Genomic DNA, 57,671 nt, shown 5'->3' with positions numbered 1-57,671 from the left:
GTCCTCAAACGCCGGACAGGCTAAACAGACGTCACGTCTCCTCGTGCGTCAGCGGGCCCGCCCGGTCCAGCAACCCCGTTCGTGCCGCCAGTGCCGCCGCTTCCAGCCTCGAACCGACGCCCAGCTTCATCAGGACCCGCTGGACATGGGTGCGGGCCGTGGACGGGGCGATGCCCATGCCGGCCGCGATCAGGCGGGTGTCCTCGCCGTCGGCCACCCGGACCAGGACCTCGACCTCCCGGGGAGTGAGCATCTGGAGCAGGCGCTGGCCCTCGTCGTCCGGTTGCGCGGCGGGGTTGAGCAACTCGCTGAACGCTCCCTGCAACAGCTGGGGCGCGACCGCCGCCTCCCCCGCCCGCGCTTTCATGATCGCTCGCTCGACGCCCTCTATGCGTTCGTCGTGCCGGACATAGCCGGAGGCCCCCGCCGCGAACGCCGCCGCTATCCCGCGCGGGCTCGGCACGGGACCGAGCACCAGCACCGCCACCTGCGGCCGTTCCCGCTTGATCCTCGCCACCGGGTCGAACATCCCCGGCTCCGCGGGCGTGGCCGTCCCCAGCAGGCACACCTCGGGCGCCCGTGTGATCACCAGCTCCGCCGCCCCCGCGGCGGGCGCCGCCGCGGCCAGCACCCGGTGCCCCCTCAACTTCAGTGCCGAGGCCAGCGCCTCGGCGAGCAATCGGTGGTCGTCGACCACCATGAGCCGCACTCCCATCGAGCAACCCCCCAGTCCCCCCAATGGATCACCATCAATACCCAGGACCGACCGATCCGGTCCGGATGCCCCACTATGGATGCCCACTGGTCCGCGCGGACAGAAGCCCCCTCCCGGCTCCCCCGCCCTTCATGCCCCCGGAAGCTACACGCTTGTTCGACGTTGCGCTCCCCCTACCGGCGAGAAGTGCCCCGGAACGGCGGATTTTCTGGCTTTCCCCGCATTCGACGCCGATGAGGCGGTACGCGAACGGCCCCGTCCCCGAGCAGGGACGGGGCCGTTCGCGCGCCCTTTCGTGCGCCGGCGTCAGCCGGTCGCGCCGAACGCGATCACATGCGTCTTCTTGGTGTCCGAACTGCCCAGCTCGCTCGCGAACCTGGCGGCCATGTACAGATGCCCCTGCGAGTAGAGGATCTCGGAGTACTCCGGCGACATCCGCATCTCCACGTCCCGCACCGCCCGGGTGGCCGGGTTCTCCAGCAGCTTCGTCTCCTCGAAGCTGCCGCCGTCGATGCTGACGATCTGCCCGCCCTTGTCGTACGGCGGTCGCTTGTACGCGATCACATTGCCGCCGTCCATCCGCAGCGGCGTGATCGTGTACCGGTCGCCCGCGTCCGCGCGCTGCCCGGTCTGCTTGCCGGTGGCCAGGTCGAAGGCGACGATCTCGTTGGTCTGGCCGTACTCGCCGCCGCCGTCGTGCTGCTCGGTCTCCACGTAGAGCCGGTCGTTGCCGACCACGATGCCGGTGCACGCCTCGATCGTGGTCACGCCGGAGCAGCGGGCCGCGAACTTGTCGCCCGGCACGGAGATGCGGATGCGCAGCTTGCCGGTCTTGTTGTCGATCGAGAAGACGTCGGTGATGCCGATCGCGTCCTCGGACTGACCGAGTTCGGCGGCCACGGCGAGCGGCTCGGTGGAGATCACGCTGGCGTACTCGACGCCCGCGGCCATCTTGTACTCGGAGATCACCTTCCCGGACTTCGGGTCGATGGTCTGGATGTGCAGCTGGGGCTGCGCGTAGGTGCCGCACTTGCGGACCGCGACCATCTTCGGGCCGCCCGCGTACCCGAGGTCGTAGCAGCTGTCGTTGGCCTTCGGGATCCACAGCTGCTTGCCGGACTCGAGGTCCCACGCGGCGCCGCCGCTGGTGCCGCCGGCCGCGACGGTGCCCCCGCTGAGGGTGATGTTGTCGTACCGGACCGGGCCGTCCTCGCCCTTCGCGGACTTCGTCCACAGCTTCTTGCCGGCGTCGAGGTCGATCGCCGCGACCTGGGTGCAGCCGTGCGAGGGCTTCTCCTTGGTCGGCATCGCGGGCTCGAAGGCGACGGCGGTCACGCCGTCCTCGCTGACGTGCCTGGCGGCCTGGCAGACCGGGCCGGGCAGCTTGACCGACCACAACTTGCCGCCCTTGTCGGGGTCGTAGCCGACGATCTCGGCGACGCCGCTCTTGACGTACGCCTTGTCGGTCAGCCACGAGCCGGACACGACGATGCTGCTGTCGTCGTCGACGTCGGGCGCCGGAACCTGGAAGAGGACCTGGGAGGAGGGGTTACCGGGCGCCTTCTCCGTGCCGTCGGGCGCGTCGAAGCCGCCGCTCCCCTGGTCGTCGCCCCCGCCGCCGGTGCCGCCGCTGGAGTTTGCGGTGTCGTCCTTGCCACCCTCGTCACCGGACTTCGCGTACCAGACGCCACCGCCGATGATCAGGGCGATCACCACGACCGCGGCCGCGATGATGACGGCCAGCTGCGAGCCGTTCCGGCCCCCGCCACCGGCGGTCTGTCCCGGCTGGGGGTGCAGCGGCACGGTCTGCTGCGGGTAGCCGTAGCCGGGCTGCTGGGCGTACGGGTTCTGAGGCTGGCCGTAGGGGTTGGGCGGCTGGCCGTACGGGGCGGGCTGCTGGGGCTGGGGCTGGGCGGGGTAGCCGTAGCCGGGCGGAGGGGCGTGGGGTGGTCCCTGCGGTGGTCCCTGCGGCGGCTGGGGTGCCTGGGGAGCTTGAGGTGCCTGAGGGGCTTGGGGGGCTTGGGGGGCTTGGGGCGCCTGGGGATAGCCGTATCCGGGCTGCCCGGGGGCGCCCGCGGGCGGGCCCTGGGGCGGCTGCGGCGGGGTCGGGGGCGGGCCGAAGCCGCCCTGCGGAGGCTGGTTGGGCGGCGGAGGCGGCGGCTGGGTCATGGCGTGGGTACCTCAGGGGAGGGGGACGGCGGGCGCGGCGGAGGCGAAGGGGACGACGGCGCGGGGTGCGGGCTGCTCGCTCTACTTGCCGTAGGCGAGCATCAGCTTCTCCTTGGCCTCGTCGTTGCCGCTCAGCCGGGTGCTGGAGAGGTAGAAGCGCCCGTCGACGTAGTCGTACGCCTTGGAGAAGAAGCCGTTCTCGATGTCCGCGGCGCTCGCCGGGTTCTGGAGCAGCTTGGCCGGCTCGTGGCTGCTTCCGGTGACCGGGATCGACACGACCTGGCCGCCCGCGTCGTACGACGGCTGGACGTACGCGATGAGCTTGCCGTCCTCGACCTTGATCGGCAGCATCGTCTCCTCCGCCGGGGACTTCACCCGCCACTTCTCCTTGCCGTTGCCGAGGTCGATGGCGACGATCTCGTTGGCGCTGGCGGTCGCCTTGGTCGGCATGTAGAGGGTGTTCGCGTCGGCGACCACGCCGGAGCAGCCCGTCAGGTCACGCTGGAGGATGGCCCAGCCGCACTCGGCGCCGATCTCCAGGTCGACGTCGACCTGCGAGCGGATCTTGCCGGCGGAGTCGAACGTGGAGATGTTCCACGCCTTCTTGTCCTCGTTGGTGCCGTAGATGACCAGCGGGTCGAGGGAGAAGACGCGCGCGACCCGCCAGCCCTTGTCGAACTTCAGGGTCCACTTCGCCTTGCCGGTCGCCGGGTCGAGCTCCTGCACCTCGTCGTGCTCGTTGGTGCCGGAGGCGTCGCAGGACGCGACGGCGACCAGCTTGCCGCCGCCCGCGAACGCGTCGGGGAAGCACTTGTCGCCGAACCGCGTCTTGTCCCACAGCTTCTTGCCGCTGTCGATGTCGAACGCCGTACCGGACTGGGAGCGGCCCACCATCAACGTCTTGCCGGTGATGGACAGTTCGACGTCGAGCGTGCTGTCGAACAGCGCGCCGTTGGCGACCGTGCCCTTCCAGCCCTGCTCGCCGCTGTTGAGGTCGATCTGCTGGAGCTGGTTGCACTTGGCGCGGTCGCTGCCGCCGCTCATGTACGCGACGACGATCTTGTCGCTCGCGGACTTCTGCGGGGTGACCGCGCAGATCTTCTCGGGGAAGGTGATCGGGTCCCAAGTGGCCTTGCCGTCACCGACGTTGTAGGCGAAGAGCTGCTTGTACGCCGCCTTCACCGCGGTCTTGTCGGTGATCCACATGCCGGAGGCGTCGGCGCCGGACTTGGGCGCGTCGGGTGCCGGCTGGTACCAGAGCACCTTCGACTCGCCCGCCTGGCGGCCCTCGTTGAGGTTCTCCGGGTCGGCGCCGCCCTCGCTGCCGCCGTCGGAGGCGGACGGCCCGTCCGAGCCCTTGGGGTCGTCGCTCTGCTGGGCGACGGGCTTGTCGTCCTTGTCGTCCCCGCCGCTGGTCACCGCGAACACGGTGCCGCCGATGACGAGCAGCGCCGCGACCGCGGCACCGATGGCGAGGGCGGGCTTGCCCTTGAAGGGGTTGCGCGAGCCGCCGGGCGCGCCGGGGGCACCGGGGTACTGCGGCTGGCCCGGGTAGCCGTAACCCGGCGCGGGCTGCTGCGGATAGCCGTACGGCCCCGGCTGCTGCTGGGGCTGGGGCGGCTGGGCGTACGGGCCGGACTGGTACGCGCCCGGCTGCGGAGGCTGCTGCGGGTAGCCGTAACCGGGCTGCGGGGGCGGCGGCGTCTGCGGGGGGCCCTGCGGCGGGGGCGGGGCCTGCGGCGGCTGGCTCGGCTGCGCGGGCTGCGGCGCGCCGAAGCCGCCCTGCCGTGGGTCCTGCGGCGCGCCGAAACCGCCCTGCGGCGGCTGGTTGGGCGGCTGGCTCATGAGCGGTTCCCCCTTGAGACCGGTGTGGTGCCACGTTCTGTGCCGTCGCGTTTCCGCCACACCAGCTTTTCTCAGACTGTTCTCAGGCGGCCCTTTCTATCACCCGCCACCGACAGCACACCGACCCCTCTCCTCCCCTGTTCCCAAGGGAGGACCACGCTGTGATGCCGCCGTTATGCGCCTTCACGCCCCCTTCACAGGGCGTGCGGAGGGACCCGGAGGGACGCGCCGGAGCGCTACGCGTCCTCGGCCAGTTCCAGCCAGCGCAGCTCCAGTTCGTCCCGCTGACCGGCCAAGTCGCGCAGCTCGGCGTCGAGTTCGGCGACCTTCGCGAAGTCGGTCGCGTGCTCGGCGATCTGCGTGTGCAGCTTGGTCTCCCGCTCGGAGAGCTTGTCGAGCTGTCGCTCGATCTTCTGCAGTTCCTTCTTGGCGGCGCGCGCGTCGGCCGCGCTCCGCTCCGGTACGGCCTTCTCGGCGGCCGGAGCGGCGGCCGCGGCGGCGACCTGGGCCTCCATGCGGTGGCGGCGCTCCAGGTACTCGTCGATGCCGCGCGGCAGCATCCGCAGGGTCGCGTCGCCGAGCAGCGCGAACACCCGGTCGGTGGTGCGCTCGACGAAGAACCGGTCGTGGGAGATGACGATCATCGAGCCGGGCCAGCCGTCGAGGACGTCCTCCAGCTGGGTGAGCGTCTCGATGTCGAGGTCGTTGGTGGGCTCGTCGAGGAAGAGGACGTTGGGCTCGTCCATCAGCAGACGCAGGAGCTGGAGGCGGCGGCGCTCACCGCCGGACAGGTCCCCGACCGGCGTCCACTGCTTCTCCTTGCCGAAGCCGAACGTCTCGCACAGCTGTCCGGCCGTCATCTCGCGCCCCTTGCCGAGGTCGACGCGCTCGCGCACCTGCTGAACGGCCTCCAGAACGCGCGTGTTCGGGTCGAGCTCGGCCACTTCCTGGGAGAGGTAGGCGAGTTTGACGGTCTTGCCGACCGCGATCCGCCCGCCGGCCGGCTGCGCCTCGCCCTCGGTCCGCGCGGCCTCGGCCATGGCGCGCAGCAGTGAGGTCTTGCCCGCGCCGTTGACCCCGACGAGGCCGATCCGGTCGCCCGGTCCGAGCTGCCAGGTCACATGCTTCAGCAGCACCTTGGGGCCGGCCTGGACGGTGACGTCCTCCAGGTCGAACACCGTCTTGCCGAGCCGGGACGAGGCGAACTTCATCAGCTCGCTGCTGTCCCGGGGCGGCGGCACGTCCGCGATCAGCTCGTTGGCGGCCTCGACCCGGAAGCGCGGCTTGGACGTGCGCGCGGGCGCTCCGCGGCGCAGCCAGGCCAGCTCCTTGCGGATGAGGTTCTGCCGCTTGACCTCCTCGGTCGCGGCGATGCGCTCGCGCTCGGCCCGCGCGAAGACGTAGTCGGAGTAGCCGCCCTCGTACTCGAAGACGTCGCCGCGCTGCACGTCCCACATGCGCGTGCAGACCTGGTCGAGGAACCAGCGGTCGTGGGTGACGCAGACGAGCGCGGAGCGCCGCTCCCGCAGGTGCTGGGCGAGCCAGGAGATGCCCTCGACGTCGAGGTGGTTGGTGGGCTCGTCGAGGACGAGCAGGTCCTGCTCCTCGATGAGCAGCTTGGCGAGCGCGATCCTGCGCCGCTCGCCGCCGGAGAGGGGACCGATGACGGTGTCGAGTCCCTGCGGGAAGCCGGGCAGGTCGAGGCCGCCGAAGAGGCCGGTCAGTACGTCCCTGATCCTGGCGTTGCCGGCCCACTCGTGGTCGGCGAGGTCGCGGATGACCTCGTGCCGGACGGTCGCCTCGGGGTCGAGGGAGTCGTGCTGGGTGAGTACGCCGAGGCGCAGTCCGCCGGAGTGGGTGACCCGGCCGGTGTCGGGCTCCTCCAGCCTGGCCAGCATCCGGATCATGGTCGTCTTGCCGTCGCCGTTGCGGCCCACGACGCCGATGCGGTCCCCCTCGGAGACGCCGAGTGACACGCCGTCGAGCAGGGCACGGGTGCCGTACACCTTGCTGACGTTCTCGACATTGACCAGGTTGACGGCCATTTCTCTCCTGCCCAGGGGGACGATCGATCCTCCAGGGTAGTCGCGCTCGCCGACAGCCCCGCACCCGCGCCGGGCCCGGCCCGGACGCGGGGCCGCACAGAGGTCCGGGAAGGGTGTGCGCCCCGGGGATCCCCCGTGGTCCCCGGGACGCACCGTCCTGGTCGGCGTCAGCGGCCGGCGGCCGCCGCGCGGACCTCGGCCAGCAGGTCGTACATGACCTGGCCGGGGCATTCGGTGGCGAAGTAGTCGCGGTGCCCGCCGACCGTGTTCGTGTCCTTCCTCGTGCCGTTGACGGGGTTGACGTACGTCACCCGCGCCTCGGGATCCAGGCCCTTGAACCGGGATATCACCTTGATCAGCCGGACCAGGGAGGCCTTGGCCGCGTCCGTCGGGCCCTGCTGGTCGAGGGTGCCGATCAGGGCTATGCCGAGGGCGCCGGAGTTGTAGCCGACGGAGTGGAAGCCGGTGACGAGGTCGCCGTCCGGGTTGAAGGCGGGGATGCCGTCGTCGCCGGAGTAGCGGCCCTCGTAGACGTTGCCCGCCTCGTCGATGAGGAAGTGGTAGCCGATGTCGCCCCAGTCGTTGGTGATCGCGTGGAACTCGTAGATCGCGCGGACCGTGGCGGCCGGGTCGGGATCGGCGTTCGGGGTGTCGGTGTGGTGGACCGTGATGATCTGCAGCGGATAGTACGTCTCCGGCGAGTTGACCTTGCCGTCCTTGTACCGCTTGGACTCGTCGGCGCCCCAGGCCGGGCGCGAGAGGTAGCGGACGCCGCGCACGCGCGTGGGCTCGCTCGGCACGTGGAACGTGCGGTCCGGGCCGCCGGTGGTGTCGATCGCCAGCGAACGCACGCCGTCGATGTCGGCCGCGGCCTTCACCTGGTACTCGGTGGCGTCGCCGGCCGCGACCAGGGCGGTGCCGCCGGAGTCGACGGTCGCGCAACCGCTCGTCAGGGTCTGCCAGTTGCCGTCCGCGAGCCGGATCGCGGCGCCCTCCTTCGCGCCGGACCAGCGCACACCGACGTAGGAGGCGGCGAAGGCGGTGGTGGCCTCGCCGGTGCCGGTGGCGGCCTCGGTGCGGGTGGCGGGGAACTTCTGCGGCGTCGTACCGGAATCACCGGCGGCGGGGGCGGAGCCGTCCGTCCCGTCGGAGTCGCCGGCCGCGAACACCATCGGCGTGAGTGCCGCCCCGGCGGCCACCGCCCCGCCCGCGGCGATCATGCCGCGGCGGGACAGGGAGCGCTTTCTACGATGCGACGACTGAGTGGGGGTGGGGGATTCGGACACAGGAGTGTCCCCTTCCAGAAGTGCACTTGACGGTGCGCCGGGCAGAGCTGTGGCGTGACGCCATGGCCCGGCGGTTGAAACGTCAAGCGACCCTAACCGCCCCACCCGTCCCTCGTGTACCGCGTTCGCAGTACATCCGTGTGGAGATCGGGCGAAGAACGCCTACTTGTGAGTACGCGGCTCACGCGGGCAGCACGGTGGCGCCCGGCGCGGGCCCGGACGCCGTGCGCACCGCGCGGCAGGTGCCGGACGTGCGCAGCGCCTCGGCCACCTTCGCCGCCGACTCGGGGTCGCGGGCGAGGAACGCCGTGGTCGGGCCGGAGCCGGAGACGAGCGCGGTCAGCGCGCCCGCGGCGAGGCCGGCCGCGAGGGTGTCGGCGAGCTCCGGGAACAGGGAGAGCGCGGCGGGCTGGAGGTCGTTGGAGACGGCGGCGGCGAGCGCGTCCGGGTCGCCCTTCGCGAGCGCGTCGAGCAGCGGCTGGGAGGCGACGGGCTCGGGGATGTCGGTGCCCTCGCCGAGCCGGTCGAACTCACGGAAGACGGCCGGCGTCGAGAGCCCGCGCCCGGCCATCGCGAACACCCAGTGGAAGGTGCCGCCCACGTCCAGCGGGCGCAGCTTCTCGCCCCGCCCGGTGCCCAGGGCCGCGCCGCCGACCAGGCTGAACGGCACGTCGCTGCCCAACTCGGCGCAGATCTCGAGGAGTTCCTCGCGGGAGGCGCCGGTGCCCCACAGCGCGTCACAGGCGAGCAGCGCGCCCGCGCCGTCCGCGCTGCCGCCCGCCATGCCGCCGGCGACCGGGATGTCCTTGGTGATGTGCAGGTGCACGTCGGGGGTGCGGCCGTAGCGGGTGGCGAGCGCCTCGGCCGCGCGGACGGCGAGGTTCGTACGGTCGAGGGGGACCTGGTCGGCGTCGGCGCCCTCACAGGTGACGCGCGGTCCGTCGGGCGAGGGGGTCACGGTGACCTCGTCGTAGAGGCCGACGGCGAGGAAGACGTTGGCCAGGTCGTGGAAGCCGTCCGGGCGGGCGGCGCCGACCGCGAGCTGGACGTTGACCTTGGCCGGGACCCGTACGGTGACGCTCGCGCTCACTTACTCGGACTCCTTGTGCTGGGCGGCTTCCTTGTGCTCCGCGATGGCCGCGAACTCCTCGACGGTCAGGGCCTCTCCACGCGCCTGCGGGGAGACACCGGCCGCGACGAGGGCCGCCTCGGCCGCCGCCGCCGAACCGGCCCAGCCGGCGAGGGCGGCGCGCAGCGTCTTGCGGCGCTGGGCGAAGGCGGCGTCGACGACGGCGAAGACCTCACGCTTGGCGGCGGTGGTCTTGATCGGCTCGGTGCGGCGGGTCAGGGAGACCAGGCCGCTGTCGACGTTCGGCGCGGGCCAGAAGACGTTGCGCCCGATGGCGCCGGCCCGCTTGACCTCGGCGTACCAGTTGGCCTTCACGGAGGGCACGCCGTACACCTTGGAGCCGGGGGCGGCGGCCAGCCGGTCGGCGACCTCCGACTGCACCATGACGAGGGTGCGTTCGATGCTCGGGAAGGTGGCGAGCATGTGGAGGAGGACCGGGACGGCCACGTTGTAGGGGAGGTTGGCGACCAGCGCGGTGGGCGGCGGGCCCGGCAGCTCGGCGACGTGCATGGCGTCGGAGTGCACCAGCGCGAACCGGTCGGCGCGCTCCGGCATGCGCGCCGCGATGGTGGAGGGGAGCGCGCCGGCGAGCACGTCGTCGATCTCGACGGCGGTGACGCGGTCGGCCACCTCCAGCAGGGCGAGCGTGAGGGAGCCGAGCCCCGGACCGACCTCGACCACCACGTCGTCGGGGCGGACCTCCGCGGTGCGGACGATACGGCGGACCGTGTTCGCGTCGATCACGAAGTTCTGGCCGCGCTGTTTGGTGGGGCGCACACCGAGGGCTGCCGCGAGTTCTCGGACGTCGGCGGGGCCCAGGAGGGCGTCGGGGGTGGGGCTGCTCACCCGACAAGGGTACGGGGCGCCGCCGGACGCGATCGCCCGGCCGCGGCCCGCGCACCGGGCCTCACCTGTGCAACCGCCCCCCGCAGTGCGGCCAGGGGCTCGCCCCCTGCCGCACGTACAGCTTCTTCGCCCGCATCGTCTGCTCCTCGGCCGGCGCGTCCTGCGGCCGCCCCTTGCCCCCGAGGCGTTGCCAGGTGTGGGTGTCGAACTGGTACAGCCCGCCGTAGGTCCCCGAGGAGTCCACCGCGTCCGCCCGTCCTCCGGACTCGCACGCCGCGAGCCCCTCCCAGTTCAGCTGGCCGGCGCCGCTGACGGACGTCGGCAGGGGCTTCGTGCCCACCTTGACGATCTGCGTCTGCGGCTCGCGCACCACCTCGGACCTGAGCCGGCGCGGCTTCTGCCGGACGCCGTTGACCGTGCGCAGCGAGTACGTGAGCCGCCGCAGCCCCGCCTGTCCGGCCCGCTCGACGACCTCCGTGCCCTTGAAGACCGAGGGATCGTCGACGCGCTCCACGGCGAACGGGATCGCCTCGTCGCGGATCTCCTTGCGGCCGGTGATCCGCAGGACGGTGACCGTCTGCCCGTCGCGCGGGAAGCTCTCCAGCGGGACGGAGGTGCTGTCCTGCCCGCGCAGGGTGATCCCGGCCTGCTCCACGACCTCGCCGACGGTCGCGGCGTTCGTCCGGATCGTGCGTGCCCGCCCGTCCGCCATGACGGTCACCGTCCGCTCAGTGCGCACGTCGAGCGTGAGCCCCTGCCGTCCGATGCGCCGGGAGCGCGAGACCGACAGATACGCGCCCTCCGCTCGCACCCCCAGCTGGGTCAGCGCCTCTTCCACGGTGTGCGCGGTCGTCCACACCTCGCGCCGCTGGCCGTCGAGGGTGAGCCGCACCGGGCGTCCGTAACGGACCGCGACCTCGTCGCCGTGGGCGAGGTCCGCGTCGCGCGGGGGCGCGACCATGTCGTGCGCGCCCACCTCCACGCCCTCGTCGGTGAGCAGTTCGGTGACGTCGTCCGCGAAGGTGTGCAGGCTGCGCTCCTTGCCGTCCACGTTCAGCTCGACGGCCTTGTCCTTGGCGACGAACGCGCTCGTGCCGCCCGCGAGGAACGCCACGACCAGCGCCTGCGGGACGAGCCGGCGCATGGTCCCGTCACCCCGCTCGGCCGCGCGCGCCCTGCGCCGGTGCGCGGCGCGCCGCCCGCTGCGGGGGCGCACGACGGGCGGATGCGCCTCCTCGCTCATCTCGTACGCGGGTCGGTACGTGTCCTCGTACGCCCCGTGCGTGTCGTGCGCCCCGTGCGACTCGTGGCTGTCGTAGCCGGTTTCGTAACTGTCCGTACGCGGCGCGTAGGGGTGGGGCACCCCGTACGTCAGCGTCTGGGCGCTGTACGGGTCGAAGCCGCCGTACGCCCAGGGCCCGTGGGCCGGGGTCGGGCCGTACGTCTCGAACTGCGCGTTGCTCACGACGACACGCTCCAGCGGCGGGGTCCGTTTCGGGCCACCAGAACCTAGCGGAGGGTCGGTTGCTCGCCAAAGCGACGCGACTACGCACAGTGGCGAGGCGCGCGGCGTAAACCCGTGCGAGCGTTACCCGGCGTTATCGGTCAGTAACCGAAGGCGTGTGCCGTGTTCGAGCCGAGGGCTGCCGCCAGCACGTCCTCCTCGATCCCCCGTACGGCCGCCATGGCGCGCACCGTGATCGGAATGAGATACGGCGCGTTGGGCCGTCCGCGGTACGGCGCCGGCGTGAGGAAGGGCGCGTCGGTCTCCACGAGGAGCAGTTCCAGCGGGGCCACCGCGACCGCGTCCCGCAGATTCTGGGCGTTCTTGAAGGTGACGTTGCCGGCGAAGGACATGAAGTAGCCGGCGCGGGCGCACACCTGCGCCATCTCGGCGTCCCCGGAGTAGCAGTGGAAGACGGTCCGCTCGGGGGCGCCCTCCTCCTTCAGCACCCGCAGCACGTCCGCGTGGGCGTCGCGGTCGTGGATGACCAGGGCCTTGCCGTGCCGCTTGGCGATCTCGATGTGGGCGCGGAAGGACGCCTCCTGCGCCTCCTTGCCCTCGGGCCCGGTGCGGAAGTAATCGAGGCCGGTCTCGCCGACGCCCTTGACCTGGGGGAGCGCGGCCAGGCGGTCGATCTCGGCGAGCGCCTCGTCGAGCGCCCGCGCTCCCCCGGGCTCGCGCGCCCCCTGCCGGGACCAGCCGTCGGGGTCGCCGTGCACGATGCGCGGCGCCTCGTTGGGGTGCAGGGCGACGGTCGCGTGCACGGCGTCGAACGCCGCCGCCGTCTCGGCCGCCCACCGCGAGCCGCGTACGTCACAGCCCACCTGCACCACCGTGGTCACCCCCACGGAGGCCGCCTTCGCGAGGCCCTCCTCGACGGTGCCGGACTGCATGTCGAGGTGGGTGTGCGAGTCGGCGACCGGTACCCGCAGGGGTTCCGGCAGGGGCGGGGCGGCGTGCTTGTCGACGGCGTTCGAAGGCATGCCCCGATCCTACGAAAGGGGCATGCCCGGCAGGCCGGCCGCTCGGCTCAGCTCGCCTTGCGGTGGAAGACGTGCAGCAGATCGGAGAGATGCCAGTGGTGCTCCTTCGACCCCGGTTCCACCGCTCCCGCGGCCGGCTCGGACCCCACCTGCCGGGGGACCGGGCGCGGGCGGTGGAGGGAGTTCTGCACGGAGGACACTTGGCCGGCGGCCATGATCCGCACGATGTGGCCGTCGCAGTTCTGACACGCGGGCCGGCTCAGCGGCGACGGCACGACCTGGCCGTTCGCGACGTACATCACGAACTCCCGGCCGTCGCCGTCTACGTGGTGCTCTATCTCGTACGACTGCTCCCAGCCGTGCCCGCAGCGCATGCAGGCGAACGAATACGACTCGTGGACGACGGCGGTCGCGGCGCTGCGAAGGCCCGTGGTCTGCTGTGCGATCTCACTCATGCCAGCTCCTGTGGTCCGCTGGGTGGGACGGTTCGCGTCCCATCACCCAGTGGACTCCTCCGCGGGAGCCGAGGCACGGGATCTGTCCAGTGTTGGCGCCGACTTGGACGTTCCTTGCCGAAAGGGCCGGAGCGCTTTACCCCGGCATGGGGCGCACGCTCATGCGATATACGCCCTGCTCACACGGCGTTTCACGCCCCCGCGTTCTTGGCCGCCACGACGGCGTCGAAGACCTCGCGCTTGGGCAGCCCCGCCTCCAGCGCGACGGCCGCGATGGCCTCCTTGCGCCGCTCCCCCGCCTCCTCGCGGAAGCGAACCCGGCGCACGAGCTCCGCCGCGTCGAGATCGCCGGCCCCCTTCTCGGGCGCCCCCTCGACGACGACGGTGATCTCCCCGCGCACGCCCTCCGCCGCCCAGGCCGCGAGCTCCCCCAGCCCGCCCCGCCTGACCTCCTCGTACGTCTTGGTCAGCTCCCGGCACACGGCGGCCCGCCGCTCGGCGCCGAACACCTCGGCCATCGCGGCGAGCGTGTCGTCGAGCCGGTGCGGGGCCTCGAAGTAGACGAGCGTGCGCCGCTCCTCGGCCACCTCCCGCAGCCGCCCCAGCCGCTCCCCCGCCTTGCGCGGCAGGAACCCCTCGAAGCAGAACCGGTCCACCGGCAGCCCCGACAGCGCGAGCGCGGTGAGCACGGCCGACGGTCCCGGTACGGCGGTGACCCGGATGTCCTTCTCGACCGCCGCCGCGACCAGCCGGTACCCGGGGTCGGACACGGACGGCATCCCGGCATCGGTCACCAGCAGCACCCGCGAGCCCGCCAGCAGCGCCTCGACCAGCTCGGGCGTGCGGGCCGACTCGTTGCCCTCGAAATACGACACGACCCGCCCGCCCGGCTGCACGCCCAGCGCCTGGGTGAGGCGCTTGAGCCGCCGGGTGTCCTCGGCGGCGACCACGTCCGCGCCGGCGAGTTCCTCGGCGAGCCGGGGCGGGGCGTCCTTGACGTCGCCGATGGGAGTGCCTGCCAAAACAAGGGTTCCTGTCACGTTTCCATCCTCGCAGGGCGCATCCGCGCGACTGTCACAGACGTGTTCCCTACGATGGCGCGGTGACCAGTACCGCGTCCTCCATGGACACCCGGCAGGACCAGGCGCCGCACGAGCAGCGGCCGTCGTGGCAGCAGCGGCTGCGCCGATTCGGCTACGCGGCGGCGCCCAGAGGCGACGTACGCGACCAGCTGGTGCCGCCGTACGTCCGGCCCAGCCCGCGGATGTGGCAGTTCCTCGGCGTCTCGCGCCCGCTCGCCGAGAAGGTCGCGCGCTGGTCGGGCTGGGGCGGTCCGCTGCTGGTGACGCTGCTGGCCGGCCTGCTGCGGTTCTGGAACCTGGGCAACCCGAAGAAGGTGATATTCGACGAGACGTACTACGCCAAGGACGCGTGGGCGCTCGTCCACCGGGGCTTCGAGGTCAACTGGGACAAGAACGTCAACGACCTGATCCTGTCGACCAACGGCGACGTGCCGATCCCCAAGGACGCGGCGTACGTCGTACATCCGCCGGTCGGCAAGTACGTCATCGGGCTCGGCGAGCTGATGTTCGGGTTCAACCCCTTCGGCTGGCGCTTCATGACGGCGTTGCTGGGCACCCTGGCCGTCCTGATGCTGTGCCGCATCGGCCGCCGTATCTTCCGCTCGACCTTCCTCGGCTGCCTCGCGGGCGGGCTGATGGCGGTGGACGGGCTGGCCTTCGTGATGGCGCGCACCTCGCTGCTCGACGGGGTGCTGATGTTCTTCGTGCTGGCCGCGTTCGGCTGCCTGGTCCTCGACCGGGACCGGGCCCGCGCGAAACTCGCCGCGGCCCTGCCGGTCGACGCGGACGGCCGGGTCCGCCCCGACGCGCACCTCGCGGAAACCCTGCGCCTGGGCCGGCGCCCCTACCGCTGGCTGGCCGGTCTGATGCTGGGCCTGGCCATCGGCACCAAGTGGAACGGCCTGTACTTCCTGGTCGCGTTCGGCCTGATGACGGTCCTCTGGGACGTCGGCGCCCGCAAGGTCGCCGGCGCCCATCACCCGTACACGGCGGTGGTCAAGCACGACCTGGGCCTGGCGTTCCTCGCGACGGTGCCGGTGGCGATCGTCACCTACATCGTGTCGTGGACGGGCTGGATCCTCTCCCCGACCGACGGCAGCGGCGGCTACTACCGCGACTGGGCGAGCGCCAACGGCCGCTCCAGCAGCTGGTCATGGCTGTTCCCCGACTGGTGGCTCAGCCTGTGGCACTACGAACACCAGGTGTACGAGTTCCACGTCGGCCTTTCCTCCCCCCACACCTACCAGTCCAACCCGTGGAGCTGGCTGGTCGTCGGCCGCCCGGTCTCCTACTTCTACGAGTCCCCCGCCCCCGGCAAGGACGGCTGCCCGGTCGACGCGGGCGAGAAGTGCGCCCGCGAGGTGCTGGCCCTCGGCACCCCGCTGCTGTGGTGGGTGGCGGCCTTCGCGGTCCTCTACATCCTGTGGCGCTGGGTCTTCCGCCGGGACTGGCGCGCGGGCGCCATCGCCTGCGGTGTGGCGGCGGGCTACCTCCCCTGGTTCCTCTACCAGGAACGCACCATCTTCTTCTTCTACGCCGTCGTCTTCCTCCCCTTCCTCTGCCTGGCCGTGGCGATGCTCCTCGGCGCGATCATCGGCCCACCGGGCTCCAGCGACACCCGGCGGGTGGCGGGGGCCACGGGGGCGGGGGTGCTGGTGCTGCTGATCGCGTGGAACTTCATCTACTTCTGGCCGATCTACACCGGGCAGGCGATCCCGATCGACGACTGGCGGTCGCGGATGTGGCTGGACACCTGGGTCTAGCCCGGGGGCCGGTCGGGCGGTGTCAGTCCTGGACCATCGTGTTCGGGCTGGTGCCGCCGTCCAGTTGGTCCGTGCCCGGCCCGCCGTACAGCTCGTCCGGGCCCGGTCCGCCGTAGAGCCTGTCCGCGCCGGGGCCGCCGTGCAGCTTGTCGTCGCGCTTCTTGCCGAGTTTCTCGACCCTCGCCGGTTCGAAGCCGTTGCCCACCCGGCTCTCGCCCCACAGCACGTCGTCGCCGTCGTCGCCGTACAGGACGTCGTTGCCCTGGTTGCCGTAGAGGTGGTCGTCGCCGGGGCCGCCCTGGATCGAGTCGTCGCCCTGCTCGCCGGACAGGGACTGGGTGCCTGCCCCGCCCAGGAGCACGTCGTCGCCGGGGCCGCCCTGGACGCCTACGTCGCCACCGGCGTGGAGGGTGTCGTCACCGGGGCCACCGACCACCCTCATGTAGCCGCTCGCGGTGATGGTGTCGTCGCCCGGGCACCCGAAGACGTGCAGCGCCTCGCGTCCCGTGCCGGTCCAGGTGTCGTTGCCGGAGCCCAGGTTGATCTCCGTGTAGCCCAGGTCGTACCTGTCGTCGGCGACGACATGGCCGTCGGCGCTGTCCTCGCCGTCGCCGAGCTGCAGGAGCAGCGTGCGGACGGGGTCCGTGGCCATCTCACCGATCGGGGCCGTGCAGGAGACCTTGGTGCGGTCGGCGTCGCTGACGTAGGCGCAGCCTTTTCCCGGGGCGATGGGGACGACGTCGTCGATCACGTACCGGACGCCGAGGCGGCCGGCCGACGACTCCGTGACGGTCACCCTGTTGTTCTGCCCCGGCGCCGCCTTGTACTCGATCCCTTGTTTCAGCCCGGCCGTGGCGGCCGGCGCCGGGTTGCCGCGCTTCGGGCTCAGAGCCACCGGCAGGGCGAGGGCCGTGCCGAGTGCCAGGACCAGTACGGTCGCGGCGCGATGCGCGAGAAAACGGGTGAATCGATACGGCACGGGAGGACCTCCGGGCCCGGTTGCGGTGACCGACGCCCCGTCTGACCGGCGGGCCCGGCGCTTGGTTGCCCCGGCCCCACCCGTGTCGGAACATGTCGATCATTCAGCCAAGAATCGGTCACTCATTCGGACAACAAAAGAAAACAACTCCCCCAGGTTTCCGTCATGTCACTTACAGTGCGGAGGACTTAACGGGGAGGGGACCATGTCCAAGGGGGTCAAGGCTGCCGTCATAGGCAGTGTTTTCGCCGTGATGGTGGGCGGGGCCGGGTACGGGGCCTACAACATCATGTCGGCGCTGAACGGCGGCGGGGCGACGGGCGCCGCCGGACCCGCGCCGGCCCGGACCGGGCCGCCGAGCGCGGAGGAGGTCGAGGAGACCTCGGCCAAGTTCTTCACGGCCTGGGAGAAGGGCGAGGCCGCGCAGGCCTCGACGTACACGAACAACGACGCCGCCGCCGAGGCGGTGCTGTCCTCCTACGGCGAGGACGCCCACATCACCGGCGTGAAGATCACGCCCGGGAAGGCCGGCGGCGCCACCGTGCCGTTCGGCGTCAAGGCGAAGGTGTCCTACGGCGGGAAGTCCAAGTCGCTCTCCTACCGCAGCGAACTGACCGTCGTCCGCGGCCGCACCACCGGGCGGGCCCTCGTCGACTGGCAGCCCACCGTGATCCACCCGCAACTGCGCAGGGGCGACACCCTCGTCACCGGCGAGGCCGCGAGCCCGCCCATCGAGGCCGTCGACCGCGCCGGCGCCGAGCTGACCAAGGAGAAGTACCCCTCGCTCGGCCCGATCCTGGACGTGCTGCGCGAGAAGTACGGCGACAAGGCGGGCGGCGAGCCCGGCGTCGAGCTGTCGGTCCGGCACGCCGACGAGTCGCCGGACACCTCGCTGCTGACCCTCGCCAAGGGCCGGCCCGGCAGGCTGGAGACGACGCTCAGCGCGAGCGTGCAGGCGGCGGCCGAGAAGGCCGTGAAGAAGTTCGCCCAGTCCTCGGTCGTCGCCGTCAAGCCCAGCACCGGCGAGGTGCTGGCGGTGGCGAACCACCGCGACGACGCCTGGAACGCGGCCTTCGAGGGCAAGGTCGCCCCGGGCTCCACGATGAAGATCATCACCGCGGCGATGCTCATCGACAACGGCGTCACTTCGATGAACGGCCCGGCCCCCTGCACGCCGACGGCCACCTGGCGGAGCCAGACCTTCAAGAACCTCACGGGTCTGGAGCCGGACGAGAGCGCCAACGCCACGCTCGCCAGCGGGTTCATGCGCTCCTGCAACACCGCCTTCATCAAGCTCATCGACGAGGAGCCGCTCACGGACGCCTCGCTGACGGCGGAGGCCGAGGAGCGGTTCGGGCTCGGCCGCGACTGGAAGACCGGCATCACGTCGTTCGACGGCAGCGTCCCCGCCTCCGCCGGCCCGGACCGCGCGGCCAACGCCATCGGCCAGGGCCAGGTCCAGATGAACCCGCTGAACATGGCGTCGGTGACGGCCACCGCGATCACGGGTCGGTTCCGGCAGCCGTATCTGGTCGCGCGCGACCTCGACGACCGGCCGTTCGCCACCGCCGACGGGCTGCGGGCGAGCACCGCCGCCCAGCTGAAGCAGATGATGCGGCTGACCGCGACCTCGTCCCGGGGCACCGCCGTACAGGTCATGTCCGGGCTCGGCGGCGACATCGGCGCCAAGACGGGTTCCGCCGAGGTCGACGGAAAGGCCACCTCCGACAGCTGGTTCACCGGCTTCCGCGACGATGTGGCGGCCGCGGCCATGTCCCAGCAGGGCGGCCACGGCGGCGACGCGGCGGGGCCGATTGTCGCAGCCGTGCTACGAGCGTCCGGCTGAACTTATCCCCCGCGCCACGGGACTCTAGGGTGGGCGTCGTCGTTGGTATGCGTGAGGTCGGCGGGGCGGCGGGGGCCCCTGAATACGCGAGGGAACGGAAAGAAGTGGGCAACAGAAGGCGCGTCGCCGAGCGACGGAAGACCAACCCGGCCGTCCTCGGCGGCATGATCGCCGTGGTCGTCGGCGGCGCGGGGTTCGGCGTCTACGCGCTGTTCGGCGGCGGGGCCGCCGCCGAGAGCGGCACCCAGTCGGCCGCCGGCACCGAGAAGGCCAAGGCCGTCAAGACCGGGCCGCTGTCGGCCAAGGAGGTCACCGGCACGGCCGAGACGTTCCTCACCGCCTGGCAGCGCGGCAAGGTGACCGAGGCGGCCGCCGCCACGGACGACACGGCGGCCGCGACCGCCCTGCTGACCGGCTACACCAAGGACGCCCACATCAAGGACGTCACCCTGACCGCCGGCACCCGCACCGGCGACAAGGTCCCCTTCTCCGTGAAGGGCACGGTGACGTACAAGGGCACCACCAAGCCGCTGGCCTACGACAGTTCGCTGACGGTCGTGCGGCGGGCCGAGGACGGCAAGCCGATCGTCGAGTGGCACGCCGCCGTCGTCCACCCCGACCTGGAGGACGGCGACACCCTGGTCACCGGAGAGTCCGGCACCCCGCCGGTCAAGGCCCTCGACCGGGACGGCGGCGAGCTGACGGAGAAGGAGTACCCGTCGCTGGGCTCGGTCCTGGACAGCCTGCGCGAGAAGTACGGCGAGAAGGCCGGTGGCAAGGCTGGCGTCGAGCTCCAGGTGGTCCGGGGCGAGAAGTCCAAGAAGGCCGAGCTGTCCGACAAGACCCTGCTGGAGATGAGCAAGGGCACGCCGGGCACGGTGAAGACGACGCTCAGCCCGACGATGCAGGCCGCAGCCGAAAAGCAGGTCGCCTCGAAGTCGAAGGCGTCGGTGGTCGTGCTGCGGCCGTCGACCGGCGAGATCCTGGCGGTGGCCAACTCCTCGCACGGCTTCAACACCGCGTTCCAGGGCTCCCTCGCGCCGGGCTCCACGATGAAGGTCATCACCTCGTCACTGCTGATCGAGAAGGGCCTGGCGTCGGCGGACAAGGAGCACCCCTGCCCGAAGTACTTCACGTACGGGCACTGGAAGTTCCAGAACGACGACAAGTTCGAGATCAAGGGCGGCACGTTCAAGGCGAGCTTCGCCCGCTCCTGCAACACGGCCTTCATCAGCCAGGCGCCCGAGCTGGACGACGACAGCCTCACCAAGCAGGCGCAGCAGGTCTTCGGCCTGTCACTGAACAACTGGTCCGTCGGCGTCTCCACCTTCGACGGCGCCGTCCCGGTCCAGTCGCAGGCCCAGATGGCGGCCGAGCTCATCGGGCAGGGCGGGGTGCGGATGAACCCGCTGAACATGGCGTCGGTCTCGGCGACCGTGAAGACGGGCACCTTCAAGCAGCCGTACCTGGTCTCCCCGGAGTTCGACGGACGGCAGCTCGCGACGGCCGCGCGCACGATGTCCGCGTCCACCCTGTCCCAGCTGCGCGAACTGATGGGCTACACGGCGGCCTACGGCACGGCGGCCGAGGCGATGGCCGGGGTGAGCGGTGACGTCGGCGCCAAGACCGGCTCGGCGGAGGTCGACGGGCAGAAGAAGCCGAACGGCTGGTTCACCGCGTACCGCGACGACCTTGCCGCGGCGGGCGTGGTCCAGCAGGGCGGGCACGGCGGCGACACCGCGGGCCCGATCGTGGCGGCGCTGCTGAAGGCAGGCGGCTGAGCCTCAGTAAGACAAGGCTGAGCCTCGGTAGGGCAGGCGGCTGAGCCTCAGTGCGGCACGGGTGCCTCGGCGGCCAGATAGGTCCGCCGGAGGAACCTCATCAGCGCCTTCGTCTCGAACTGCACCACCGAGACCCCCTGCGCGGAGTGGAACTCCACCACGGCCTGCACGCGACCGCACGGCCACACCCGGATCTCCTCGTTCCCCGCGGGGGCCCGCAGCCCCTGTTCCAGCAGGGACCGCGAGAACGTCCACTCATGGGCCTCACGGCCCGGCAACCGCACGCGCACCGAGCGCGGATCGGAGTCCGGGTCGTATCGGAGGATCACCGGCACCGCGTCCTGCTCTTCCGCCGGGATGTCCGCGTCCGTAACGATATGGACCCGTGCGTACTGTTCGACTACAGACATCGGACGGCCCCTTACAGTGCGTGACCTGTGCGAAAGCTGTGCTTCCGCTCCCCCTCCAATGTCGCATATCTTCCGGAAAGTGCCCTTCGAGGCCGCCGCATCTCACATGTGCGATACACAAGCTCCTCGCTCTTGCAAGTAGTTCGCATTAAGCCACTATCATCGAACGGTGCACGTACCTGACGGATTCATAGACGCCCCCACCTCCGCCGTGACCGGAGTGGTCGCCGCCGCGGCGGTCGCCGTGAGCCTGCGCGGCGCGCGCCGGGAGCTCGACGAGCGGACCGCGCCGCTGGCCGGCCTGGTGGCGGCGTTCATCTTCGCCGTGCAGATGCTGAACTTCCCCGTCGCGGCGGGGACCAGCGGCCATCTGCTCGGCGGGGCGCTCGCGGCGATCCTCGTCGGCCCCTACACCGGGGTCCTGTGCGTCTCCGTCGTCCTGCTCATGCAGGGCATCCTGTTCGCGGACGGCGGCCTGACCGCCCTCGGCGTGAACATCACCAACATGGCCATCGTCACGACGATCGTCGCCTACGCCGTCTTCCGCGGCCTGGTGAAGGTGCTGCCCCGCAGCCGCCGTTCGGTCACCGTCGCCTCCTTCGTCGCCGCCCTGCTGTCCGTGCCGGCGGCGGCGCTCGCCTTCACGCTGATGTACGCGGTCGGCGGCACCACCGACGTCTCCATCGGCAAGGTCGCCACCGCCATGGTCGGCGTGCACGTGCTCATCGGCATCGGCGAGGCCGCGATCACCGCGCTGACCGTCGGCGCCGTCGTCGCGGTGCGCCCGGACCTCGTGTACGGCGCCCGCGACCTGCGCCGGCCACTGCAACTGCGGGTCAACGGCGAGCTGGTCGACGCGCCCGCCGCCGAGCCGGTCCCGGTCGCCGCCCGCTCCTCCCGCAAGGTCTGGGCCGTCGGCCTCGTCACCTCCCTGGTCCTGGCCGGCTTCGTCAGCTTCTACGCCTCCGCCGACCCGGACGGCCTGGAGAAGGTCGCCGCCGACCACGGCATCGACAAGAAGACCGAGGACCACGCCACCGCCGACTCCCCGCTCGCCGACTACGGCGTCAAGGACATCACCGATGCCCGCCTCTCCGGCGGTCTCGCGGGCGTGATCGGCGTCGGCGTGACCGTGGTCGCGGGCAGCGCGGTGTTCTGGGCGGTGCGCAGGCGGCGTACGGCCGACGTCTCGCCCACGAGCACCACCGCCTGACATGGGGGCGGGCCACGCGCACCGGCTGTACCGGCACGGGCACTCCCCCGTGCACGGTCTGCCGCCGCACACCAAACTCGCCGCGACGTTCGCCTTCGTGGTGGTCGTGGTGTCGACGCCGCGGGAGGCCATGTGGGCGTTCGGCCTGTACGCCGTACTGCTCGGCCTGGTCGCGTACGTCGCCCGCGTGCCCGCCGGGTTCCTGCTCAAGCGGCTGCTGATCGAGGTGCCGTTCGTCGCGTTCGCCGTGCTGATGCCGTTCGTGGCGGAGGGCGAGCGCGTCGAGGTGCTGGGGATGTCGCTGAGCGTGAGCGGGCTGTGGGGCGCGTGGAACGTGCTGGCGAAGGGCACGCTCGGCGTCGCCGCGTCCGTGCTGCTCGCCTCCACCACCGAGCTGCGTGAACTCCTGCTCGGCCTCCAGCGGTTGAAGCTGCCGCCGCTGCTCGTGCAGATCGCGTCCTTCATGATCCGCTACGGCGACGTCATCGCGGACGAGATGCGGCGCATGCGCATCGCCCGGGAGTCACGCGGCTTCGAGGCCAGCGGCGTACGTCACTGGGGCGTGCTCGCGAAGTCGGCGGGAGCGCTGTTCATCCGCTCCTACGAGCGCGGCGAGCGCGTGCATCTGGCCATGGTCAGCCGCGGATACGCCGGTTCCATGCCGGTCATCGACGAGGTGACCGCCTCCCGGGCGCAGTGGTCGTACGCCCTCACCCTGCCGTTGGCCGCCCTCGTCGTATGTCTGCTGGGATGGACGCTGTGACCGCTTCCCTCGAGGTCTCGGGCCTCGCCTTCGCCTACCCCGACGGCCACCAGGCCCTGTTCGGCGTGGACTTCTCCATCGCACGCGGCGAGCGGGTCGCGCTGCTCGGCCCGAACGGCGCCGGCAAGACGACCCTCGTGCTGCATCTCAACGGCATCCTGACCGGCGGCGCGGGCTCGGTGAAGGTCGCCGGGCTGCCCGTCGGCAAGGAGCACATGGCCGAGATCCGGCGCCGGGTCGGGATCGTGTTCCAGGACCCGGACGACCAGTTGTTCATGCCGACGGTCCGCGAGGACGTGGCGTTCGGGCCCGCTGCGGCCGGGCTCAAGGGGGCCGAGCTGGAGGAGCGCGTGGACCGGGCGCTCACCCGGGTCGGCATGGCGGAGTTCAAGGACCGCCCGCCGCACCACCTGTCCTTCGGCCAGCGGCGCCGGGTGGCGGTGGCGACCGTGCTGGCGATGGAACCGGAGATCCTCGTCCTGGACGAGCCCTCCTCCAACCTCGACCCGGCCTCCCGGCGCGAACTGGCCGACATCCTGCGCTCGTTGGACGTGACCGTCCTGATGGTCACGCACGACCTGCCGTACGCCCTGGAGCTGTGCCCGCGCTCCCTGATCCTGAGCGACGGCACGATCGCGGCGGACGGCAGGACCGGCGAACTCCTCGCCGACGACGGGCTGATGCGGGCCCACCGGCTGGAGCTGCCCTTCGGCTTCGACCCGCGCTCCGTGATGGGGGCGCCCCCGCGCGAGCCGAGCGAAGCCGGTTCGAGCGTGAGGGAGGGGGCGTGACGCATCAAGAGGACGCGGGGTCGCTGTCCCTGGACGACCAGCTCTGCTTCGCGCTGTACGCCGCCCAGCGCGCGGTGACGGCCGCCTACCGCCCGCTCCTCGACGAACTCGGCCTCACCTACCCGCAGTACCTCGTGCTGCTGGTCCTGTGGGAGCGCGGCGAGACGACGGTGAAGGAGCTGGCCGCCGCGCTGCGGCTCGACTACGGCACCGTCTCGCCCCTGCTGAAGCGGCTGGAGGCGGCCGGCCTGGTCCGGCGTGAGCGCTCGGCGCGCGACGAGCGTTCCGTGCTCGTGGCCGTCACCGGGCGCGGCGAGGAGTTGCGGGAGCGGGCGAAGTGCGTGCCCGGCGCACTGCTCACCGCGACGGGGCTCGACGCGACGGGCGTCGCGCGACTGCGCGAGGAGCTGTGGCAGCTCGCGCACAGCGCGCTCCCGGCCGCGGAGCACACCCCCTGAACTCGGGTTACCCCCGGTTGCCACCCCCTGGTGGCGACGACCTACCTACCGGTCAGTACCTTGTGCACGATGTACTTGTGCGCGCCTTGTTGTCGCGCACTGTTTCCGGGGGAGGGCCACCCATGACCGAAGAGGGCACGTCGACCGACGGGGTCACCGCCGTCGACACCCGTCCGACGAAGATCATGTACGTCGCCGAGGCCACCGCGCACGGCGGCCGGGACGGCTTCGTCACCAGCCAGGACGGGCAGATCGAGCTGAAGGTCGCGATGCCGCCGCAGCTGGGCGGCGACGGCAACGGCACCAATTCCGAGCAGCTCTTCGCCGCCGGTTACAGCACCTGCTTCCACAGCGCGCTGATCCTCGTCGGCAACCGCGAGGGCTACGACCTGACCGGTTCGACGGTCGCCGCGAAGGTCGGCATCGGCCCCAACAAGCACCGCGGTTACGGCCTCGCGGTCGCCCTCAGCGTCTCCCTGCCGGTGCTCGACGAGGGCCTCGCGGCCAAGCTGGTCGACGCCGCGCACGAGGTCTGCCCCTACTCCAACGCCACCCGGGGGAACATCGACGTCACCATCCTGCTTGGGTAGAAGGGCACCCGCACCAGGCAGGACAAGGAGACGGACGTGGACGCGAACGGCACAGTCGCCGAGGGCTTCGAGCCGGTCAGGGAAGCGTTCGTACGGAACTTCACCGCGCTCGGGGAGCGGGGCGCGGCCGTCGCCGTGTACCGGGACGGGCGAAAGGTCGTCGACCTGTGGGCCGGCGCGAAGGACGTTGACGGCGACCAGCCGTGGCAGCACGGCACCGCGCAGGTCGTGCGCTCCGCGACCAAGGGCGTCGCCGCCGCCGTACCGCTCGTGCTGCACCAGCGGGGAGTGCTGGATCTTGACGCGCCGGTCGGCGAGTACTGGCCGGAGTTCAAGGCGCAGGGCAAAGAGCGGCTGCTGGTGCGGCACGTGCTGAACCACCGCGCCGGGCTGCCGGTGCTGGACCGCCCGCTCACGCCCGAGGAGGCGCTCGACCCGCGTCGCGGACCGGCGGCGGTGGCCGCGCAGACGCCGGCCTGGGAGCCGGGCACCGACCACGGCTATCACGCGCTGACGTACGGCTGGCTGCTGGACGAGCTGGTGCGGCGGGTGACGGGCCGCTGGGTCGGCGAGTGGCTCGCGGCGGAGGTCACCGGTCCGCTGGGCGCGGATCTGTGGCTCGGGCTGCCGGAGGCGGAGACGGGCCGGGTGGGCCGTACCGGCCGGGTCGAGGGCCCGGAGCCGACGGGGGCACTGCGCGCCCGCCCCAGGCGCTCGGTCACCGAGTCCTACCAGGACCCGGACTCCCTCACCCGTCGCGCGTTCGCCGCGATCACCCCGTTCCCGGACCAGAACGACCCCGCCTATCGCGCCGCCGCCCTCCCCTCGACGAACGGCATCGCGACGGCCGACGGGCTGGCCCGCGTCTACGCGGGGCTGATCGGCGAGGTCGACGGCGTACGGCTGCTCGACCCGGCGACGGTGGAGCTGGCCCGCGCCGAGGAGTCGTCGGGTCCGGACCGCGTCCTGGTCGTGAACACCCGCTTCGGCCTCGGCTACATGCTGCACGGCTCCGCGTCCCCGCTCCTCGGGCCGGGCTCCTTCGGCCACCCCGGCCGCGGCGGCGCCCTCGGCTTCGCCGACCCGGAGACGGGAATCGCGTTCGGCTATGTGACGAACGGCTTCCGCAAGACGGTGACGGCGGATCCGAGGGCGCAGGCTCTGGTACGGGCGGTGCGGACGTCGTTGGCCGGCCAGGACCGGCTCTAGGCCCGGCTCCTCACACGTGGATCGGGTGCGACGTACGTCCTGACGCCGAGTCGATCTCGCTGTGCGCCTTGGTGAGCATCTGCATCGCGAGCTCGTTCAGGGCGCGGGCGCCGGCGATCTCCTCCCCTACCCGTGGCTGATTCGAGTCGGTGTGGTGCCGTGTGGCGTGCCCGTGGGCCCGTACCTCGGAGCCGTCGGGCAGCCGCACCATGGCGACCGCCCGCGTGTGCTGGTCGTCCTCCATGAACTCCAGCTCGACATGCCATCCCACTGTGGTGTGCATCATGACGATCACCTCCGGAATAACTGCTTCCAGGGTGCTCCCTCGGGGCGGCCCGCGCCTAGTCGGCTTCGGCGACACGTTCGAACGGACCGGACGAATCACTCAACTCGGGATCAGGTGACACTCGGCACAGTCCCTACGACAGACGGTCGCGGCCTGCTTCCATGGAGATGTCGCGCGCCGGACCTGGCCCCGCCGCCACCGCCACTTTCCCCGTTAACCGCTTCGGGCCACACAAAGGACATGCGCTGCTGCTTCTCCGCTCATCTCCCCGCTCTCGCAGCACTGTCGGCCTTCCCCGGCCCCTGCGAGGTGCTGCGCTCCGGTGCGCGCCTCGCCCCCGCCCTGATGCGGTCGGCCTCGGCCGCCGTGCGCCGGGCGCGCTCCCACCACCCCGATGACCTGGCCGCCGTCAATCTGGAACTGGTCACGCTGACCGAGGACAGTGCCGTCCTCACCTGGTACACCGGCATCCCCGGCACCGACGACGGCCTCGGTCACCCCCTGCCCGCGATCACCGAGGGCGAGGTCGTCTACGGCACCCACCCCGGCCGGCTCGACCGCACCGCCTCCGAGGGCCGCCCCACCGCCCACCACCAGGTCGAACTCACCGGCCTCGAGCCGGGGCAGACGTACTACTACCAGGCCCGCTCCCGGGGGACAGCCGCGACGCCCACCCCGCTGCACCTCGTGCGCGGCAACGCGGTGGGCACCTCGACGTTCGGGTTCGGCTCCGGTGGCGGGCCGTACTCCTTCACCACCCCGCAGCCGCCGCCCGGCCGGCATCTGCTGTCCATCGCGCTCTGCAACGACCTGCACCTCGGCGAGACCACGGCCGGCCTCGTCGGCGGTCTCCCCCTGCTGCGCGGGGTCGGCCAGCAGCCGGGGCGGGCGCCCTACCCCGAGCTCATGAGCCGCGCCCTGGTCGAGGAGGCCCGGCTGCGCGGGGCGGACCTGCTGCTGGCCGGGGGCGACATCTCGGCCGGCGGGTCGGCCGCCGACCTGGGCGAGGCCCGCCGCATCCTGGACGGCTTCGGCACCCACGGGCAGGACTACTTCGTCGTACGCGGCAACCACGACCGCTCCCAGGACGGAGGCACCTTCCGCACGGCCTTCCCGGTCGCCGACGGCCCCGGCTTCTTCGCCCGGGACCTCGGCGGGCTGCGGATCATCGGCCTCGACACCTACGCCAAGTCCGGCAACGGCGCCGACGCGGGCGGCCTCGGCCCCGAGCAGCTGGCGTGGTTCCGGGCGCGGCTGCGGGAGGCGCCGGAGCAGCCGACGGTGGTGTTCGGACACCATCCGCTGACCGTGCGGGACTCGATCTTCCCGGTGACCCGCGGCCAGCAACTGGACCGCCGCCAGGCCCGCGCCCTCGTCGACGCCTACGCCTCCGCGCCCGGCGTCTTCCTGCACCACGCGGGCCACACGCACCGCAACAAGCGCACGATGCTGCAGCGCGCCCCGCACGTCACCCATCAGGAGGTGGCCGCCGCCAAGGAATACCCCGGCGGTTTCACCCTGCTGCGGATCCACTCCGGCGGCTACGCCCTCAACCACTACAAGGCCGGCGCCACGGCGGCCCGGCAGTGGAGCGAGCGCAGCCGGCGGGTCGCCGCGGGGCTGTGGCCGCACCACGCGCTGGGCCGCTCGGTCACCGACCGCAACAGCGTGCGGGCCCACGACCTGTCCGGTGTCGCGGGGCGTGAATAGCGCGTCACCGTGTGCGTTCGTAGCATCGAGACATGTCGACCCTCTGGGAGCTCATGCGGGACTGCATCCCCGACGACCACGCCCGGCAGGTCACCTCGCGCTACTACGTCGACGAGGTGATGGCCGCGCCCGGCGCACCCGGGCTGGTGGTCGACCTGGGCTGCGGTCGCGGCATGTCGGCCAAGCTCTTCCGCCGACACGATCCGAAGGTCCGGTGGGTCGGGGTGGACATCGGCGACTCACCGGAGGCCGGCCAGCGCACGCCGAACGGTGACCCGGTCGTGCACTACGACGGCGTGAACCTCCCCCTGGGCTCCGCCTCCCTCCCGCTGATCTACTCCCACCAGGTCTTCGAGCACGTCGCCCGTCCGCGCGAGCTGCTGGCGGAGATCGCCCGGGTGCTCGAGCCCGGCGGCCGGTTCATCGGGTCGACGTCCCAGTTCGAGCCGTACCACTCCTTCAGCCTGTGGAACTACACGCCGTACGGCTTCCGCGTGCTGGTCGAGGAGGCGGGGCTGGCGCTGGAGGAGATCCGCCCCTCCCTCGACGGGGTCTCGCTGATCATGCGCAGCTACCTGGGCCGCCCGCCCGAGTACTCCCGCTACTGGGAGGAGCAGTCCCCGCTCAACACCGAGATCGACGACTGGGCGAAACACGGCCGCCGCCGGACGGCCCTGGTGAACCTGCGGAAGCTGACGTACTGCGGCCAGTTCGCGTTCCGCGTCACCAAGCCGGCGCTCGCCGCCTAACTCGTGTGCAGCATCATCCCGATGCCGACCACCAGCAGCACCGCCGCCGCGATCCGGGGCGACCCGAAGCGCTCCTTGAAGAACACCGCGCCGATGGCGGCCCCAACGATGATGGACGACTCCCGCAGCGCGGCGATCGGCGCCAGCTCCGCCTTCGTCTGGGCCCACAGGACCAGCGCGTACGCGGTCACGGACAGCGCGGCGCCCAGCAGGCCCAGCGCCGCGAACGGCCGCAGCACGGCGACCGTCTTTCCGCGCCAGCGCCAGGCGGCGTACGCCGGGATCACCAGGCCCTCGATCGCCATCAGCCAGGCGATGTAGCCGACGGACGAACCGGAGGCCCGTACGCCCAGCCCGTCGAGAACGGTGTACGCCGCTATGGACAGGCCGGTCGCCAACGCCGCGCCGATCGCGGCCCAGTCGGGCCGTTTCCCGCGCAGGCCCCACAGGGCCACGCCCGTGAGTCCCGCGCAGGACAGGGCGATGCCGGTGGCCGCCCAGGCGTCCGGCACCTCGTGCGCGAACACGGCGGCGAGCACGGCGACCACGAGCGGCGCGGTGCCGCGCGCGATCGGGTAGGCCTGCCCGAAGTCGCCCAGCCGGAAGGACTTCATCAGCAGCGCGAAGTAGACGATGTGGACGGCGGCGGAGGCCAGCAGATACGGCCACGCCCGCGCCGCCGGGAACGTCCCGAAGGGCATCAGCGCCAGCCCGATCAGCACCCCGCCGCCGGCGATGAGCGTGAACCCCACCAGCTTGTCGGGGATCTTGTGGGCGATGGCGTTCCAGCCGGCGTGCGTGACGGCCGCGAGCAGCACGGCGGCGGTGACCAGCGGGGTCACGAAGTCTGCTCGCGCACGTCCACCAGGGCGGCGCCCGCGTGGGCGACGAGTGCCTTCGGCTCCATGGGGAAGACCGCGTGCGGGTTACCGGCCGCGGCCCACACCACGTCGTGCTCCAGCAACGACCGGTCCGCCAGCACCCGCGTCTTCGTACGGTGCCCGAAGGGCGGTACGCCCCCGATGGCGTACCCGGTCGTCTCCCGTACGACGTCCGCCTTGGCCCGCGTCACCTTCTCGGCCCCGAGCTCCTGGCGCACCCGCTCCAGGTCGACGCGGGAGGCGCCGTCCATGAGCACCAGCACCGGCACTCCGTCGGCGGCGAAGATCAGCGACTTGCAGATCTCGCTGAGCTCGCACCCGATCGCGGCGGCGGCCTCGGCGGCGGTACGTGTCGCGTCCGGGAACCGGCGGATCCGTTCGAGCAGTTCGCCGAGGCCCTGCTCTTCGAGGGCCTCGGCGAAACGGGGGTGGGCTCCGTGGCCCGTGCTGTCGGTCGTCGTCATGCACCGCACGCTAGCGGTGCGTGTACGGGACACGCGACCGAGTTCGGAGCCCCGGACTCAGACGCGTGCCAACGCGCGGTCCGCGTCGGGGTCCTCGTCCTTCTCCGCCCGGGTGCGCAGGCCCTCGCCCTCGACGTCCACGTTCGGCAGGGCCCGGTCCAGCCACTTCGGCAGCCACCAGGCGCGACGGCCGAGCAGGGCCAGGACCGCCGGGACGATGGCCATCCGCACCACGAAGGCGTCGAAGAAGACCGCGACGGCCAGGCCGAAGCCGATCATCTTGACCATGGACTCGGAGGAGCCGATGAAGCCCGCGAAGACCGCCATCATGATCACGGCCGCGGCCGTGACGACCCGTGCGCCGTGCTTGAAGCCGGTCACCACCGCCTGGCTCGGCTTCTCGCCGTGGACGTACGCCTCGCGCATCCGCGTCACGAGGAACACCTCGTAGTCCATCGCCAGGCCGAAGACCACGCCGACCATGAAGATCGGCATCATGGACATCACCGGGCCGGTCTCCTCCACGCCCATGAGTCCGGCGAACCAGCCCCACTGGAAGACCGCGACCACCGCGCCGAGGGCCGCCATGACGCTCAGCAGGAAGCCGAGCGCAGCCTTCAGCGGGACGAGGATCGAGCGGAAGACCACGATCAGGAGGAGGAAGGCGAGGCCGACCACCAGCGCCAGATACGGGATCAGCGCGTCGTTCAGCTTCTGCGAGACGTCGATGTTCATCGCCGTCGAGCCGGTGACCAGCACGGTCGCGTCCGTGTCGGCCTTCACCTCCGCGCCCTTGTCGCGGATGGAGTGCACGAGGTCCTCCGTCGTCACCGAGGACGGCTTGGACTTCGGGATCACCGTGATCGTCGCCGTGTCGCCCGCCTTGTTGGGCGCGGCCGGCGTCACCGTCACGACGTTCTTCAGGCCCTTGATGTCGTCGCCGACCTGCTGGAAGACCGCGCCCGGGTCGTCGCTGCCCTTGGCGTCGACGACGACCATCAGCGGGCCGTTGAAGCCCGGCCCGAAGCCGTCGGACAGCAGGTCGTACGCGCGCCGCTGGGTGGTGGACGTCGGCTGCGAACCGTCGTCGGGCAGGCCCAGTTCGAGCGAGCCCGCCGGGACCGCCGCCGCGCCGAGGCCGACGACGCCGAGCAGCAGGACGGCGATCGGACGCCGTACGACGAAGCTGGCCCAGCGGGTGCCCATGTTCGGCTTGGCCTTGCCGGCGGCGGCCTTGCGTTCGGCCCGGTTGCCGCCCATCCAGCGGCTCTTGGTGCCGGCCGGGCGGACCTTGCCGCCCGCGTAGCCGAGCAGGGCCGGGATCATCGTGAGGGCGATCAGCACCGCGATGACGACCGTGCCGGCCGCGGCGATGCCCATCTTGGTGAGCATCGGGATGTTGACGACCGACAGTCCGACCAGCGCGATCACGACGGTCAGGCCCGCGAAGACCACCGCCGAGCCCGCGGTGCCGACGGCACGCCCGGCCGCCTCCTCGCGCTCGCGGCCCTCGGCGAGTTCGGCGCGGTAGCGGGAGACGATGAACAGGGCGTAGTCGATGCCGACCGCGAGGCCGATCATCATCGCCAGGGTCGAGGTGGTGGAGCCGAGCTCCAGCGCGCTGGCCAGCGCGGTGATCGTCGAGATGCCGATGCCGACGCCGATCAGGGCGGTCAGCAGCGGAAGCCCGGCGGAAATCAGCGAGCCGAAGGTGATCACCAAAACGACCGCGGCGACCGCGATGCCGATGATCTCCGTGGCGCCGGTCTCGGGGGTCGTCTGGAGGGCGTCACCGCCGACCTCCACGGTCAGTCCCGCGTCCCGCGCGTCCTGCGCGGCGTCCTGAAGAGCCTCGCGCGAGGAGTCCTGGAGCTCCATGCCGGAGACCTCGTACTTCACCGACGCGTACGCGATCGTGCCGTCCTTGCTGACGGCCTTCGCGGTGTACGGGTCGGCGACGGAGGCCACCTCGGAGCCGTCGGACAGCTCCTTGACGGTGTCCTCCACGGTCGCCTTGTTGCCGGCGTCGGTCATCTTCTGACCGTGCGGCGCCTTGAAGACGACCCGGGCGGTGGCGCCGTCGGCGCTCATCCCGGGGAAGCGCTGTTCCAGCAGGTCGAAGGCCTTCTGCGCCTCGGTGCCGGGGATCGAGAAGGAGGTGGTGCCCGCTGCGGGCGCACTGGCGGCGCCCACACCCGCGAGGGTGAGCAGCGCGACCCATATCAGGGCGACGAAGTGCCGTCGCCGGAAGGCGAGCCGGCCGACTTTGTAAAGGAAGGTGGCCACGAAGGTGACTCCCGGTCAGGTCGTGGGGGCGGTACGTGGGCAGGGGTGATCAGCCCGACGACGTGAGCGGATACGTCAGGAGGAGGGCTAGCTGTGGGGACTCGTCAGTTGACGGGTACGCCGAGGGCGGGGAGGACCACGGCGTCGATGTACGAGGTGAGGAACGTCTGCGTCGGAGGCTGGTCGTCGATCAGCGTGCGCGTGGCGAACGCGCCGACGAGCATGTGCACCACGTAGTCCAGCGCGGGGCAGTCGGCGCGGACCTCACCGCGGTCGACGGCCCGTCGGACCACCCGGTGGAACTCCTCCATCTCGGGTTCGATCAGCAGTTCCTTGAACGCCTGGAGGAGGTCCGGGTTGCCGTGCACCGCCATGAACAGGCCCCGCATCAGCGCGGCGTTCTGCTGCATGGTGCAGTCGTCCTCACGGGAGGTGAGGGCGTGCAGGTCGCCCCGCAGGGATCCGGTGTCGACGTCGGAGATGTTGCCCGGCTTGTTGTGCCGGATCGCCTTCGCCACCAGCTCCGGCTTGCCGCCCCACTGGCGGTAGAGCGTCGCCTTGCTGGACCGGGTGCGGGCCGCCACGGCGTCCATGGTGAGGGCGTCGTAGCCGACCTCCCGGAGCAGGTCGAGCACGGCCGCGTACAACTCGGCCTCGCGCTCGGGGGTGATACGGCTGCGACGTGCGGTTGCCGCCTCGGTCACCATCCTCACCTTCCCCACTCCGAACGACACGGTTTCGTACACCACGACGATAGCGCACCCACAAGCGAAACGAAACGGTTTCGTTCGTGTTCTGGCTCACGCGGCGGCCGCGTGTGAGGAGATGTCACGAGTTGCTCAGGTACGTCCACGGGAAAAGCATGGGGAGGTGAGCTATCTGCGCCTGCCGCACCTCCATGACGACCTGCTCTGCTTCGTGGCCGAGGACGACCTGTGGCTCGCCCCCCTGGACCGTCCGGGCCGCGCTTGGCGGCTCACCGTGGACCGCACCAAGATCGGCCACCCCCGCTTCTCCCCCGACGGCCGCCACATCGCGCACACGAGCTGGCGCAGCCTGGTCCCCGAGATCCACCTGGTCCCGGTGGAGGGCGGCCCCGCCACCCAGCTCACCCACTGGGGCTCCGCCGACACCCGGGTGTGCGGCTTCACCCCCGACGGCGTGATCCTCGCCGTCGCCTCCCACGGTGAGCCCTTCTCCCACTTCACCTGGGCCTACAAGGTGCTCCTCAACGGCGACCCCGGCCGCAAGCTCCCCTGGGGCCCCTGCTCCGACATCCAGGTCGCCGACTTCGACCACGAGCGCAAGAGCCTGCTCCTGACCGGCACCCCACCGCACGAACCGGCCTCCTGGAAGCGCTACCGGGGCGGCGCCACCGGCCGCCTGTGGCTGCACGGCGAACGCCTGCTCGCGGACCTCGCCGGCCACCTCGACTCCCCCCTGTTCGTCGGCGACCGGATCGCCTTCCTCTCCGATCACGAGGGCGTCGGCAACCTCTACTCGTGTGCCCACGACGGCTCCGACCTGCGCCGGCACAGCGACCACGACGCCTTCTACGCCCGGCACGCCGCAAGTGACGGCACCCGGGTGGTGTACCAGTGCGCGGGCGACCTGTGGATCGTCGACGACCTGGCCCCGGACTCCCGGCCGCGCCGGCTCGACGTCCGGCTGAGCGGGCAGCGGGCGGGCCGCCGCCCCTACCAGGTACCGGCCGCGCAGCACGTCGACGGCGTCTCCGTGGACGAGACGGGCCGCGCGAGCGCCGTCGTCGTACGCGGCAGCCTGTACTGGCTCACCCACCGCGACGGCCCCGCCCGCACGATCACCGACACCCCGGGCGTACGGGTCCGGCTCCCGGAGATGCTCGGCTCGGTCGGGCAGGTCGCGTACGTGACGGACGCGGAGGGCGAGGACGCGATCGAGATCGCCCATCTGCCCCGCGCGACCGGCGACCGTGAGCCACGCCGCCTGGCCTCCGGCGACCTCGGCCGGGTCCTGGAGATGGTCGCCGACGCCCAGGGCGAACGCATGGCCATCGCCTCGCACGACGGACGGCTGCTGCTCCTCGACGTGACGGAGGACTCCAACGGAGAGGTGACCGAGCTGATCCAGTCCGTCAACGGCCCCGTGCGGGACCTGGCCTTCTCCCCGGACGGCGGCTGGCTGACCTGGTCCCACCCCGGGATCGGCCGCTCCCTGCGCCAGATCAAACTGGCCCGCATAAAGGACAGCCTGATCGTCGATGTGACGGGCGGCCGCTTCGAGGACGAGAACCCGGTGTTCACCCGGGACGGCCGCTACCTCGCCTTCCTGTCCTGGCGGGGCTTCGACCCGGTCTACGACGTCCACACCGGCGACCTCTCCTTCCCGCTCGGCTGCCGCCCCTACCTGGTGCCGCTGTCCTCCGCGACGCCCTCGCCCTTCGCCCTGAACCCCGAGGGCCGCCCGGCCGCCGGGGGCCTGGACCCGGTGGAGGAAGAGGAGGGCGACGGCGGCGGCACGACGACCGTCGAGATCGAGGGCCTGGAGAGCCGGGTCACCCCCTTCCCGGTCACCGCCTCCAAGTACTCGGCGCTGTGCCCGGTCTCCGGCGGCGGGCTGGTCTGGCTGCGCTGGCCGATCTCGGGCGCGCTGGGCGAGACGTTCGCCAACCCGGACGACATGACCGGCCGGCCGACCCTCGAGCACTTCAGCATCACCAAGGCCAAGAAGTCCGAACTCGTCGACCACCTCGACTGGTTCACGGTGAGCGGCGACGGCACCCGCCTGGTCGTGGTCGACGAGGGCGAGCTGCGGGCGGTGCCCGCCACCGAGTCCGGCGACAGCGACTCCACGGTGTGGATCGACGCCCGCCGCATCCTGCACGAGGTGGACCCGGCCGCCGAGTGGAGGCAGTCCTACGCGGAGGCGGGCCGGCTGATCCGGGCGTACTTCTGGGAGCCGGGAATGTGCGGCATCGACTGGGACGGGGTGCTGGACCAGTACCGCCCGCTCGTCGACCGGGTCGCCTCCCCCGACGACTTCGCCGACCTGCTCCGCGAGGTCCTGGGCGAGCTCGGCACCTCGCACGCCTACGTCTCCCCCGCCCGCCGCAACGAGGGCCCGGCGCACTACCAGCGCTGGCAGGGCCTGCTGGGCGCCAACTTCGTACGCCGCGACGAAGGCTGGATGGTCAAGCGCATCCTCCCCGGCGAGTCCTCCGACTCCAAGGCCCGCTCCCCGCTGGCCGGCACCGGAATCCGGGAAGGCGCGGTCCTCACCCACGTCGACGGCCGCCCGGTCGACCCGGTCGCCGGCCCCTATCCCCTCCTCGCCGGGGCGGGCGGTACGACGGTGGAGCTGACGTTCACCCCGGCCGAGGGCGAGGCGGGCCGCGCACGCCGGGTGGCCGTCGTCCCCCTCATCGACGAGCGTCCCCTGCGCTACCAGGACTGGGTGGCCAAACGCCGGGCCGTCGTACGGGAGTTGAGCGGCGGACGCTGCGGCTACCTGCACATCCCGGACATGGGCGGCTCCGGCTGGGCCCAGTTCAACCGCGACCTGCGCATGGAGGTGTCCCGCCCCGCCCTGATCGTCGACGTGCGCGGCAACGCGGGCGGGCACATCAGCGAACTGGTGGTGGAGAAGCTGACCCGCACCATCCTCGGCTGGGACCTCACCCGCAACGCCCAGCCGGTGTCGTACGCCTCCAACGCCCCGCGCGGCCCGGTCGTCGCCCTCGCCGACGAGGCGACCTCCTCGGACGGCGACATGATCACGGCGGCCTTCAAACTCCTCAAGCTGGGCCCGGTGGTGGGCCAGCGCACCTGGGGCGGAGTCGTCGGCATGACCGGCCGCCACCGCCTCGGCGACGGCACGGTGATCACGGTCCCGATGAACGCGGCCTGGTTCGACGCGTACGGCTGGAGCATCGAGAACAAGGGCGTCAGCCCCGACGTGGAGGCCCTGCGAACACCGCTGGACTGGGCGGAGGGCCGTCATGCCCAGCTGACGGACGCGGTGGAGCTGGCGCTGGAGCTGTTGGAGACGAACCCTCCGGCAACTCCCCCGGACTACGCACACGTTCCGGACCGCTCGCGCCCCAATTTGCCCCCACGTCCTTGAGGGACGCCGGGGGAACCCACCCAGGGGCGCGGGGCTGTTCCGATTTGCGGCTCCGCCGCGCGGGCGCGACAAGCCCCCACCCAGCCGCACCGGAAACACGAACGCGGGGCACCCACCGAACAGTGGGCGCCCCGCGCTTCAGCGAGCCGACTGACTACCGGTCGTAGTCCTGGTCGAACCGCTCCTCGTCCTCACGCATCCGGTCGGACTCCTCGTCACGCTGCGGCCGCTGCGGACGACCCCGCTCCGGCTGACCGTGCTGGCGCTGACGCTCCGGACGCTCCTGCTGACCGTGCTGACGCGCACGCTCCTGCAGCTGCTCGGACTTCTCCTTGAACTGGTCCTTCATGCCCATGTGGGTTCACTCCCGTAGTGGGTGGGGGTTGGCCCCTCGGTGGGGCCTCGACCAGATTCACACGGGCGATAACCCTGCGCATGTCGATCAGTTACGCCGCGTAGTCCGCTCCTGCTCATCGGCCGCGCCACCGGCTCCGACCAGCCCGCCGCGCATCCCCACCAGCCGGTCCCCGAACCGCCGCATCTCCCGCTGCCCCACGGTCCCGATGAGGCCCGGCAGATACCCGCGCACCCCCTGCATCCCGCGCAGCCACCACTGCCCGTACACATGACTCGACCGCCGCTCGATCCCGGCCACGATCCGCTCGACCGCCGGCCCCAGCGGATACGTCTTGTTGGACGGCCACGGCAGCCGCTGCCTCAACTCCCGCATGACGTCGTCCTGGTCGGCCCCGCGCACCATGTCGGTGTCGGTCCAGGACAGATACCCGACGCCCACCCGCACGCCCTTGTACCCGACTTCGGCCCGCAGACTGTGCGCGTACGCCTCCACGCCCGACTTGGACGCGCAGTACGCCGTCATCATCGGCGCCGGGGTGATGGCCGCGAGCGAGGCGATCTGGAGCAGATAGCCCCGGCTCTCCATCAGCACCGGCAGGAACGCGCGTGCCGTCACCGCCGATCCGATGAGGTTGACCTCGATGACCCGCCGCCACGCCTCCGGGTCGGAGTCCACGAACGGTCCCCCGGCGGCGACGCCCGCGTTGGCGACGACGATGTCGACCTTCCCGAACCGTTCCTTCACCTCCCGCGCGACCCGCGCCATCGCCTCGTGGTCGGTGACGTCGGCGTACCAGTGGTCGCTGTCGCCGTGCAGCCGCTCGGAGACCTGCTTGAGCGCGTCCGGCTCCAGCCCGACGAGCGCCACGCTCGCCCCCCGCGCGGAGAGCTTGCGCGCGAGCAGCTCCCCAACGCCCCGCGCCGCGCCCGTGACGACGGCGACCTGCCCTTCGAGGCTCACCCTGCTCATGCGCCCTCCTTCACCTGCGTGTGCGTCCTGGTCGTCGGGTACGTCATGACGAGTTCCCGTATCTTTCCGGTCACCAGCTCGGGCGCCTCGATGGGCGTCATGTGCCCGAGGCCGGGCAGTTCGGTGACACCGAGGCAGTGCGGCAGCGCGGCGGCCAGCGAGCGGGCGTGCACCGGCGGGGTCAGCCGGTCGGCCGTGCCGACGATCACCGCGGTCGGCACCGACAACTGGCGTACGCCGTGGTCGAGATCGAGCAGGTCGAGCACCTGCGACCAGGCGTGCCGCACCTTGCGCGGGCACGCGTGCACGATCCGCGCGCACGCCTCGACCATGTGCGGGTCCGACCCGGCGCCCATCGTCGCGTACTTGAGGATCGCCCTGGCGACAGGCGTGACCGGCCCGAGCGGCGCCCGGGAACCGAGGACGCGCCCGGTCAGCCAGGTGCGCAGCCGGCCCGCGCGCAGGGGTATGACGGTCGACTCGGCGACCAGCCGGGAGGCGCCCGTGCTGCACAGCAGGACGGCGGCGGCGTGCTCGCGGAAGCCGGGGCGCGCGGCGGCGGCCATCACCGTCATGCCGCCCATGGAGTGCCCCACGATCACGGCTTGCTCGCCGGGCGCGAGGGTCGCCTTCAGTACGGCTTCGAGGTCGTCGGCGAGTGCGTCGGGGCTGCACGCCGGACTGGCCGGGCTGCGTCCGTGGCCGCGCTGGTCGTAGGCGACGACCCGGTGGTCGACGGCCAGATCCCGGATCTGCGCCGCCCAGAAGGCGGTCGAGCAGGTCCAGCCGTGCGCGAGGACGACGGCGGGCGCGTTCTCGGGGCCGTGCACCTCGACGTGCAGCCCTGCGCCGTCGGCGGACACGGCCGTCACCTCGCGGACGGGGACGGGTGGGGCGTACGGCCCGTTGGCGACGTTCATCAGGCGGCTCACGCGGACACCTCCGCGCTCTCGCCGGTCTCCGCGCTCTCCGCGGCCGCCGCGATCTCCGGGGTCTCCCGCACGGACGACCGCACCACGGCGTACTCCGCGAGATCCACCCGCCGGGTCGCCCGCCGGAACTCGGTCGTCGTACCGGGCCAGATGGTCGTGTTGCGTCCGCTCGCGTCGAGATACCAACTGGTGCAGCCGCCCGTGTTCCACACCGTCCGTTTCATCCGCTCCTGCACCCGCCGGTTCCAGGCGTGCACCGCGCTGGGGCGCGCGTCGAGGGCGACCCGGCCGCCGAGGACGTCGAGTTGCCGTACGAAGTCGGCCATGTAGTTCAGCTGGGACTCGATCATGAGGATCATGGACGAGTTCCCCAGGCCGGTGTTGGGCCCGATGATCGTCATCCAGTTGGGGAACCCGGCGGCGGAGGCCCCGCGCAGGGCCTCCATCCCGCCCTTCCAGGTCTCGGCGAGGGTCTTGCCCTCGGCGCCCACGACCCGGTCGGCGATCGGCATGTCGGTGACGTGGAACCCGGTGCCGAAGACGATCGCGTCGACCTCGGCCTCGTGGCCGTCGGCGGCCACGACGGTGGACCCACGGATCTCGCTCAACCCGCTGGCCACGACGTCCACGTTGGGCCGCGCGATCGCCGGGTAGTACTCGCTGCTCAGCAGGATCCGCTTGCAGCCGATGCGGTAGTCGGGGGTGAGCTTGGCGCGCAGGGCCGGGTCCTTGATCGCGCGGGCCATGTTCTGCTTGGCGAGGCGCTCGATGAAGCCCAGCTCGTTCGGGTGCTTGGTGAACGCCTGGACCTGCAACTCCCGGATGCCCCACAGCAGTCCGCGGCGCAGCTGGGTGGTGAAGGGCAGGGCCCGGTGCACGGAACGCTCGGCGCCGCTGATGGCGCGGTCGATGCGGGGCATGACCCAGGGCGGGGTGCGCTGGAAGAGAGTCAGCCGGGAGACCTGGGGCTGGATGGCGGGCACGATCTGGATGGCGGAGGCGCCGGTGCCGACCATGGCGACGCGCTTGCCGCGCAGGTCGTAGTCGTGGTCCCAGCGGGCGGAGTGGAAGACCTTGCCTGGGAAGGAGTCCAGGCCGGGGATCTCGGGCGTCTTGGGGTCGGACAGCGGCCCGGTGGCGGAGACGACGATGTCGGCGGACAGGCTCCCGCTGCTCGTCTCGATGTCCCAGCACAGCCGCTCGCCGTTCCACGTCATCCGCCGCACCTCCGAGTCGAAGCGGATGTGCGGCCGCAGCCCGAAGGTGTCCGTGACGTGCTCCAGGTAGGCGCGGATGTGCTCCTGCCCGGAGAAGGTGCGCGGCCAGTCGGGGTTGGGTGCGAAGGAGAACGAGTACAGGTGGGACGGCACATCGCAGGCGCATCCCGGATAGCTGTTGTCCCGCCAGGTGCCGCCGACGCCGCCGGCCCGCTCCAGGACGACGAAGTCGGTCACGCCCTCGCGCCGCAGCCGTACGGCCGCCCCCAGTCCGCCGAACCCGGACCCGACCACCGCGACCCGCACATGTTCGCGTTCGGCCATGCCTGTGCCTCCACACTTCGAACCGGAACCATGCCAGTGAACACTGGCGCAATGGGGAGAGTAGAGGAGGTCCGTACCGACCGGTAGGGGGTGGGCAAGGAAAGTTACCGCCGGTACGAATTAAGGTTCCGGGGTGACCGAGAAGCGTGAATACCGCATGGAGGAGCTGGCCCGCCTGGCCGGCATCACGGTGCGCACCCTGCGCTTCTACCGCGAACGCAAGCTGATCCCGCCACCGCGCCGCGAGGGCCGCATCGCCTGGTACGACGACCACCACCTGGCCCGGCTGCGCACCATCGCGGCCCTGCTGGAGCGCGGCCACACCCTGACCGGCATCGCGGAGCTGGCGGAGGCCCTGGACCACGGCCGCGACGTCGCCGACGTCCTCGGCGTCGCGCCGACGGAGGAGGAGCCGGTCCGCCTCACCCCCGAGGAGCTGGCCGCCCGCTTCGAGGGCCAGGTCACCCCGGAGAACCTCGCCGCCGCCCTGGACCTCGGCTACCTCGGCACCGACGGCGACGAGATCGTCCACATCAGCCGCCGCCTGCTGGACGTCTCCTCGGCCCTGGTCCGCGAGGGCATCCCCCTCGCGGAGGTCCTGGCGGCGGGCAAACAGGTCCGCGAGCACGTGGACGACCTGGCGGAGATGTTCGCCGAGCTGGTACTCCGCCACGCCGGGGAGAACGACCTCCAGCGGCTGCGGCCGCTCGCCCGGAGCGTGGTGGAGGCGGAGCTGTCCCTGGCGCTGGACCGGCGGCTGCGCCGGCAGAACGAGCGGGACTAGCGGTCGTACACGACCGTCACCGGCGCGTGGTCCGACCAGCGCTCGGCGTGCGTGGCCGCCCGCTCGACGTACCCCTTGAGCGCCGCGGCGGCGAGCCCCGGCGTCGCGACCTGGTAGTCGATGCGCCAGCCGGTGTCGTTGTCGAAGGCCCGCCCGCGGTAGGACCACCACGAGTACGGCCCCTCCGCCTCCGGATGCAGCGCGCGCACGACGTCGACATAGCCGCCGGCGGCGGGTTCGAACACCGCGCTCAGCCACTCCCGCTCCTCCGGCAGGAAGCCGGAGTTCTTGGTGTTGCCGCGCCAGTTCTTCAGGTCGGCCTTCTCGTGCGCGATGTTCCAGTCGCCGCAGACGAGAACCTCGCGGCCGTCGGCGGCGGCGCGCTCGCGCAGGCCCTTCAGATAGGCCAGGAACTCACCCATGAAGCGGACCTTCTCGTCCTGCCGCTCGGTGCCCACCTCGCCGGAGGGGAGGTAGAGGGAGGCGACCGTCACACCCGGGAGGTCGGCCTCGACATAGCGCCCGCTGTCGTCGAACTCCGCCGATCCGAATCCGACCTGGATGCGGTCGGGCTCGCGGCGGGTGTAGAGGGAGACGCCGGCGCGGCCCTTGGCGGCGGCGGGCGCGTGCACGACGTGCCAGCCGTCGGGCGTGCGGACCTGCTCGGGCAGCTGCTGGGGCTCGGCGCGCACCTCCTGGAGGCACAGCACGTCGGCCTCGGTGCCGGCGAGCCACTCCACGAAGCCCTTCTTCGCGGCGGCCCGCAGCCCGTTCACATTCACAGAGGTCACAGTGAGCACTCCGGCACCTTACCGGCACACTGGACGTTGTCCGGTTCTGGAACCTCTTGATCTTGAATTGATATACGGTAATCAGCATGAATATACGCCGCGTCTCCTTCGACCACCCCGACGCCGTGAAGCTCAACGACCAGGTCCAGGGCGAGTACGCCGTGCGCTACGGGGACGACGGCGACGCCACGCCCCTCGCCGCGGCCGACTTCGAACCGCCGAACGGCCTGTACCTGATCGCCTACGACGAGCTCGGCACCCCGGTGGCCTCCGGCGGCTGGCGGTCCCAGGACGACAACGGCGAGGGCAACCAGGACGGGGACGCCGAGCTGAAGCGGATGTACGTCGTCGATTCGATGCGCGGACGCGGCCTCGCCAGACGCGTCCTGGCCGCCCTGGAGGAGGACGCGCGGGCGGCGGGCCGGATCCGCATGGTGCTGGAGACGGGCGCCAAGCAGCCGGAGGCGGTGGCGCTGTACACGTCCAGCGGATACGAGCCGTGCGGGAAGTTCGGCTACTACCGCTTCCACGAGCTGAGTCTGTGTTTCGCGAAGGCGCTGTGAGTGGTCAGTCCCGGGCCGCGTTGACGCGATACACGTCCCGCACGCAGAGGTTGAGGACGACGGCGGCGGCGACCAGACCGGCGCACGCCACCAGCACCGTCCGGTTGTCCCACACGCCCGCCGCGAGCGCCGTGAGCAGATAGCCGAGCGGTATCGCGAGCCGCTCCCCGACGCTGTTGAACGCGCTCATCCGGCCCAACTCCCCCTGCGGCACATGCTGCTGGAAGGCGGTCGTCCACATGACGACCGCCACGTCCAGCCCGACGCCCGCGAGCAGAACGGTCAACAGCAGCCAGGGCAGCGGCAGTCCCCAGCCCATGGCGAGCAGCGGCACGGCCATGGGCAGGCAGGCCACGACGGCCACCGCGAGCAGCCGGTGCGGCCGCCAGCGCAGGCACACCACCGTCCCGGCCAGCAGCCCCGCCGCGAACGCCCCCTGCACCAGCCCCCAGTCACGTGCTCCGGCGTACCGCTCCGCCGCGACTACGGGCCCCAGCAGCTGGAACCCGGCCAGCCACGCGGCGACGAGAACGGTCCCGGCGAGGGTGTAGGTCCACAGCCAGGTCCTGGACCAAAAGCCGGTCCAGCCCGCCCGCAGATCGCTCAGTACGCCGCCGACGGCGACGGGGGCGTCCAGGCGCAGCCCGAGCAGCAGAAAGGCGGCGACGGCGAAGGTGAGCGCGTCCCAGGCCAGCGCCCAGGCCGGTCCGCTCACCGCGACGACGACTCCGCCGACGGCCGGTCCGAGCACCTTGACCGCGTTGCCCGGCAGCCTGAGCAGGGCGTTGGCCCGCTGCAACTGCTCGGCGGGCACGATCTGGGCGACGGCCCCCTGGGTCGCGGGCACGGTGAAGGCGAGCGCGGTCCCCGAGACGAAGCCGCAGACGGCGATGGAGAAGGTCGTCGCCCGCCCGGTGGCGACGGTGGCCGCGAGTGCCCCCTGCGCGGCGGCGGCCAGCAGGTTGCCGCCGAAGAGCAGCCGGCTGCGGGACATCCGGTCCGCGAGCACGCCGCCGATAAGGAGGAGGACGACGGTCGGCACGGTGTTCGTGGCGAGCACCACACCGAGGTCCCCGGCTCCGCCGCCCTGCTCGATCACGGCGTAGGCGAGCGCGAGCGGCGCCATCGCGGATCCGGTGGCCGAGACGAGACTGGCGGTCACGAACCGCCGGAAGGCGGCGCTGCGCAGCGGCGCCGCGGGCCTCGTCGGTAACGGCGCGGTGGCCTTCTCCACACTCCCCCTCAGGACAGGGCCAGGACAGGGCCGGGGCGGGGCCGGGACACGACCCTCTGGGAGCAACCCTCTTGGGGACAACAAAAGATCCCGCCCGATCAACCGATCGGACGGGATCTCGCCAACTCCCCGGGTTTCCCTGGAAAGTCGTTGCTGTGGACCTGAGGGGATTTGAACCCCTGGCCCCCTCGATGCGAACGAGGTGCGCTACCGGACTGCGCCACAGGCCCTTGCAACGAGTGAAACTTTAGCACCCCGATCGGGGTGCTTGGAAATCCGTTCCCGGCCGGGCCGAGGGGACCGGCTCGGGAGGGTTCCCTGGTGGCGGGCGCTACTCGTTCGCGGCCCGGGGCCGCTCGCCGTCCTCGTACTGGTCGAACAGCGGCGTGCGGCCCCGCTCGCGGGCGCGGCGCGCGGAGGCGGCGCGGCGGGCGTCGCTGCGGCCACCCCCGTCGGCCCTGTCCTCACCGTGCCCCGCCGCCTCCGGGGCTTCCGCGTCCCGGCCGGCGGAGGCAGTGTCGGCGCCCGCCTCCCGGTCCCGGGCGACGGAGCTCGACCGGGCCGAGCTCCAGGCGTCCGGCGCCCCGAGGTCCACGTCGCCGGAGGCGCGGGGCGCGACCGGGGCGGTGACGTAGGTCGGCAGGGGCACCGGGACCGGGTCCCAGCTGTCCCCGTGGCCGGGCCGGCGCCGACGCTCGCGCTGCTGGTCGACCCACTCGGCGTGGTCGGTCTGCTCGACGAGGGCACGCCGATCCGCGGCGAGCGCGGACATCCCGGGATCGGTGCCTGGTTCGGGCCCCTCGTCGGCCTCGTCGACCCCGGCTCCGAGGTCGGCGCTCCCGCGCCGCCGCGACTGGCGTGCGTGCTCGCGCAGCCGCTGGGCCGCGGCCTCGGCGCGACGCCGGTCCATCTGGTAGGCGAAGCGCCGGCGCTCCTGGGAGCGCAGATGGGCGATGTACCCGCTGAGCATCACCGCGGGAATGCCGGGCGCCCACAGGAACGCGAGCCCGCCGACGGCGGCGACGATCGCGCCGAGTGTGAAGGCGAGGAAGAGGACGACTGTGGTGCGCCTGCGGCGCGCGAGCACCTTCGAGCGCCGGGCCCGCGCGGCGGCAGCCTCCCCCGAAGGGGGACGCCGGGCCGCGGGTACCCGCTTGCGCGCGTTGCCCGCCGGACCGGAACCCGGTTCGCCGGCGGGTCCGCCGGCGCGCTCGGACGCCTGCTTGGCCGCCGGTTCGCGGACCGGTTCGCGAGTGGATTCACGCGCCGGGTCCGGGCGTCCGGATGCCTGTGCCTGAGCCGTCGCCTGGGTCTGCGGACGGGTCGGGGGTACGGCGAAGGCCCGGACGTCCACCGACTCGGTGACATCGCCCGGAGCGTCGGCGCTGGGCTCCCCCTCCTCGGTGGAGCGCGCGCGCAGGTCCTTGGCGTACCGGCGCTCCATCCCCGCCCGTCCGGACAGCAACCGGATGGCTGTGCTGAAGCGTTCCGTCGGACGGGCCTCGTTCAGCTCGTCCTGCCTACGGAGCCACATCGGCACCAAGTAGGCGGCCCAGGCCCCGACAATGACTGCGTAGATGAGGCCGCTGCTGCTCACGCCTCACACGGTAGAGGGGTTTGCGTGAGGCCATCTGCCAATTGAGCCGGTGTGTCGCACGATCTGGCTGATATTTCGAACTTTTTTTGTGACCGATGCGATCAGCAGCCCGCCCGGGGCGCGAATTTAATGCCCCGAGCCGGTCATCCGGCGATCAATTTCGAACACTTATTCAATTTCCGGCGCTACGCGGGATTGCCCTGCGGGTTCTGCCGGGTGTTCCGCTGGTTCGAGTGCGGCGCCTTCTGGGAGCGTGCCCGCTGCCAGCGGCCGAGCAACCCTTCCGGGACCTCTTCCGCCGTGAGTGCGAACACGAGATGGTCGCGCCAGGCTCCGTCGATGTGGAGATAACGCGGACGCAGCCCCTCCTCACGGAATCCGAGTTTCTCCACGACCCGGCGGCTCGGCCTGTTCTCGGGGCGAATGCAGACCTCGATGCGGTGCAGACCGACGGTCCGGAAACAGTGGTCCACGACCAGGGCCACGGCCGTCGGCATCACCCCCCGGCCCGCCACCCCCTCGTCCACCCAGTAACCGACATGCCCCGAACACATCGAGCCCCAGGTGATCCCGGCCACCGTCAACTGCCCGACCAGTCGCCCCTGGTACTCGATGACGAACGGCAGCATCCGGCCCGCGTGCGCCTCGGAGCGCAGGTGGCGGACCATCTGACGGTAGGTCGGCCGGTGCGCGATCGGCCCGCTGGGCGTCGGCGGCGGAATCGTCGCCTCCCACGGGCGCAGCCAGTCCCGGTTGCGTCGGTTGACCTCGCGCCAGGCCCGCTGGTCGCGCATCTTTATCGGCCGGAGGACGACGTCACCGTCCCCCAGCACGACGGGCCAGGATGGGCTGTTCAGCTCGCACCCCCACTGCTGGGTCTGGGGTGGTCGCCGCCGCGGAGCTGGTCGACGGCGTGGATCAGAAGGGGCTCCAGGACGGCCAGTCCGTCCTTCACCCCACCGCTGGAACCGGGCAGGTTCACGATCAGCGTGGCTCCCGCCACTCCGGCCAGGCCCCGGGAGAGCGCGGCGGCCGGCACCTTCTCCCGGCCGAACGCCCGGATCGCCTCGGCGATGCCCGGCACCTCGCGGTCGATCACTTCGCGGGTCGCCTCGGGTGTGCGGTCGGTGGGCGAGATGCCGGTGCCGCCGGTGGTGACGATGACGTCGTATCCCGCCTCGACGCCCGCGATCAGGGCGGCCCGGACCGGGTCCCCGTCGGGCACGACCTGCGGCCCCTCGACGTCGAAGCCGAAGCCCTTCAGGCCCTGGGCGATCAGCGGGCCGCCCTTGTCCTCGTAGATCCCGGCGGCAGCCCTGTTGGAGGCCGTGACCACGAGAGCGCGATACGTCATGACCGGCTCCAGTCGCCCGACTTGCCGCCCGTCTTCTCCTCCACCCGTACGTCCGTGATGACCGCTCCCTTGTCGACCGCCTTCACCATGTCGATCACGGTGAGCGCGGCGACGGAGACCGCGGTGAGGGCCTCCATCTCGACGCCCGTGCGGTCCGTGGTCTTCACGGTGGCCAGGATCTCCACCGCGTCGTCCGCGACCGACAGGTCCAGTTTCACACCGGACACCGCGAGCGGGTGGCACAGCGGGATCAGATCCGGGGTGCGCTTGGCTCCCATGATGCCCGCGATGCGCGCGGTGGCCAGGGCGTCACCCTTGGGGACCCCCTCGCCGCGCAGCAGCTCGATCACACGGGGCGAGACGAGGACGCGGCCGCTGGCGCGGGCGGTGCGCGCGGTCACGTCCTTCTCCGAGACGTCGACCATGCGGGCCGCGCCCGCGTCGTCGATGTGCGTGAGACGGTCCTGGGTGGATGGGTCCTGCGTGCTCATGCTGGTGTGGCGCTCCCGGTCCGGGCCCGTCGCGGTGCGGCGCACGGGCCTGCTGTGCGCGACACGGTACCGCCAACCAGGGCCCCTCAGCCGAGCAGGACCACCTCGACCTCGGCGCCGGGCTCGACGCTCTCCACGTCCTCGGGGACGACGATCAGCGCGTCCGCGTGCGCGAGGGCGGCGATGAGGTGGGATCCGGCGCCGCCGACCGGCCGGATCTCGCCGTCGGCGTACTTTCCGCGCAGGAACTGTCTGCGCCCCTTCGGCGAGGTCAGCGCCTTGTCCGCGGTGAGGGTGGCACGCGTGCGCGGCCGGTGGACGTCCTCCAGACCCATCAGGGTGCGGATCGCGGGGCGCACGAAGATCTCGAAGGAGACGTACGACGACACCGGGTTGCCCGGCAGGGCGAGCAGCGGGGTGTGGTCGGGGCCGATCGAGCCGAAGCCCTGGGGCTTGCCGGGCTGCATGGCGAGCTTGCGGAAGTCGATGCCGCTGCCGGCCTCGTCCTCGTCGCCGACGTACGACAGCGCCTCCTTGACGACGTCGTACGCCCCGACGCTGACCCCGCCCGTGGTGACCATGAGGTCGGCGCGCACGAGCTGGTCCTCGATCGTGGACCGGAGCGTCTCGGCGTCGTCTGCGACGGCGCCCACGCGGTAGGCGATGGCTCCGGCGTCACGGGCGGCCGCGGTCAGGGTGAAGCTGTTGGAGTCGTAGATCTGGCCCTCGGCGAGTGCCTCGTCGGGCTGGACGAGTTCGCTGCCGGTGGACAGCACGACCACGCGCGGGCGCGGGCGCACCCGGACGGTGCCACGGCCGATCGCGGCGAGCAGGGCGATCTGCGACGGGCCGAGGACCGTGCCCGCTTCGAGCGCCCGGTCGCCGGCCTTCACGTCGCTGCCCTTGGCGCGTACGTGCGCGCGTGCCTCGGCCGGGCGGTGGATGTGCACCTGGCCCTGCGCGCCCTCGGGGGCCGAGCTGCGTGCGCGCATGCCCGTCACCGGCCCCTCGCCGAGTCCCCCGTCGGTCCACTCCACCGGAACGACGGTCTCGGCGCCGGGCGGCAGCGGGGCACCGGTCATGATGCGGGCGGCCTGGCCGGGGCCCACGTGAAGAGGCTCGGCCCGGCCCGCCGCGACGTCCCCGACGACCTCCAGGACCGCCGGGAACTCCTCGCTCGCGCCCTCGACGTCCGCGACCCGCACCGCGTACCCGTCCATGGAGCTGTTGTCGAACGGCGGCAGGGAGACCGGCACCGTGACGTCTTCGACCAGGACGCAGCCCTGGGCGTCGAGGAGTTGCAACTCGATGGGTTCCAGGGGGCGGACGGTCGTGAGGATGTCCTCCAGGTGCTCGTCCACCGACCAGAGGTGGTCCTGGCCGGCGGGGCGGGGCGCGGCGGCGGTGCTCAACTCGCTACATCTCCTCGGCTACGTAACTGCGAAGCCAGGTCCGGAAGTCCGGGCCCAGGTCTTCACGTTCGCATGCGAGTCTGACAATGGCACGCAGGTAGTCGCCCCGGTCGCCGGTGTCATAGCGGCGGCCCTTGAAGACGACGCCGTGCACCGGGCCGCCGACCTTCTCGTCCTGCGAGAGCTGCTGGAGGGCGTCGGTGAGCTGGATCTCGCCGCCGCGGCCCGGCTCGGTCTTGCGCAGTATGTCGAAGACGGCCGGGTCGAGCACGTAGCGGCCGATGATCGCGTAGTTCGACGGGGCGTCCGCCGCGGCCGGCTTCTCGACGAGGTCGTGCACCTTGACCACGTCGGCGTCCTCGGTGGGGTCCACGGCCGCACAGCCGTAGAGGTGGATCTGCTCGGGCGCGACCTCCATCAGCGCGACGACGCTGCCGCCGCGCTGCTCCTGCACCTCGACCATCCGCTTGAGCAGCGGGTCGCGCGGGTCGATGAGGTCGTCGCCGAGGAGGACGGCGAAGGGCTCGTGGCCGACGTGCGGGGCGGCGCACAGGACGGCGTGGCCGAGGCCCTTGGGGTCGCCCTGGCGGACGTAGTGCATGGTGGCCAGGTCGCTGGACTCCTGCACCTTCGCGAGCCGGTCGGCGTCACCCTTCTTCTGAAGGGCGGACTCCAGCTCGTAGTTGCGGTCGAAGTGGTCCTCCAGCGGGCGCTTGTTGCGGCCGGTGATCATGAGGACGTCGTCGAGGCCGGCGGAGACGGCCTCTTCGACCACGTACTGGATCGCCGGCTTGTCGACGACCGGAAGCATCTCCTTGGGAGTGGCTTTGGTGGCCGGAAGGAAGCGGGTGCCTAGGCCCGCTGCGGGGATGACAGCCTTGCTGATCCGAGGGTGCGACTGAGTCATGCCCGACACCATATCCGGTGCCTTTGTAGTGAATCTGAGGCTCCGGTTATTTGGCTCTCATATGAGCGCAATTGGGAAGGGTACGGAACCGAGCAGTGAGACACAGCGCACGTCCGGGCGAGCCTGACAAGCGAACGTTGCGGCGAGAACTCCTCACGGTGAGAGACAGGTTGCCGGACGGTGTCCTGCGGGAGTCGGCGGCCGCGCTGGCCGTGCGGGCCCTGGAGCTGCCCGAACTGGCCCACGCGCGCGTGGTGGCGGCGTACGTCTCGGTCGGGAGCGAGCCCGGCACGCTCGCGCTCCTCGACGCGCTGCGCGCCCGGGGCGTACGCGTGCTGCTGCCCGCGCTGTTGCCCGACAACGACCTCGACTGGGGCGCGTACACCGGGCCGGACTCCCTCACCCGGGTCCAACACGGCGGCAGGATGGCCCTCTTCGAGCCCGCCGGCGAGCGGCTCGGCCCGGACGCCGTGACCGGCGCCGACGTCGTGCTGCTGCCCGGCCTCGCGGTCGACGCGCGCGGGATGCGGCTGGGGCGCGGCGGGGGTTCGTACGACCGCGTGCTCGCGCGTCTGGAGCGCGCGGGCGCCCATCCCTCGCTGGTGGTCCTGCTGTACGACTCTGAGGTCGTCGAGCGGGTCCCGGAGGAGCCGCACGACCGGCCGGTGCACGCGGTGGTGACACCGTCCGGGGCGCGCCGGTTCGGCTGAGCGCGGCCCGGACGCGGAAGTGGCCTCCACGCGCGCGTGGAGGCCACTCACGGTCAGGTGCCCGGGGTCACGGCTTCAGCACCAGGGTGTCGCCCGTGCTGTCGTCGACCGCCTTCTCGGTGAAGGACCAGTCGAGCAGCTCGCCGTCGGCCCACTTGTCCGTCTGATCGGTGTAGTGGGCGTTGTAGGCGTGCCCGGAGGCGCCGGTGAGGTTGATCCACTTCGACTTGTCGAGGTCGCCGAGGTTGACCACCATCCGCATCGACGGCACCCAGACGACGCCGTAGCCGCCGGCCGCGTTCCAGCCGCTGGCGTTGACCGTGGCCTCGCCGCCGCTGAGCTTCCAGGGGCCGCGGTTGAGGGCGTACTGGAGGAACCCGGGGCCCTCGGTGCCGAGGGTCTGGTTCTTCAGGAACAGGCGGTGCAGCCGGCCCCAGCTCCAGGTGTCGATGTCCTTGCCGAGCTTGGCGGTCAGCTCCCAGCGGGCGTCGATCATGGCCCGCGTGAACAGCTCGTCGCGGTTGTCGGCCGACGGGCGGGTGCCCGAGGAGGGCGTCCTCCACCAGTCGCTGTCCTCGTCGTTCAGCAGGCTGCGCACGACCTCGAACCAGCGGTCGCCGCCGTCCGGCTGCGCCTGGTCGGGCTCGCGCTCACCGCACTCGCGCACCTTGTCCGTCTCGTCGACGGGGCCGGTGGTGTTGACGGGGTCGACCCACAGGCACTGGCCCTCGACCCGCAGCTCCTTGGGCAGCTTGTTGCCGAAGGCGAGCTTGAGGATGTTGCGCCAGACCGAGTTGAAGTAGGCGGCCGCCGCCGAATCGGCGTCCTGGGTGTAGTCCCAGCCCTCCAGGAGCTCCTGAGCCTCCCGGATGGCCGCGGCGTCCCGGACGTCCTTGTCGGAGATGTCGATCTTCAGCAGCTTGGGCACCAGCAGCTTGGCGATCTCGCTGCTGTTGTCGAGCTGCATCTGACGCATGTCCTCGGTGGAGATCTTGCCGCCGTCGTCGATCTTCGACTGGATCAGGTCGTTGATGCGCTGGCTGCGGGCGCCGTAGCCCCAGTCCGTGGTGAGCGTGTACGGGTACTTGGACTTGTCGACCACGGCCTGGTTGGCGGTGACGATGTAGCCGCGGGCCGGGTCGTACTCGTACGGCAGCTCGTCGTCGTCGATGTAGCCCGTCCAGCGCGACCTCGGGTCCCAGCCGGGCACCGGGACGGAGCCGTCGTAGCCCTGCGCGCGCGTGGGGATCTTCCCGGGCAGCGTGTAGCCGATGTGGTTCTCGGTGTCGGCGTAGATCAGGTTCTGCGAGGGCACGTCGAACAGGGTCGCCGCGGCGCGGAAGTCGTTCCAGTTCTTCGCCTTGTCCATGGCGAAGACCGCGTCCATGGTGGTGCCCGGGTCCAGCGCGGTCCAGCGCAGCGCGATGCCGTAGCCGTCGCCGCGGTCGGGGGCCGCGGTGTCGACGGTGGCCTTGCGGCCGACCTTCACCAGCTCGTCGCTGCGGTCGGACAGGAGGGGCATCCCGTCCTTGGTCGCCCGGACGACGATCTTCTTCGACGAGCCGCCGGCGACCTTGATGGTCTCCTGGCGCGAGGTGAAGGGCACCGTCTTGCCGTCGTAGAGGTAGCCGTCGCCGGAGAGCTTCTCCAGGTAGAGGTCGGTGACGTCGACGCCGGAGTTGGTCATGCCCCAGGAGATGTTCTGGTTGTGGCCGATGACCACGCCGGGCATGCCCGCGAAGGTGTAGCCGCTGACGTCGTACTGGCAGGTGCTGGAGACCGAGCGGCAGTGCAGGCCCATCTGGTACCAGACGGACGGCAGCGAGGCCGACAGGTGCGGGTCGTTGGCCAGCAGTGGCTTGCCGGTGATGGTGTACCTGCCGGCGACCACCCAGGAGTTCGAGCCGATGCCGTTGCCGTTCACGCCGACGGCCGTGGGCAGGCCGTCCAGGACGTTCTGCAGGCCCGCCAGCTGGCTCTGCAGGCCGGCGGTGCCCGAGGAGCCCGAGGAGGACGACGTGCCGGCCGTGGACGAGCCCGCGGCCGACGCGGAGCCCGACTGCTCGAACGTCTTGGTGACCTCGTCGTACTGGCCGGCCTGGACGATCGTCTTGTTCCGGCTGTACGGGTACTGCGGGTAGAGGTCCGCGATCTGCTTGGGGCCCAGGCGGCTGGTCATCAGGGCGCGGTCGATCTCGTCCTGCATGTTGCCGCGCAGGTCCCAGGCCATGGCCTTGAGCCAGGCGATCGAGTCGACCGGGGTCCACTGCTGCGGCTTGTAGTCGTTCGTGAAGCCGAGAGCCGCGTACTCCAGGGAGATGTCCTTGCCGTCCTTGCCGTCCAGATAGGCGTTGACGCCCTTGGCGTAGGCCTGGAGGTACTTCTTGGTGGAGGCCGACAGCGTCTTGTCGTACTCCTCCTTGGCGATCCGGTCCCAGCCGAGGGTGCGCAGGAACTCGTCGTTGTCGACCTGGCTCTTGCCGAACATCTCCGACAGGCGGCCCGAGGTCATGTGGCGGCGTACGTCCATCTCCCAGAACCGGTCCTGCGCCTGGACGAAGCCCTGCGCCATGAACAGGTCCTCGTCGGAGGAGGCGTAGATCTGCGGGATGCCGTAGTCGTCGCGCTTCACGTCGACCGGCCCGGACAGGCCGTCGAGCGTTATCGATCCCTTGGTCTGCGGGAACGAGGCGCGCACGGTACTGATGGACCAGTACGCCCCGCCGGCGACGCCCGCGACGACGGCCAGCACCAGCACGAGGACGAGCAGGCGGAGTCTGCGCCCCTTCTTCCTGCCGGACTTGCCGGGCTGCTGACCCGTGGAGGCGGTGGTATTGGGGGGCATCGCTGTCCTTGCTGTCCTAACGCGAGCGGCAGGGCGGGCTGTCCTTTTCAATGAGCGCTGGAGCAACCATAGGCGCAGGGCTTCACCGCCCTTGACGCGGAGTGGGGAACCAGCACGGCAGGACGTTCGATCATGCCTCCTTCAGTGTCAAGAAATCGTCAAGAGTTAGGTAAGGTAACGAAGTAGTTGGGTGCGGAGAACCGCCACTTCGTGTCCTATGTACGTGAGCCCACGCGCGCGTGCGCGCGGGCCAGGGAAGGGAACGGCCGCTGACTGTCCACGACCTCAACCAGCTCCTGCTCGTCTGCTCGCTCGTCCTGCTCCTCGCCGTCGCAGCGGTCCGGATCTCCTCGCGCAGCGGGCTCCCCAGCCTGCTCATCTACCTGGGCATCGGCGTGCTCATGGGCCAGGACGGCATCGGCGGCATCCGCTTCGACGACGCCGAGCTGACGCAGGTCATCGGCTATGCGGCCCTGGTCGTGATCCTGGCCGAGGGCGGTCTGGGCACGAAGTGGAAGGAGATCAAGCCGGCGCTGCCGGCCGCCTCCGCGCTGGCGCTGGTCGGGGTCACGGTGAGCGTCGGGGTCACGGCGACGGCCGCGCACTACCTGGTCGGGCTGGACTGGCGGCAGGCGCTGATCATCGGCGCGGTGGTCTCCTCGACGGACGCGGCGGCGGTGTTCTCCGTGCTGCGCAGGATCCCGCTCCCCGCGCGCGTGACGGGCACCCTGGAGGCGGAGTCCGGCTTCAACGACGCCCCCGTGGTCATCCTGGTGGTCGCCTTCTCCGAGGCCGGCCCGATCGAGCACTGGTACGTGCTGGCCGGTGAGATCACGCAGGAGCTGGCCATCGGCGCGGCCATCGGCCTCGCGGTGGGCTGGCTGGGCGCCTGGGGCCTTCGGCACGTGGCGCTGCCCGCCTCCGGCCTCTATCCCATCGCCGTCATGGCCATCGCCGTCACCGCCTACGCGGCCGGCGCGATGGCGCACGGCAGCGGCTTCCTCGCCGTGTACCTGGCGTCGATGGTGATGGGCAACGCGAAGCTGCCGCACTGGCCGGCCACCCGCGGGTTCGCCGACGGGGTCGGCTGGATCGCGCAGATCGGCATGTTCGTCCTGCTCGGCCTGCTCGTCACCCCGCACGAGCTGGGCGACGACATCCTGCCCGCGCTCGTCATCGGGCTGGTGCTCACCATGGTGGCGCGCCCGCTGAGCGTCGTGCTGTGCCTGTCGCCGTTCCGGGTCCCCTGGCGGGAGCAGGCACTGATGTCCTGGGCCGGGCTGCGCGGCGCCGTGCCCATCATCCTGGCGACGATCCCCATGGTCAGCGGCGTCGAGGGCAGCCGCACCATCTTCAACATCGTCTTCGTCCTGGTCGTCGTCTACACCCTGATCCAGGGGCCGACGCTCCCGTGGCTCGCCCGCGTGCTCGACCTCGGCCAGGGGCCCGAGGCCGCCGACCTGGGCATCGAGTCGGCGCCGCTGGAGCGGCTGCGCGGCCATCTGCTGTCCGTGGCGATCCCCGAGGGGTCGAGGATGCACGGCGTCGAGGTCAACGAGCTGCGGCTGCCGGCCGGGGCCGCCGTGACCCTCGTCGTGCGCGAAGGAAAATCGTTCGTCCCGCTGCCCACCACGGTGCTGCGGCACGGCGACGAACTGCTCGTGGTCGCCACGGACCCGGTGCGCGACGCCGCCGAGCGCCGGCTGCGCGCGGTGGGCACCGGGGGCAAGCTGGCAGGCTGGCTGGGGACAGGAACAAACGGGACAAGCTAATCGCAGGCGGAGTGCGGAATGGTGCGCCTTTTCACAGGATCAGCCACGGCTTTCCCTGTACAATGCAGGTGTAACCCAGATCGAACCAACTCTGCCTGACGCAGAGCTGGCGCGACCGTATGGCGGCCGTCATGCCCTTCCTCCGTGGGCGCCGGTATCTACCGCAGTTCCGCGCAAGAGGACAGCTCTCGGCGCCGCCCCCCACCCGTAGGGGCCGTGCTACCAGGCGGCAGAAAGGCACGGACCGTGGCGTCCACGGTCACCACCGAGCCGTCGAAGGACTCGCCGGCCGCCTCCCGCCCCGGATACGGACAGCTGCTGCGCACCCGCGGCGCCTGGACGTTCCTGCTCCCCGGCTTCGCTGCGCGTCAGCCGTTCGCGATGCTGACCATCTCCATCGTGCTGCTGGTGCAGCACACCACGGGCTCCTACGGCGCGGCCGGTGCCGCCGCGGCCGTCACCGGTGTCTCCATGGCGCTGTTCGCGCCCTACAGCGGCCGCCTGGCCGACCGCTACGGCCAGCGCGCCGTCCTGGTCCCCGGGGTCCTCGTCCACGTCCTGTCCGGTCTGACCCTGACGGCGCTCGCGCTGGCGGACGCCCCGCTGTGGGCGCTGTTCGCCGCGGCCGTGCCGACCGGCGCCTCGGTGCCGCAGGTCGGGCCCATGGTGCGGGCCCGCTGGGGCGTGAAGCTCCAGGGCTCGCCCCTGATGACGACGGCGGCCGCCTTCGAGTCGGTCACCGACGAGCTGACCTTCGTCGTCGGCCCGCTGCTGGCCACCGCCCTGTGCACCGCCGTCGACCCGGCCGCGGGCCTGGTGACGGAGGCCGCGCTCACCCTGCTCGGCGGTCTGCTGTTCGCCGCGCAGAAGAGCACCCAGCCTTCGGTCACACCCGGCGGGCACGCGCGCGTGGAGCACACCTCGGCTCTGCGCGTCCCCGGCGTGCGCGTGCTGATCGTGGCCTTCCTCGGCATCGGCGCCGTCTTCGGCGGCATGCAGGTCTCGCTGGCCGCCTTCACCGAGTCGATCGGCGAGCCCGGCCTGAACGGCGTCCTGTACGGCACCTTCGCCGCGGGCAACATGCTCTCCGGCATCGCGTGCGGCGCGATCGCCTGGAAGGTGGCCCCCCAGCGCCGCCTCCTCCTCGGCTACGCCGCCCTCGCGCTCACCGCGTCCGGCCTGTGGGCCGCGCACTCGGTGCTCGTCCTGGCCGGCCTCGGCCTGCTCGTCGGCATGTGCATCGCGCCCGCGCTGATCACGGGCTACACGCTGGTCGAGGGCCTGGTCCCGGCCGGTGCCCGCACCGAGGCGTTCACCTGGCTCACCGGCGCGGTCGCGCTCGGCCAGGCCGCCGCCGTGACGGTCGCCGGACAGCTGGAGGACCGCCTGTGGGGCGGCGCCGGGTTCCTGGTGCCGATGGCCGGCACGCTGCTGGCGCTCGCGACCCTGGTGGCGCTGCGCTCGCGGCTGGTGGCACGGTCCCACGGCCGTACCGTCGCACGTGGCGTGGGTCACCGCGTGCCGGTGGCAGTGGACTGAGCGGCTGGAATACGTCACTATGGATCGTCGTTAGCACTCATCGAGTGAGAGTGCCAGGAGGAAGACAGTGCCCACCTATCAGTACCAGTGCACCGAGTGCGGCGAGGGCCTCGAGGCGGTGCAGAAGTTCACCGACGACGCCCTGACCGAGTGCCCCAACTGCCAGGGCCGCCTCAAGAAGGTGTTCTCCGCGGTCGGCATCGTCTTCAAGGGCTCCGGCTTCTACCGCAACGACAGCCGCGGCTCCTCGTCGAGCAGCTCGCCGGCGTCGTCGTCGTCGAAGTCGTCGACGTCCTCCTCCGACTCTTCGTCGTCGTCCTCTTCGTCGTCCTCGGACTCGAAGTCGTCGAGCACGGGCACGTCCTCAAGCAGCTCCGCCGCGTAGGGCCCGGGCCTGGAGGCCTGAGGCCTGTAGCCCCGGGAGGCCCTGGGGCCGCCACTCCTTACGGGACCCTGTCGTCGTACGGCGACGGGGTCCTCGGCATATCCGGGTGCGGTTAGGGTGCGGACATGGCGAACAAGGCGAACGTCGAACTCGGCGTGATCGGCGGCTCCGGTTTCTACTCCTTCCTGGACGACGTGACCGAGATACAGGTGGACACCCCCTACGGGCCGCCCAGCGACTCCCTCTTCCTGGGCGAGATCGCCGGCCGGCGGGTCGCCTTCCTGCCCCGGCACGGACGCGGCCACCATCTGCCGCCGCACCGGATCAACTACCGGGCCAACCTGTGGGCCCTGCGCTCGCTCGGGGTGCGCCAGGTGCTCGGCCCGTGCGCGGTGGGCGGTCTGCGCACCGAGTACGGCCCGGGCACGCTGCTGGTGCCGGACCAACTGGTCGACCGCACGAAGTCGCGGGTGGGTACGTACTTCGACGGTCTGCCGCTGCCGGGCGGGGCCGTGCCGAACGTGGTCCACGTCTCCCTGGCCGACCCCTACTGCCCCACCGGACGGGCGGCCGCGCTGAAGGCGGCCCGCGGACGCGACTGGGAACCGGTGGACGGCGGCACGCTGGTCGTGATCGAGGGGCCGCGCTTCTCGACCCGCGCCGAATCGCTGTGGTACCAGGCCCAGGGCTGGTCGGTGGTGGGCATGACCGGCCACCCCGAGGCGGCGCTCGCCCGTGAACTGGAGCTCTGCTACACCTCGATGACGCTGGTCACCGACCTGGACGCGGGCGCCGAGACCGGCGAGGGTGTCTCCCACGACGAGGTGCTGCGGGTGTTCGCGGCGAATGTGGACCGACTGCGGGGCGTGCTGTTCGACGCGGTGGCGGGGCTGCCGTCGAACGACGAGCGGGACTGTCTGTGCACCACGGCGCTGGGCGGGATGGACCCCGGGTTCGAGCTGCCGTAGAGGGCGGGGCCGCCGGGGGCAAGCGCGGCGGAACTTCCGTAGGGGTCGACCCTCGGCCAACGCGGCGGAACTCCTCGTTCGGATGAGGGAGTTGTCCACAACCGGCGGGTAGTCCACGGCGCCCGGCGGGCGGCTCCGCGATGCCTCATCGTGGGCTCGCAAGCCGTTCCGTCGTCG

Annotated in this window: 50 protein-coding genes and 1 tRNA gene; 19 read left to right on the top strand and 32 right to left on the bottom strand. The window is 71.6% G+C overall.

Annotation, left to right across the window (positions count from 1 at the left end; all coding sequences use genetic code 11):
* Nucleotides 1–31 precede the first annotated feature (31 nt).
* The 11 genes from ACIRD7_RS25845 to rsmI all read right to left on the bottom strand — a co-directional run bounded on the left by ACIRD7_RS25845 (nt 32) and on the right by rsmI (nt 14,017).
* Nucleotides 32–715, bottom strand: a complete 684-nt coding sequence (locus ACIRD7_RS25845) for a LuxR C-terminal-related transcriptional regulator (protein ID WP_403457275.1) — start codon at nt 713–715, stop codon at nt 32–34.
* Nucleotides 716–1,021: 306 nt separating this feature from the next.
* A complete protein-coding gene (locus ACIRD7_RS25840; RefSeq protein ID WP_403457273.1) occupies nt 1,022–2,884 on the bottom strand; it encodes a PQQ-binding-like beta-propeller repeat protein in 1,863 nt (620 codons plus the stop codon).
* An 81-nt stretch (nt 2,885–2,965) separates the two neighbouring features.
* Nucleotides 2,966–4,729, bottom strand: a complete 1,764-nt coding sequence (locus tag ACIRD7_RS25835; RefSeq protein WP_403457270.1) for a PQQ-binding-like beta-propeller repeat protein — start codon at nt 4,727–4,729, stop codon at nt 2,966–2,968.
* A 236-nt stretch (nt 4,730–4,965) separates the two neighbouring features.
* Complete coding sequence (locus ACIRD7_RS25830) at nt 4,966–6,774, bottom strand: ABC-F family ATP-binding cassette domain-containing protein (RefSeq protein WP_403457267.1); 1,809 nt, start codon at nt 6,772–6,774, stop codon at nt 4,966–4,968.
* Between the two features lie 167 nt (nt 6,775–6,941).
* Nucleotides 6,942–8,060 (bottom strand): peptidoglycan recognition family protein, encoded by a 1,119-nt coding sequence (locus ACIRD7_RS25825; protein ID WP_403457264.1) that lies wholly within the window; start codon nt 8,058–8,060, stop codon nt 6,942–6,944.
* Nucleotides 8,061–8,241: 181 nt separating this feature from the next.
* Entirely contained in the window at nt 8,242–9,150 is a 909-nt protein-coding gene (locus ACIRD7_RS25820; protein ID WP_403457262.1) for a 4-(cytidine 5'-diphospho)-2-C-methyl-D-erythritol kinase, read from the bottom strand.
* Nucleotides 9,151–10,035, bottom strand: a complete 885-nt coding sequence (rsmA, locus tag ACIRD7_RS25815) for a 16S rRNA (adenine(1518)-N(6)/adenine(1519)-N(6))-dimethyltransferase RsmA (protein WP_403457259.1) — start codon at nt 10,033–10,035, stop codon at nt 9,151–9,153. It abuts the gene before it with no gap.
* Nucleotides 10,036–10,096: 61 nt separating this feature from the next.
* Nucleotides 10,097–11,500: a ubiquitin-like domain-containing protein gene (locus tag ACIRD7_RS25810; protein ID WP_403457258.1), complete on the bottom strand. Its 1,404-nt coding sequence runs from the start codon at nt 11,498–11,500 to the stop codon at nt 10,097–10,099.
* Between the two features lie 140 nt (nt 11,501–11,640).
* Nucleotides 11,641–12,522 carry a TatD family hydrolase gene (locus ACIRD7_RS25805; RefSeq protein WP_403457256.1) on the bottom strand — a complete coding sequence of 294 codons (882 nt, stop codon included), beginning with the start codon at nt 12,520–12,522 and terminating at the stop codon, nt 11,641–11,643.
* A 47-nt stretch (nt 12,523–12,569) separates the two neighbouring features.
* Complete coding sequence (locus ACIRD7_RS25800; protein ID WP_403457253.1) at nt 12,570–12,977, bottom strand: hypothetical protein; 408 nt, start codon at nt 12,975–12,977, stop codon at nt 12,570–12,572.
* Nucleotides 12,978–13,168: 191 nt separating this feature from the next.
* Nucleotides 13,169–14,017 (bottom strand): 16S rRNA (cytidine(1402)-2'-O)-methyltransferase, encoded by an 849-nt coding sequence (rsmI, locus tag ACIRD7_RS25795; protein ID WP_403457250.1) that lies wholly within the window; start codon nt 14,015–14,017, stop codon nt 13,169–13,171.
* Nucleotides 14,018–14,079: 62 nt separating this feature from the next.
* Between rsmI and ACIRD7_RS25790 the strand changes: the two genes are divergently transcribed.
* Complete coding sequence (locus ACIRD7_RS25790; protein ID WP_403457247.1) at nt 14,080–15,822, top strand: dolichyl-phosphate-mannose--protein mannosyltransferase; 1,743 nt, start codon at nt 14,080–14,082, stop codon at nt 15,820–15,822.
* A gap of 22 nt (nt 15,823–15,844) precedes the next feature.
* Here ACIRD7_RS25790 and ACIRD7_RS25785 read toward each other — a convergent pair whose 3' ends face one another.
* Complete coding sequence (locus tag ACIRD7_RS25785; RefSeq protein ID WP_403457244.1) at nt 15,845–16,801, bottom strand: calcium-binding protein; 957 nt, start codon at nt 16,799–16,801, stop codon at nt 15,845–15,847.
* A gap of 205 nt (nt 16,802–17,006) precedes the next feature.
* Here ACIRD7_RS25785 and ACIRD7_RS25780 point away from each other — a divergent pair, with 205 nt between their 5' ends.
* A complete protein-coding gene (locus ACIRD7_RS25780; RefSeq protein WP_403457243.1) occupies nt 17,007–18,647 on the top strand; it encodes a penicillin-binding transpeptidase domain-containing protein in 1,641 nt (546 codons plus the stop codon).
* A gap of 104 nt (nt 18,648–18,751) precedes the next feature.
* Complete coding sequence (locus ACIRD7_RS25775; protein ID WP_403457240.1) at nt 18,752–20,428, top strand: penicillin-binding transpeptidase domain-containing protein; 1,677 nt, start codon at nt 18,752–18,754, stop codon at nt 20,426–20,428.
* A 47-nt stretch (nt 20,429–20,475) separates the two neighbouring features.
* Here ACIRD7_RS25775 and ACIRD7_RS25770 read toward each other — a convergent pair whose 3' ends face one another.
* The gene (locus ACIRD7_RS25770) at nt 20,476–20,838 is read right to left on the bottom strand and encodes an SsgA family sporulation/cell division regulator (protein ID WP_403457238.1); all 363 of its coding nucleotides are present in this window, start codon (nt 20,836–20,838) and stop codon (nt 20,476–20,478) included.
* 169 nt (nt 20,839–21,007) lie between these two features.
* On the opposite strand from ACIRD7_RS25770, the gene ACIRD7_RS25765 reads away from it, so the two are divergent.
* The 6 genes from ACIRD7_RS25765 (at nt 21,008) to ACIRD7_RS25740 (ending at nt 25,862) form a co-directional block, all read left to right on the top strand.
* Nucleotides 21,008–22,051, top strand: coding sequence for an energy-coupling factor ABC transporter permease (locus tag ACIRD7_RS25765; protein WP_403457237.1), 1,044 nt, complete (start codon nt 21,008–21,010; stop codon nt 22,049–22,051).
* Between the two features lies 1 nt (nt 22,052).
* The gene (cbiQ, locus tag ACIRD7_RS25760) at nt 22,053–22,814 is read left to right on the top strand and encodes a cobalt ECF transporter T component CbiQ (RefSeq protein WP_403457235.1); all 762 of its coding nucleotides are present in this window, start codon (nt 22,053–22,055) and stop codon (nt 22,812–22,814) included.
* Nucleotides 22,802–23,605, top strand: a complete 804-nt coding sequence (locus tag ACIRD7_RS25755; RefSeq protein ID WP_403457233.1) for an energy-coupling factor ABC transporter ATP-binding protein — start codon at nt 22,802–22,804, stop codon at nt 23,603–23,605. Before cbiQ ends, ACIRD7_RS25755 begins: the two co-directional genes overlap by 13 nt.
* Nucleotides 23,602–24,063 (top strand): MarR family winged helix-turn-helix transcriptional regulator, encoded by a 462-nt coding sequence (locus ACIRD7_RS25750; protein ID WP_403457231.1) that lies wholly within the window; start codon nt 23,602–23,604, stop codon nt 24,061–24,063. Before ACIRD7_RS25755 ends, ACIRD7_RS25750 begins: the two co-directional genes overlap by 4 nt.
* Before the next feature lie 122 nt (nt 24,064–24,185).
* The gene (locus ACIRD7_RS25745; RefSeq protein WP_403457229.1) at nt 24,186–24,653 is read left to right on the top strand and encodes an organic hydroperoxide resistance protein; all 468 of its coding nucleotides are present in this window, start codon (nt 24,186–24,188) and stop codon (nt 24,651–24,653) included.
* A 36-nt stretch (nt 24,654–24,689) separates the two neighbouring features.
* Complete coding sequence (locus ACIRD7_RS25740; protein ID WP_403457226.1) at nt 24,690–25,862, top strand: serine hydrolase domain-containing protein; 1,173 nt, start codon at nt 24,690–24,692, stop codon at nt 25,860–25,862.
* Between the two features lie 10 nt (nt 25,863–25,872).
* On the opposite strand, the gene ACIRD7_RS25735 is transcribed toward ACIRD7_RS25740, so the two are convergent.
* Nucleotides 25,873–26,148 (bottom strand): DUF1876 domain-containing protein, encoded by a 276-nt coding sequence (locus tag ACIRD7_RS25735; protein WP_403457225.1) that lies wholly within the window; start codon nt 26,146–26,148, stop codon nt 25,873–25,875.
* 240 nt (nt 26,149–26,388) lie between these two features.
* Between ACIRD7_RS25735 and ACIRD7_RS25730 the strand changes: the two genes are divergently transcribed.
* Nucleotides 26,389–27,858, top strand: coding sequence for a metallophosphoesterase (locus ACIRD7_RS25730; protein ID WP_403457223.1), 1,470 nt, complete (start codon nt 26,389–26,391; stop codon nt 27,856–27,858).
* Between the two features lie 32 nt (nt 27,859–27,890).
* Nucleotides 27,891–28,607: a class I SAM-dependent methyltransferase gene (locus tag ACIRD7_RS25725; RefSeq protein WP_403457221.1), complete on the top strand. Its 717-nt coding sequence runs from the start codon at nt 27,891–27,893 to the stop codon at nt 28,605–28,607.
* Here the strand turns inward: ACIRD7_RS25725 and ACIRD7_RS25720 are convergent.
* From ACIRD7_RS25720 to ACIRD7_RS25705, 4 genes are all read right to left on the bottom strand, one after another.
* Nucleotides 28,604–29,449 carry an EamA family transporter gene (locus tag ACIRD7_RS25720; RefSeq protein WP_403457220.1) on the bottom strand — a complete coding sequence of 282 codons (846 nt, stop codon included), beginning with the start codon at nt 29,447–29,449 and terminating at the stop codon, nt 28,604–28,606. The genes ACIRD7_RS25725 and ACIRD7_RS25720 overlap by 4 nt on opposite strands.
* Entirely contained in the window at nt 29,446–29,952 is a 507-nt protein-coding gene (locus ACIRD7_RS25715; RefSeq protein WP_403457218.1) for a YbaK/EbsC family protein, read from the bottom strand. The genes ACIRD7_RS25720 and ACIRD7_RS25715 overlap by 4 nt, the downstream gene beginning before the upstream one ends.
* A 57-nt stretch (nt 29,953–30,009) precedes the next feature.
* Nucleotides 30,010–32,238: an MMPL family transporter gene (locus ACIRD7_RS25710; RefSeq protein WP_403457216.1), complete on the bottom strand. Its 2,229-nt coding sequence runs from the start codon at nt 32,236–32,238 to the stop codon at nt 30,010–30,012.
* Between the two features lie 104 nt (nt 32,239–32,342).
* Complete coding sequence (locus tag ACIRD7_RS25705; RefSeq protein WP_403457214.1) at nt 32,343–32,942, bottom strand: TetR/AcrR family transcriptional regulator; 600 nt, start codon at nt 32,940–32,942, stop codon at nt 32,343–32,345.
* Between the two features lie 166 nt (nt 32,943–33,108).
* Here ACIRD7_RS25705 and ACIRD7_RS25700 point away from each other — a divergent pair, with 166 nt between their 5' ends.
* Nucleotides 33,109–36,342, top strand: a complete 3,234-nt coding sequence (locus ACIRD7_RS25700) for a S41 family peptidase (RefSeq protein WP_403457213.1) — start codon at nt 33,109–33,111, stop codon at nt 36,340–36,342.
* Between the two features lie 154 nt (nt 36,343–36,496).
* Here ACIRD7_RS25700 and ACIRD7_RS25695 read toward each other — a convergent pair whose 3' ends face one another.
* The 4 genes from ACIRD7_RS25695 to ACIRD7_RS25680 form a co-directional block, all read right to left on the bottom strand.
* Nucleotides 36,497–36,697, bottom strand: coding sequence for a hypothetical protein (locus ACIRD7_RS25695; RefSeq protein ID WP_403457212.1), 201 nt, complete (start codon nt 36,695–36,697; stop codon nt 36,497–36,499).
* Nucleotides 36,698–36,784: 87 nt separating this feature from the next.
* Complete coding sequence (locus ACIRD7_RS25690) at nt 36,785–37,669, bottom strand: SDR family oxidoreductase (protein WP_403457211.1); 885 nt, start codon at nt 37,667–37,669, stop codon at nt 36,785–36,787.
* Nucleotides 37,666–38,601 carry an alpha/beta fold hydrolase gene (locus tag ACIRD7_RS25685; RefSeq protein ID WP_403457210.1) on the bottom strand — a complete coding sequence of 312 codons (936 nt, stop codon included), beginning with the start codon at nt 38,599–38,601 and terminating at the stop codon, nt 37,666–37,668. The genes ACIRD7_RS25690 and ACIRD7_RS25685 overlap by 4 nt, the downstream gene beginning before the upstream one ends.
* Nucleotides 38,598–40,142: a flavin-containing monooxygenase gene (locus tag ACIRD7_RS25680; protein WP_403457209.1), complete on the bottom strand. Its 1,545-nt coding sequence runs from the start codon at nt 40,140–40,142 to the stop codon at nt 38,598–38,600. Before ACIRD7_RS25680 ends, ACIRD7_RS25685 begins: the two co-directional genes overlap by 4 nt.
* Before the next feature lie 133 nt (nt 40,143–40,275).
* Between ACIRD7_RS25680 and ACIRD7_RS25675 the strand changes: the two genes are divergently transcribed.
* A complete protein-coding gene (locus ACIRD7_RS25675) occupies nt 40,276–40,926 on the top strand; it encodes a MerR family transcriptional regulator (protein ID WP_403457208.1) in 651 nt (216 codons plus the stop codon).
* Here ACIRD7_RS25675 and ACIRD7_RS25670 read toward each other — a convergent pair.
* Nucleotides 40,923–41,726, bottom strand: a complete 804-nt coding sequence (locus tag ACIRD7_RS25670) for an exodeoxyribonuclease III (RefSeq protein WP_403457206.1) — start codon at nt 41,724–41,726, stop codon at nt 40,923–40,925. The genes ACIRD7_RS25675 and ACIRD7_RS25670 overlap by 4 nt on opposite strands.
* Nucleotides 41,727–41,803: 77 nt before the next feature.
* On the opposite strand from ACIRD7_RS25670, the gene ACIRD7_RS25665 reads away from it, so the two are divergent.
* Nucleotides 41,804–42,280, top strand: a complete 477-nt coding sequence (locus tag ACIRD7_RS25665; RefSeq protein WP_403457205.1) for a GNAT family N-acetyltransferase — start codon at nt 41,804–41,806, stop codon at nt 42,278–42,280.
* Nucleotides 42,281–42,284: 4 nt separating this feature from the next.
* On the opposite strand, the gene ACIRD7_RS25660 is transcribed toward ACIRD7_RS25665, so the two are convergent.
* The 8 genes from ACIRD7_RS25660 to galU all read right to left on the bottom strand — a co-directional run bounded on the left by ACIRD7_RS25660 (nt 42,285) and on the right by galU (nt 49,275).
* Nucleotides 42,285–43,514: an MFS transporter gene (locus tag ACIRD7_RS25660; RefSeq protein ID WP_403457204.1), complete on the bottom strand. Its 1,230-nt coding sequence runs from the start codon at nt 43,512–43,514 to the stop codon at nt 42,285–42,287.
* A gap of 156 nt (nt 43,515–43,670) precedes the next feature.
* Nucleotides 43,671–43,744 (bottom strand) — tRNA-Ala (locus ACIRD7_RS25655).
* Nucleotides 43,745–43,845: 101 nt separating this feature from the next.
* Nucleotides 43,846–45,111 (bottom strand): gephyrin-like molybdotransferase receptor GlpR, encoded by a 1,266-nt coding sequence (gene glpR / locus ACIRD7_RS25650; protein ID WP_403457203.1) that lies wholly within the window; start codon nt 45,109–45,111, stop codon nt 43,846–43,848.
* A 185-nt stretch (nt 45,112–45,296) separates the two neighbouring features.
* Entirely contained in the window at nt 45,297–45,944 is a 648-nt protein-coding gene (locus ACIRD7_RS25645) for a GNAT family N-acetyltransferase (RefSeq protein WP_403457202.1), read from the bottom strand.
* 20 nt (nt 45,945–45,964) lie between these two features.
* The gene (locus tag ACIRD7_RS25640) at nt 45,965–46,465 is read right to left on the bottom strand and encodes a molybdenum cofactor biosynthesis protein B (RefSeq protein ID WP_403457201.1); all 501 of its coding nucleotides are present in this window, start codon (nt 46,463–46,465) and stop codon (nt 45,965–45,967) included.
* A complete protein-coding gene (gene moaC / locus ACIRD7_RS25635) occupies nt 46,462–46,956 on the bottom strand; it encodes a cyclic pyranopterin monophosphate synthase MoaC (protein ID WP_403457199.1) in 495 nt (164 codons plus the stop codon). The genes ACIRD7_RS25640 and moaC overlap by 4 nt, the downstream gene beginning before the upstream one ends.
* Nucleotides 46,957–47,042: 86 nt before the next feature.
* Nucleotides 47,043–48,368, bottom strand: a complete 1,326-nt coding sequence (glp, locus tag ACIRD7_RS25630) for a gephyrin-like molybdotransferase Glp (protein WP_403457198.1) — start codon at nt 48,366–48,368, stop codon at nt 47,043–47,045.
* 4 nt (nt 48,369–48,372) lie between these two features.
* Nucleotides 48,373–49,275, bottom strand: a complete 903-nt coding sequence (gene galU, locus ACIRD7_RS25625) for a UTP--glucose-1-phosphate uridylyltransferase GalU (RefSeq protein WP_403457197.1) — start codon at nt 49,273–49,275, stop codon at nt 48,373–48,375.
* A gap of 95 nt (nt 49,276–49,370) precedes the next feature.
* Here galU and ACIRD7_RS25620 point away from each other — a divergent pair, with 95 nt between their 5' ends.
* Nucleotides 49,371–49,985 carry a 5-formyltetrahydrofolate cyclo-ligase gene (locus ACIRD7_RS25620; RefSeq protein WP_403457196.1) on the top strand — a complete coding sequence of 205 codons (615 nt, stop codon included), beginning with the start codon at nt 49,371–49,373 and terminating at the stop codon, nt 49,983–49,985.
* 67 nt (nt 49,986–50,052) lie between these two features.
* Here ACIRD7_RS25620 and ACIRD7_RS25615 read toward each other — a convergent pair whose 3' ends face one another.
* Entirely contained in the window at nt 50,053–52,830 is a 2,778-nt protein-coding gene (locus ACIRD7_RS25615; RefSeq protein ID WP_403457195.1) for a penicillin acylase family protein, read from the bottom strand.
* 239 nt (nt 52,831–53,069) lie between these two features.
* Between ACIRD7_RS25615 and ACIRD7_RS25610 the strand changes: the two genes are divergently transcribed.
* From ACIRD7_RS25610 to ACIRD7_RS25595, 4 genes are all read left to right on the top strand, one after another.
* Nucleotides 53,070–54,602 (top strand): potassium/proton antiporter, encoded by a 1,533-nt coding sequence (locus tag ACIRD7_RS25610; protein ID WP_403457194.1) that lies wholly within the window; start codon nt 53,070–53,072, stop codon nt 54,600–54,602.
* Nucleotides 54,603–54,848: 246 nt separating this feature from the next.
* Nucleotides 54,849–56,141, top strand: coding sequence for an MFS transporter (locus tag ACIRD7_RS25605; RefSeq protein WP_403457192.1), 1,293 nt, complete (start codon nt 54,849–54,851; stop codon nt 56,139–56,141).
* 67 nt (nt 56,142–56,208) lie between these two features.
* The gene (locus ACIRD7_RS25600; RefSeq protein ID WP_403457191.1) at nt 56,209–56,526 is read left to right on the top strand and encodes an FmdB family zinc ribbon protein; all 318 of its coding nucleotides are present in this window, start codon (nt 56,209–56,211) and stop codon (nt 56,524–56,526) included.
* 125 nt (nt 56,527–56,651) lie between these two features.
* Complete coding sequence (locus ACIRD7_RS25595; RefSeq protein WP_403457190.1) at nt 56,652–57,494, top strand: S-methyl-5'-thioadenosine phosphorylase; 843 nt, start codon at nt 56,652–56,654, stop codon at nt 57,492–57,494.
* Nucleotides 57,495–57,671: the final 177 nt, after the last annotated feature.

Source organism: Streptomyces sp. NPDC093568 (assembly GCF_044764945.1).
GTDB lineage: Bacteria > Actinomycetota > Actinomycetes > Streptomycetales > Streptomycetaceae > Streptomyces.
Note: the sequence above shows the minus strand (reverse complement) of the source record. Positions and strands in the feature narration are given on the sequence as shown.

Coding starts and splice junctions, on each gene's coding strand:
- ACIRD7_RS25845 (WP_403457275.1), bottom strand. CDS start 715: ATGGGAGTGCGGCTCATGGTGGTCGACGACCACCGATTGCTCGCCGAG.
- ACIRD7_RS25840 (WP_403457273.1), bottom strand. CDS start 2,884: ATGACCCAGCCGCCGCCTCCGCCGCCCAACCAGCCTCCGCAGGGCGGC.
- ACIRD7_RS25835 (WP_403457270.1), bottom strand. CDS start 4,729: ATGAGCCAGCCGCCCAACCAGCCGCCGCAGGGCGGTTTCGGCGCGCCG.
- ACIRD7_RS25830 (WP_403457267.1), bottom strand. CDS start 6,774: ATGGCCGTCAACCTGGTCAATGTCGAGAACGTCAGCAAGGTGTACGGC.
- ACIRD7_RS25805 (WP_403457256.1), bottom strand. CDS start 12,522: ATGCCTTCGAACGCCGTCGACAAGCACGCCGCCCCGCCCCTGCCGGAA.
- ACIRD7_RS25800 (WP_403457253.1), bottom strand. CDS start 12,977: ATGAGTGAGATCGCACAGCAGACCACGGGCCTTCGCAGCGCCGCGACC.
- ACIRD7_RS25780 (WP_403457243.1), top strand. CDS start 17,007: ATGTCCAAGGGGGTCAAGGCTGCCGTCATAGGCAGTGTTTTCGCCGTG.
- ACIRD7_RS25770 (WP_403457238.1), bottom strand. CDS start 20,838: ATGTCTGTAGTCGAACAGTACGCACGGGTCCATATCGTTACGGACGCG.
- cbiQ (WP_403457235.1), top strand. CDS start 22,053: ATGGGGGCGGGCCACGCGCACCGGCTGTACCGGCACGGGCACTCCCCC.
- ACIRD7_RS25755 (WP_403457233.1), top strand. CDS start 22,802: ATGGACGCTGTGACCGCTTCCCTCGAGGTCTCGGGCCTCGCCTTCGCC.
- ACIRD7_RS25745 (WP_403457229.1), top strand. CDS start 24,186: ATGACCGAAGAGGGCACGTCGACCGACGGGGTCACCGCCGTCGACACC.
- ACIRD7_RS25735 (WP_403457225.1), bottom strand. CDS start 26,148: ATGATGCACACCACAGTGGGATGGCATGTCGAGCTGGAGTTCATGGAG.
- ACIRD7_RS25730 (WP_403457223.1), top strand. CDS start 26,389: ATGCGCTGCTGCTTCTCCGCTCATCTCCCCGCTCTCGCAGCACTGTCG.
- ACIRD7_RS25725 (WP_403457221.1), top strand. CDS start 27,891: ATGTCGACCCTCTGGGAGCTCATGCGGGACTGCATCCCCGACGACCAC.
- ACIRD7_RS25715 (WP_403457218.1), bottom strand. CDS start 29,952: ATGACGACGACCGACAGCACGGGCCACGGAGCCCACCCCCGTTTCGCC.
- ACIRD7_RS25695 (WP_403457212.1), bottom strand. CDS start 36,697: ATGGGCATGAAGGACCAGTTCAAGGAGAAGTCCGAGCAGCTGCAGGAG.
- ACIRD7_RS25690 (WP_403457211.1), bottom strand. CDS start 37,669: ATGAGCAGGGTGAGCCTCGAAGGGCAGGTCGCCGTCGTCACGGGCGCG.
- ACIRD7_RS25680 (WP_403457209.1), bottom strand. CDS start 40,142: ATGGCCGAACGCGAACATGTGCGGGTCGCGGTGGTCGGGTCCGGGTTC.
- ACIRD7_RS25665 (WP_403457205.1), top strand. CDS start 41,804: ATGAATATACGCCGCGTCTCCTTCGACCACCCCGACGCCGTGAAGCTC.
- ACIRD7_RS25640 (WP_403457201.1), bottom strand. CDS start 46,465: ATGACGTATCGCGCTCTCGTGGTCACGGCCTCCAACAGGGCTGCCGCC.
- moaC (WP_403457199.1), bottom strand. CDS start 46,956: ATGAGCACGCAGGACCCATCCACCCAGGACCGTCTCACGCACATCGAC.
- galU (WP_403457197.1), bottom strand. CDS start 49,275: ATGACTCAGTCGCACCCTCGGATCAGCAAGGCTGTCATCCCCGCAGCG.
- ACIRD7_RS25615 (WP_403457195.1), bottom strand. CDS start 52,830: ATGCCCCCCAATACCACCGCCTCCACGGGTCAGCAGCCCGGCAAGTCC.
- ACIRD7_RS25595 (WP_403457190.1), top strand. CDS start 56,652: ATGGCGAACAAGGCGAACGTCGAACTCGGCGTGATCGGCGGCTCCGGT.